Raw genomic sequence first — 56,814 nt, 5'->3', positions numbered from 1 at the left:
TCGCACTGGTACGCGGCGCGGCGCTTCTCCGGCGGCAGGTCGTTGAGGATCTTGCCGACGGTGAGGCCGAGGAAGCGGTGGACGCGGCCCATCCAGTCGCCGTCGCGGGCGACCAGGTAGTCGTTGGTGGTGACGACGTGCACGCCGTCGCCGGCGAGCGCGTTGAGGTACACCGGCAGCGTGGAGACCAGGGTCTTGCCCTCACCGGTCTTCATCTCGGCGATGTTGCCGAGGTGCAGCGCGGCACCGCCCATGAGCTGGACCTTGTAGTGGAACTGTCCCAGCGTCCGCCGGGCCGCCTCGCGGACGAGCGCGAACGCCTCCGGCAGCAGGTCGTCGAGCGTCTCGTCGTCGGCGAGGCGCTCCCGGAAGGTGTCGGTGAGCGCGCGGAGTTCGGCATCGGTGAGGTCGACGTAATCGTCCTCGAGGGTCTCGATGTGATCGGCGATCGCCGACAACCGACGGACCTGTTTGCCTTCACCGGCGCGCAAGAGCTTGGCTAGAACCACGACGGCCATGGTACGGGGCGGGTGGCGCCCCTCACTCCATGGTCAGCTCCGATAACCGATTCCGGCGCCGCGAGCCGTCTGGGAGCCTTCGATCATGGGTGTCTTCGCGGATGTGGAACTGGACGAGCTGGTGTTGACGACGCCACGGCTGACGCTGCGACCCTGGCGTCGCGACGACGCCGAGGCGGTCGCCGAGATCATGCGGGGCGCCGACCTCGGCGAGTTCCTGGCGCTGCCGGACCCCTACACCCTCGACGACGCGATCGGGTTCGTCACCGCGATCGGGGGCGAGACGCGCAGCGCCGGCACCGGTCTGGAGTGCGCGGTCGTGGAGACGGTGAGCGGGCAGCTCGTGGCGTCGGCGGCGCTCCGGCTGCCCCGGCCGCGCCGGCTCGAGGCCGAGGTCGGCTACTGGGTCGGCCGGGCGTATCAGGGTCAGGGGTACGCCGCCGAGGTCACCCGGGCGCTGACCGACTGGGCCTTCGCCCATGGCGTGAGCCGGGTCGAGCTGTTCTGCGCCGTGCGCAACCTCGCCTCGGCGAAGACCGCCCTCAACGCCGGGTTCCGCTTCGAGGCGGTCCTGCACGGCCACCACCCGATGCGAGACGGCGATCCGGCCGATTCGGCGCTGTTCGCCCGGCTGCCGTCCGACAGCGGGGCCCCGACCCCACGGGCGGCCGTCGACCTGCCGGGCGGCGGGCTGTCCGACGGCATCGTGCTGCTGCGGGTGATGGCGCCGGGCGACGAAGCCGGCCTGGGCGAGCAGGAGGCCGACCCGGTCACCCGGAGCTGGGAGTTCACCGCCGAGCCGCGAACGGCGCTGGAACACCGGCGGCTGTGCGCGGGGGCCGCGCTGCAGTGGCTCACCGGCCAGGTGATGCGCTGCGCGATCGTCGACGTCGAGACCGGGCGCTACGCCGGCATGATCAGCATCCGGCCGGCCGGGCCGCCCCAGATCGGCGGCATCGGCTACGCGGTGCACCCGGCGTTCCGCGGTCGCGGCTACACCGCTCGGGCCCTGCGACTGCTCACCGCCTGGGCCTTCGGCGAGGCCGACTTCGCCCGACTCGAACTCGGGGCGAAGGTCGGCAACATCGCCTCGCAGAAAGCGGCGCTGGCCGCCGGGTTCGAGCGCGACGGCGTGCGGGCGACGCGGATGCGCAACCCCGACGGCACGTTCACCGACGAGGCGCGCTTTGCCGCGCTCAACCCGCGCCACGTGCAGCGCGACGCGGGTTGAGCGGGGAGGTCACGCCGACAGGCGGATGAGCCCGTAGTCGTAGGCGTGGCGACGGTAGACGACGCTGGCCCGTCCCGTCTCGATGTCCTTGAACAGGTAGAAGTCGTGCCCGACCAGTTCCATCTCGAACAGGGCCTGGTCGACCGACATGGGCTCGGCGTCGTGGTCCTTCTCGCGCACCACGCGACCGGGACCCTCGAGCGGTTCGTCCTCGCTCACGTCGGCGGCGAGATCGGTCGGCAGTTCCGCGGTGGCCTCGGCGACCGAGCGCGGCGTGCGCCGACCATGGTGGATGCGCCGTCGGTCGGCCGCCTGACGGAAGCGGCGTTCGAGCCGGTCGGCGGCGATGTCGAGAGCCTTGTAGAAGTCCTCGGCGCAGGCTTCACTGCGCACGACCGGCCCGCGGGTGCGGCACGTGATCTCCACGTGCTGACAGCTGCCGTTCTGTCGCGGGTTCTTCTCGTGTTGGAGTTCCACGTCGGTTCGGTGGATCTTGTGGTCGTAGCGCTCGAGTTTCCCGAGCTTCTCGGCTACGTGCTGCCGATAGTGATCTGGAACCACGACATTGCGGCCACGAACGACGATCTCCATGTTTCCCGCGACAGTTTCCATACGACCTCCACCATGCTCGCGGCGACTCGGCGGCACACGGTAGGTCGGGGGGTTCTCGTGTGCGGGGCCGAGATTCGCCTACTCCGGTTAGGTCATGCCCACGCTAGACCGGTCAGGTGTGCGCTGCCAATGGGCCCTCCGACCCGCCGCGGTGTCGCGGCCACGACAGCCGCGCCGACGACGGGCCAGCCGGCCGCCAGCAGGGCCCGTCGACCCTCCCGCAGAGTCGCGCCCGTCGTGACGATGTCGTCGACGAGCACGGCGGCCCGACCGGGCCGGGGCGGAGCGGCCCGCATCGCCCCGGCCAGGTTCTCGGCCCGGGCCGAGACCCCGAGGCCGGCCGAGTCGCGCACCGCCCGCTGCAGGGTGAGGGCCCCGCGGGCCCGGTGCAGGCCGGCCCGCGAGCCGGCCCGCGCCGACAACCGGGCCAGGTGGTCGCCGCCTCGCACCGCGGCGGCCACGCGCGACGAGGGCACCGGAACCAGCACGATGCGCCCGGGCCCGGGCCGGACCGCCGCCCCGACCGCCGCGGCCAGCAGCGCCCCGAGCGGCGCGGCGAGGTCGCGCCGGCCCCGCTCCTTGTAGTGGATCAACGCCTCGCGGGCCGGACCCTCGTAGGCGAGCGCGGCGAACACCGGCAGCCCGACCCCGGGCACCAGGAACGGTTCGGCGGCACCGAGGCAGGCCGGGCACCACGCCGTCGCCGCGAGGCCACACCCGGCGCAGCGCCGCGGCAGCACGAGGTCGAGCAACTCGTCGAGCAGGTCGTGAAGGAAGGCAACCACCGGCTCAGCCTGGCCGCCCGCGGCGTCCCCCGCACCGCGCGAAGCCGCCCCTGTGGACAACTGTCCGCTTCCGCCCCGCCTCTGTGGATCGCGGCCGGACGGGCTCCCGATGTGCTAGCTGCGCTACTCGAGGTAGATGGGCATGCCGCCGTTGCGCTGGCCGGTGCCGTCCGGGCTCTGCCACGAGCTGCCGCTCTGCTCCCACACGGCCCCGTCGGCCGAGACCCAGGCCGGCCGACCCGGCGCCGCCGTCACGCTGTCCGGGGCCAAGGGCAGCAGCCCGATGGGCCGCGCGTTGAACGCCGCGCCGTCGACGTCGGTCTCGAAGATGCGCGAGTCGAAGTTGGAGGCGTTGTAGCCGATCGCGAACAGCTTCATCGCCTGCGGCCACGCGACGTCGGAGATGATGACGCCGGGTGGGCTGAGCGGCGGCGTGGTGAGGGTGTCGACCCGCACCTGACCGGCGCTGCGCACGATCGCCCCCAGGTACAACTGCTGCGTCCCGGTGGCGGTCGCGATGACGAGGGCCAACCGGGTACCTTCCGGGCTGAACCGCAACGCGACGATCCTGGTCGCCCCGGCCACCGCGGGAAGCGCGACCGGGATCGGCGCGGCGGCGCGACCGTTGGCCTCGACGGGCACGCGCATCAACCCGCGGCCCTGGCCGACCCACACCTCGCCGAGTCCGGGCGCCCACGCCGGGCGCGAGAGCGTCCCGTGGACGGAGGTCCGCGCCAGCCCACCGAACTGTGAGCCGATGTAGAGCCGTCGCGACGAGCCGGTGCCGGTGAGGCCGGCGATGGCGAGCGCGGCCGACGGCGAGGGCTGGCGCATCGCGATCGCGGTGAGCAACGGACCGGAGGAGTTGACCGCGCCCGCGAGCGGCTCGTTGTTCTCGCCGTAGATCCGGCCGCCGCGCAGGAAGTAGACGTCGGGGGCCGGCGGCGTCGGGCCGAGGGCGTCGACGAACTGCGAGCCGGTGAACTGGGTGGCGTTGCTCGTGATGGGCACGGCGTCGCCGCCGTCGGTGATCTCCAGCGTCAGGCCGGCGGACACGCCCTCGAACGTCTGAGCCACCTGCGCGGCGAGACGGTAGCGCGCCTCGCTGTCGAGCTGGGACGAGCCGGGGATCTCCACCCTCGTCACCGCGCCCGAGGTCACCGTCAGGCGGGACGGCACCTGCTGGTTCGGCAGGGTGTCGCTGTTCACGGCGTTCTGCAGCTCCGGGCGCGGGCCGTTGGCGAGCTGGTTCAGCAGCCAGCGTTCCAGCGGCAGACCGGAGTCGGCGGTCCAGCGCTGGTCGGGGACGAGGTACTTGCCGGCGAGGTCGTAGAAGTACAGGCTGCGCTGCTTGAAGGCCTGCTGGAACTCGTCGGTCGTGAGCACGAGACCGCCGCTGAGGCCGTCGATGCGGTACTGACCGCGCACCTTGACCAGGTGGTAGGTGTAGGGACCGGCCGGGCTGCTGCCCTGCGGGTTCGGGGTGTAGACCCCCGCGTTGTTCAGCGTGCCGACCGCCCGCCCGCGCACCACGACCTCTGACCGGTCGGCCTGATAGGTGCTGACCGACTCGGTGCCGCCGTCGAGGATCGTCACCTTCGACATCGGGGTCCACTTGACCCGCGCGTCGCCGGCGAGGAACGCCCGGGGCTGGGCCGAGCCCGCAGCCGCGGACGCGCTGGCGGCGAGGAACGCGAGCACGAGGTCGCGCGGCTGCACGTCGTTCGGCGGTGGGGTGATCGACGGGGCGCCCCCGTTGCCCAGCTCGACCGGCTTGATCGTCTCGGGTGCGGACGAACCCGGGATGCTCGTGCACCCCGTCAGCGCGGTCGCGACCGCGACGGCCAGGACCAGCAGACGTGGACGGGCGGGCGTCACTCGTCGTCCTCCTCGGTCTCGTCCGGATCCAGCGGCAGCGGCGAATGCATCAGCGTGTGTCCGGCGTGCCGCGGCAGCGTCAACCGGAACTGCGCGCCGCGGCCGCGCTCGCCCCACGCCTGCAGCCAGCCGTCGTGCAGCCGGGCGTCCTCGAGCGAGATCGCCAGCCCGAGCCCGGTGCCGCCGGTCAGCCGGCTGCGCGACGGATCGCCGCGCCAGAAGCGGTTGAAGACGAGGCCGGCCTCGCCGGGTCGCAGCCCCACGCCGTGATCGCGCACGGTCACGGCGACGGCGTCGTCGTCGAACCCGATGGTGATCACGACCGGCTTCCCCTCTCCGTGGTCGAGGGCGTTACCGAGAAGGTTACGGAGGATGCGCTCGACGCGCCGCGCGTCGATGTCGACGGTGACCGGATGCTTCGGCTGCTCGACGACCACGTCGCTGCCCTGCCGCTCGGCGAGCATCCGGGTGCCGTCGACGGTCGTGCCGACCACGGCCCGGATGTCGACCGGCTCGGACTCCAGCCGGGCCACGCCCGCGTCGTAGCGCGAGATCTCGAGCAGGTCGCCGAGGAGCATCTCGAAGCGGTCGAGCTCGTCGTGCAGCAGCTCGGCCGAGCGGGACAGCTCGGGGGCGAAGTCGTCGCGGCTGGCGTAGAGGAACTCCGAGGCCATCCGGATGGTGGTGAGCGGCGTGCGCAGCTCGTGGGACACGTCGCTGGTGAAGCGCCGTTGCAGTCGGGACAGATCCTCGAGGCGGCGGATCTGGCGCTGCAGGCTGTCGGCCATCTCGTTGAACGCGCGCCCGAGCCGGCCGATGTCGTCGCTGCCGGCGATCTCGATCCGCTTGGACAGGTCGCCGGCCGCGAGCCGTCCCGCGGTCTCGGCGGCAACCCGCACCGGCCGCACCACCTGGCGGGTGACGAGCAGCGCGATGCCGAGCACGAGCACGACCAGGGCGAAGCCGGCCAGCAGCACGGTGCGCTTGATCAGCGAGATCGTCTGCGCCTCGGAGGTCAGCGGGAACGAGTAGTAGAGCTCGAACACCCCGTTCTGGGCCGGGACGGGCTCACCGACGATGAGGCCAGGCACGTACTTGCCGGTGCTCGGGTCGAGCACCGGCGCGTACTGCAACGCGACGTTGCCGTTCTGCACGGTGAGACGCAGGGCCGCGGGGATCGTCGTGGACGTCGGCGTCTGGGGCGCGCCCTCGAAGTTGATGCCCGACGGCGGTTGCAGGTCGATGGTGAACAGGCCGACGCTCGACCCGCCGGTGCCGAGGTTGGTCAGGATCTGCTGGGTGGCGTCGGAGACGTCGGACGAGACGCCCGCGTTGACGCCGAGCAGCACCGAGCGCGCCGTCGGCAGTCCGCTCGTGGCCTGGTTGATCGCGGCGTTGCGCTTCGCGCGCAGCAGGCCGCCGGACACCTCGTCGACCAGGAAGATGCCGATCAGGAGCACCATGACGCCGGTGACGACGACCGTGGTCGTCCCGACGCGCAGTGACAGCGACTGGCGCCATACCCGGTTCACCCGCACCGCCGCCGAGCGCACGACGCGGAGCGCGTTGCCCATGACTAGCCGCCCATGGCTACGGAGGCCCGGCCTTGTAGCCGACCCCGCGGACGGTCAGCACGACCTCGGGTCGCTCCGGATCACGCTCGACCTTGGCCCGCAGCCGCTGCACGTGCACATTGACCAGGCGGGTGTCGGCCGCGTGCCGGTAGCCCCACACCTGCTCGAGCAGCACCTCGCGGGTGAAGACCTGGCGCGGCTTGCGGGCGAGCGCGACGAGCAGGTCGAACTCGAGCGGGGTGAGCGCGAGCGGCGCCCCGCCCCGCTTCACCTGGTGGGCCTGGACGTCGATCTCGACCGGCGAGTCGGTCGGGCCGATCGACAGCGTCTCGCTGGAGAGGTCCTCGTGGTGCCGCAGCCGCGCGCGCATGCGGGCGACGAGTTCCTTCGGCTTGAAGGGCTTGAGCACGTAGTCGTCGGCGCCGGACTCGAGGCCGAGCACGACGTCGACGGTGTCGGTCTTCGCGGTGAGCATGATGATCGGCGTGCCGCTCTCGGCCCGGATCGCGCGGCACACGTCGATACCGGACATGCCCGGCAGCATCAGGTCGAGGAGCACGATGTCGGGCTTCGTCTCCCGGAAGGCCTTGACCGCCCGGGAGCCGTCGGCGACGAACGCCGGGTCGAAGCCGTCGGTGCGCAGGACGATGCCGAGCATCTCGGCGAGTGCCGAATCGTCGTCGACGACGAGTACGCGAGGTTTCACGCGCCCATGGTGTCATCCCGACGCGACGAGGGCATGGAAGTACGCGCGCCGGACAGGGCATCCGCTCAGCCGGGTGGGGAGGATGACACGATCAAGCGCCACCCGGCGGGAGGAGACGAGGCATGAGCGAAGTGTCCGTCGCCGCGCTGCGCCCGCTCGGGGCCGGGGAGATTCTCGACGGCGCGGTGCGCTGCGTGCGCCGCAACGTCCGCACTGCGTTCGTCGTGGCGCTGCCCTATGCGGTCCTGCGCACCGGCCTCGTCGCCCTGCTCGAACTGGCGACCTTCGACTCCAACGACGCGGCCGCCCTCTCCTTCTTCGGTTCCATGATCCTCAGCCTGCTGCTCGGCGTCGTGCTGACCGGCTTCCTCACCCCGGCCTTCGCCGACGAGTTCCTCGGCCGGCACCTCACGGCCGGCGAGTGCGTCGCCCGCGTCGGATTCGCCGTCTGGCCGCTCGTCGGCCTCGCCGTGGTCGTCGCGCTCGTCGAGGAGATCGGCCTCGTGGCGCTGCTCATCGGCGGCATCTGGCTGTGGGGCGTCTGGGCCGTGGCCGCGCCGGCGCTGGTCACCGAACGCACCGGGTTGCGCGGCGCGTTGGGCCGCAGCCTCACCCTGGTGAAGGGCGACTTCTGGCGGACGTTCTGGGTGCGCCTGCTCGGCCTGATCGTCACGTCGGTCATCAGCTTCCTGCTGGCCCTGCCGTTCGACGCGCTGGCCGCCGCGGTCACCGGCAACGACCCGTTCCATTTGACGGCCACCGGCCTGTCCGGCCCGCAGGTGTTCGTGCTGATCTCGGCGGCCGGCGGGTTGATCGCGGCCCTGGTCACCGGGCCGATCAGCGCCGCGGTCGACGTACTGCTCTACCTCGACCTGCGCATGCGGCGCGAGGGGATGGACCTCGTCCTCACCCTGCCGCCGCTGCCGGCCGACGCCCTGCCGGCCCCGGACACCCGGCCGGTCAGCGCGTGGTGACCGCGTCCGGACCCGGCGGCGGCAACCCGGTCGGGGGCGACGCCGCGCGGCGCGCGGCGCAGGCCGAGCTGCGTCGCGTCGAGTACCACCGCGAGCAGGGCTACGCGGCCCGCGTGGTGCACTGGCTCACCGACAAGATCGGGCGCTTCTTCAGCGGCACCAGTTCGGCCGACCACGCGATGCTGGTGTTCGCGGTGATCGTGCTCGTCGTGGCGATCGTGCTCGCGGTGCGCGCCGGGCGGCCGCGCCACGGCTCGGTCGGTCGCGGCGCTCCGGGGAACGACCCGCTCGCGCCGGTGCCCGCCCGGGACCACCGCCGCCTCGCCCAGCAGTACGCCGCCGAGGGACGCCGGGCCGAGGCGCTGCGCGAGTGGCTGCGCGCCGCGGTGCGCTCCATCGAGGACCGCGGGGTGCTGCCCCCGCGACCGGGACGCACGGGCGCGGCCACCGCCCGCGAGGCGGGTCCGGCGCTGCCCGCGGCCGCCGACGCGCTCGCCGCCGCGACGACCGCGTTCGACGAGATCTGGTTCGGTGGCCGCGCGGCCACGGACGCCGACGTCGCCCACGGCCAGGCGGCCGCCGACGGTGCGGCCTCGGCCCGCATCGTCGCGGGCGCCGCGGCGGCGGACGGGATCGCGGTGCCGTGGTGACGCCGACGAGCGTCCAGGCCGCGCCGCTGGTGCGTCCGGTCTGGCGCCGGCTGCGGCTCTGGGTCGGGCTGGCCGCGCTGCTGGTGCTCGCCGCCCTCGTCGTAGTTCCGTTCACGCACGCCCCGGGCCGTCCCCTCGACCCGGCCTCGACCGAACCGAACGGCAGCCGGGCGCTCGACCGCGTCCTCGCCGGGTACGGCATCTCGCTCACCGAGACGGCCTCGATCGGCACCGCGCTCCGCGCCGGGTCCGACGCGACCGTCGTCGTCACCGTTCCGGACGACTACTCCGACGCGCAGCTGCGCGACCTCGCCGCAGCGCCGGCCCGGCTGGTGCTCGTGAGCCCGGGCCGCCGCGCCACGGCCGCGGTGGCGCCGGCCCTCGAACCCGACCCGAACGCGCTGGTCGAGCCTGACCCGAACTGCGACGACCCGGGCGCGATCGCGACCGGCCTGATCGAGCCGCCCGACGACGGCGTCGCCTACCGCGAGCGTTCCGACACCTCGGCGGGCCGCCTCGTCCGCTGCTACGGCGGCGGGTACGTCGTGGGCGACCGGCTCACCGTGCTCGGCTCGACGAGCGTGCTCGAGAACAGCACGCTCGGCCGCACCGGGGTTGCCGCGCTCGCGATCAACGCCGTCACCGCCGACCGTCGCGTCACCCGCGTCGTGTGGCTCGTGCCCGGGGCGGACGCCGCCGGCCCGGGCGCCGCCTCGGTCTGGGACCTCTTCCCCGCGGGCGCGCAACGCGCGTTCTGGTGGCTCATCGGGCTGGGCGTGCTCGTCGTGCTGTGGCGCGCGCGCCGGCTCGGCGCGGTGATCGGCGAGGCGCTGCCGGTGATCGTCCGGTCGGCCGAGGTCGTCGAGGGGCACGGTCGGCTCTACCTGCGCGCCGGGGCCCGCGACCGGGCCGCCGCCGCGCTGCGCGCGGCCGCGAGCGAGCGGGTCGCCGCCCGGCTCGGCCTGCCCCGCACGTCCCCGCCCCCTCAGATCGCGCTCACGGCGGCGCCGCTCGTCGGGCGGGCGCCGGCCGAGCTCGCCGGGCTGCTCACCGGCCCGCCCCCCGTCGATGACGCCAGGCTCGTCCGGCTCGCCCGCGACCTCGACGCCTTCGAGGCCGCCGTCGCCGCCCTGGAGCCGCGCACCACCGACCGATCCACCTATCGAGGGGAAGCCACACCGTGACCGAGGCTCCAGCGGAACCCGCCAGCAACCCGCGGGACGGGCTCATCCGGCTCCGCGCCGAGGTCGGCAAGGCCGTCGTCGGGCAGGACGCTGCCGTCACGGGTCTGCTCATCGGGCTGCTGTGCCGCGGGCACGTCCTCATCGAGGGCGTGCCGGGGGTGGCGAAGACGCTGCTCGTCCGCTCGCTGGCCGAGGCGCTGGACCTCACGACGACGCGCATCCAGTTCACCGCCGACCTGATGCCCGGCGACGTGACCGGGTCGCTGATCTACGACACCGGCACGAGCAACTTCGTCTTCCGGGAGGGGCCGGTGTTCACCAACCTGCTGCTCGCCGACGAGATCAACCGGACGCCGCCGAAGACCCAGTCGGCCCTGCTGGAGGCGATGGAGGAGCGGCAGGTCTCGGTCGACGGGCAGCCTCGCCGCCTGCCCGACCCGTTCTGCGTCATCGCCACGCAGAACCCGGTCGAGTACGAGGGCACCTACCCGTTGCCCGAGGCCCAGCTCGACCGCTTCCTGCTCAAGGTGACGATGCCGCTGCCCGACCGCGACACCGAGATCCGGGTGCTCGCCGCGCACGCTGCCGGCTTCGACCCGCGCGACCTCGCCGCGGCCGGCATCTCGGCCGTCTCGAGCGCCGGCGATCTGACCGCCGCCTCGGCCGCGGTGCGCCGCGTACGCATCGACCCGGCGATCCTCGCCTACATCGTCGAACTGGCCCGGGCCACCCGGCAGGCGCCCGCCGCGGCGCTCGGCGTCTCGCCCCGTGGCGCGACCGCGCTGCTGGCCACGGCCCGCGCGTGGGCCTGGCTGTCGGGCCGCGACTTCGTCACCCCCGACGACGTGCAGTCGCTGGCCCGGCCGACGTTCCGGCACCGCATCCACCTCCGGCCGGAGGCCGAGCTCGAGGGCATCACGGTCGACGGCGTGCTCGAGACCGTGCTGGCGTCGGTGCCGGTCCCGCGCTGATGGTGCTCTCCGGCCGCCTCGTCGCGCTCGCGGCCGCCGGCGTGCTGCTCGCGGCGTGGTCGGCGGCCGCCCTGTTGGTCTATGCCGCGCTGCTGGCGCTGGCCGCCGGGATCGACCTCGCCCTGGCCGCGCGCATCGCCTCGCTCCGCCTGACCCGCGAGCCGGGCGCCCCGGTCCGGCTCACCGAGCGGGGCGAGACCGTTCTCACCGTCGCCAACGAGGGACGCCGCACGCTGCGCGCCGTCGTCCGCGACGCGTGGGCGCCGTCGGCCGGCGCAACGCCCCGCAGCCAGCCGCTGACCGTGCCGGCCGGAGAGCGGCGCCGGGTGGTCACCACCTTGGTGCCGACGCGCCGCGGCGAGCGGCCGAGCGGCCGCGTGACGATCCGCGCGTTCGGCCCGCTCGGGCTCACCGCCCGGCAGCGCCAGCTCGCCGCACCCGGCACGCTGCAGGTGCTGCCCGCGTTCTCCTCGCGCCGGTTCCTGCCCGAGAAGCTCTCCCGGCTGCGCCAGATCGACGGCGCGGTGCTCGTGCGCCAGCGCGGTCAGGGCACCGAGTTCGACTCGCTGCGCAGCTACGTCATCGGCGACGACGTGCGGGCCATCGACTGGCGGGCGACGGCCCGCTCGCGCGACCTCGTGGTGCGCACCTGGCGCCCCGAGCGCGACCGCCACATCGTGCTCGCGATCGACACGGGTCGCGCCTCGGCCGCCCGGGTCGGAAACGAGCCGCGCCTCGACGCCGCGCTCGACGCCTGCCTGCTGCTCGGCGCGCTCGCCGCCCGGGCCGGCGACCGCGTCGCGCTCGTCGCGGCCGACACCCGCGTGCGCGCCCGGCTCGGCCTGGCCGCCGGCCGCGACGTGCTCCCCCGCCTCGTCGGCGCGCTCGCCCCGCTCGAGCCGACGCTGGTCGAGACCGATCCGCAGCTGCTCGCCGCCGAGGTGCTGCGGCAGGTGTCCAAGCGGTCGCTGGTCGTGCTGTTCAGTGCGCTCGACACCGCGGCCGACACCGGACTGCTGCCGGCGGCACGGGTGCTCGCGGGGCGGCACGAGGTGATCGTCGCTTCGGCGGCCGACCCCTCGCTCGGCGTGCTCGCGGCCGGTCGGGCCGACAACGCCGAGGTCTACCTGGCCGCCGCCGCCGAGCTGGCCCGACACCGCCGTGCGTCGGTCGTCGAGCAGCTCGGCAAGCTCGGCGCGCACGTGGTCGACGCGCCGGCCGACGTCTTCGCCTCCCACGTCGCCGACGCGTACCTCGACCTCAAGGCCGCGGGGAAGCTGTAGACCTCACGCCACCGGGACGAGGTCGCCCCGCTCGTCGGCCTCGATGTCGCCGGTCGCGCCGGCCCGCACGCCGCGACGGCCCAGCACGATCACGTAGGTGAGGAACGCGAGCTCGGCGAGCGCACCGATCGAGATGCGGGCAACGGTCGAGAGGCCCGACGGCGTCACGAACGCCTCGATGACGCCGGAGACCAGCAGCACCCCGACGAGCCCCAGCGCCACGACCCCGGCGGCGCGGCCGGCCTCGGCCAGTGACTCCGAGCGCGGCCGAGCGCCCGGTGCTATCCAGGCCCAGCCGGTGCGCAGCCCGATGCCACCGGCCACGAAGACTCCCGACAGTTCGAGCATGCCGTGCGGCAGGATCAGCCCGAAGAACTCGCTCGCCTTGCCCGACGCGATCATGACGCCGCCGACGAGGCCGAGGTTGACCGCGTTGCTCCACAGCACGTAGAGCGTCCCGATCAGCGTGACGCCGAGGAACAGCGCGAGGGCCGACACGAGCGCGTTGTTCGTCCAGACGTGGGCGGCGAACGACTGCGCCGGGTGCTCGGAGTAGTAGCTGCGGAAGTCGTGGTCGACGAGTTGACGCACCTCGCTCGAGGGCAGCACCCGGCTGATCCGCTCGGGGTGCGCCCGCAGCCAGAGCCACATCGCGGTCGACGCCCCGATCGTCGCCAGCGCCACCGCCACCGACCACCGCCAGGTGCGGTAGACCGTCACCGGGAAGTCGACGAGGACGCCACGGGCGAGCGCCTGCCACCCGCGCACCCGGGGCGGGCCGACGGCGGCGGCGCGGCCCTGGGCGAGCAGGCGCGACAGGCGGGCGGCGAGCGCCGGCTCGGGCGCGCGCGTCTGCACGAGCGCGAGGTGCGTGGCCACCTGGCGGTACAGCGCGACGAGCTCGTCGGCCTCGGCACCGTCGAGGCGGCGGCGGCGGCCGGCCAGGTGCTCGAGGCGAAGCCATTCGGCGTCGTGCCGGGCGATGAAGGAGTCGACGTCCACAGTGCTGCGAAGTCTAGGTGTCGGCCTCGCGATCTAGAGTGCCCGCATGGAGCCGAATGCCGCCGCGCTCGTCTCGGGCGAGGGTGTCCGGCTCACGCTGCGCTCGGCCGGGGTCGGCTCGCGCATCATCGCGGCCCTGATCGACCTCGCCGTCCAGTTCGGCGCGTTCCTGGTGATCTCCACGCTCGACGTCGTCCTCGTCGGTCAGGCCGACCTCGCCGCGATCCAGGCCGTCGTCATCACCGAGGTCGTGCTGATCCTGGCCGGCTACCCGATCGTCATGGAGTGGCTGACGAAGGGCCGCACCGTCGGCAAGATCAGCATGGGGCTGCGCGTGGTGCGCGACGACGGCGGGCCGGTCGGCTTCCGCCATGCCCTCGTGCGTGGCCTCGCCGGGCTGCTGCTCGAGAAGCCCGGCGTCGCGTTCCCGCTGACGACCGTTGCCGGGCTGCTGACGATCAGCCTGAGTTCTCGCGAGAAACGCATCGGCGACATGATGGCCGGCACGGTGGTCCTGAACGAGCGCGCGGCCCCGCAGGCCCTGGGCACCCCGCCGGCCTGGGTGCCGGTGCCACTGCAGCCGTGGGTGCTGTCGCTCGAGATGCACCGGCTCGACGACCGGCTCGCGCTGAGCATGCGCCAGTTCATCAGCCGGGCCCACGCGATGACCCCGCCCGCACGCACTGCGCTGGCCGAGCAGCTGCGCCATCACGTGCTGGCAGTGACGTCACCGCCTCCGCCGCCCGGCGCACCCACGCCGGTGCTGCTGATGAGCGTGCTCGCCGAGCGCCGCCGCCGCAGCCTGGCCACCGCCGATCACGCTCCGCTGTTCAACACCCGGTCCACCCCGCCGCCGCACTTCACCGCGCCGCCGTACGCGCCCGCGCACTACCCGCCGGTCGGCTACGCACCCCCGCCCGCCGACGGGCAACCGGACAACCCCTTCGCCCGCCCGAGCTGAACGGAGCACCAACCATGAGCGAGCCGTCCGCGACCGTGGCCGACAACCCCGATCGCTCCCGCTACGACGTGCAGATCGACGGCGACACCGCCGGCTTCGCGGCCTACCGGCGCCTCGACGACCGCCTCGTCTTCACCCACACCGAGATCGACGACCGGTTCGGCGGCCGCGGGCTCGGCTCGGTGCTGGCCCACGCCGCCCTCGACGACGCGCGGCGCCAGGGCCTGCTGGTCACCCCGCAGTGCCCCTTCATCGCCCACTTCATCCGTACCCATCAGGAGTACGCCGACCTCGTCGACCCCGAACACGCCGACGACGTGCGTCCCGACGACAGTCGCAGCTGACGGCGTCCCGTGGCCTGGACGGTGCTCGGGTGCGTCTGACCACTGTCCGCTCGGTGCCTGTCCACTACCTGCGACCTCGACGGCCGCACTGCCTGCTGCGCGGGAGGGCCTCAGCTGGTACTCATGGGTGACCCAGCCCACTCCAGCGTCGGAGGTTTCCCGTGCCCATCCCACGAACCGCGTTGGTCGCCTCCGTTCTCGGTTGCGTGACGGCCTTCGTCGTCGGTGCCCAACCGGCGCTGGCGGCGTCGAGCGTCAACTACATCGCCCTCGGCGACTCCTACGCCTCCGGCGTGGGGTCGGGCAGCTACACCTCCGAGAGCGGCAGCTGCCTGCGCAGCACCCTGGCCACCTCGCAGCTCTGGGCCAACGGGCACGCGCCGGCCTCATACCGCTCGGTCGCCTGCTCGGGGGCCAAGACGACCGACGTCTCGGCCAACCAGGTGTCGGCCCTGTCGTCGTCGACCACGCTCGTCAGCATCACCATCGGCGGCAACGACATCGGCTTCTCGACGGTCATGGAGGACTGCGTCCTCTACAGCACGAGCACCTGCGTCAGCGAGGTGAACGCCGCCGAGCAGAAGGCGCAGACCCAGCTGCCCGGACTGCTCGACACCGTCTACAACAACGTCCGCAGCCACGCCCCGAACGCGAAGGTGGTGGTGGTCGACTACCCGCGCTTCTATCACGACCTCTGGTACTGCATCGGGCTCAGCTCGACCGATCGCAACAAGATCAACGAGGGGGCGGACGTCCTGGACACCGTCATCTCGTCGGCCGCGAGCCGGCACGGCTTCCGCTTCGCCGACGTGCGCCCGGCGTTCGCCAACGGTCACGAGATCTGCGACAGCGGGTCGTGGCTGCACTCGGTCGACTGGTCGAACATCGTGCAGAGCTATCACCCGACGGCCGCGGGCCAGTCCGGTGGCTACCTGCCGGCCTTCACGGCCCAGGCCGGCTAGCCACCCGCACGAGCGCCGCCGGCTTCCGGCGGGACCGGGGGAGACAGGGACGGATCAGGCGACCGAGCCGTCCCTGTCGCATCTGCGCCCTTGTCGCGCCCGCCCGCCGGTGCCAGGCTGGGTGCCCTCGCACCGAGGGGGCAGGCATGGCGGGCCAGCACGCCGTCGGGACGCAGCAGACCCGGTCGGGTCTTGCCGCGGTACTGCTGCTCGGCTGCGCTGTCGCCCTCGGCCTCGGCGTCTACGCGAAGCTGCACGATCCGGCGCTGCGGCCGCTCTGGCTCATCGGCTTCTCCGGGATGCTGCAGCTCAAGACCTGGCTCGCGACGGCCGCGCTCGCGCTCGTGCTGGTGCAACTGACGACCGCGCTGTGGATGTGGGGCCGCCTGCCCGGCGCCGGCGACGCCCCGGTCTGGGTCGCGCCGGTGCACCGCTGGAGTGGCAGCCTCGCGTTCGTCGCGCTGGTGCCGGTGGCGCTGCACTGCCTGTGGTCGCTCGGTTTCGTGACGACGACCGGTCGCACGCTGACCCACTCGCTGGCCGGCTGCGCCTTCTACGGCGCGTACTCGGCGAAGATGCTGGGCCTGCGACTGCGCGGCCTGCCGGGCTGGACGCTGCCGGTACTCGGCGGGCTGGTGTTCGCGCTCTTCGTGCTGCTGTGGCTGACGTCAGCGCTGTGGTTCTTCACCCGCTCCGGGCTGCCGCTCACATGAGCGGGGTGACGCGCCGCTCGGCGCTCAGCGCGGCCGCGGCCGCCGGGGCCGGGGTCGTCCTCGGCGTGGTCGTGGCCCGCAACAGCGCCGCGGCCGACGCCGGGCGCGGGCACACGGCGGCCAACGCCTACGGCAACACCGACACGACCGGCACGCTCCTGGCCGCGCTCGCCGACGTCCCGAAGGACGGCGGCGTCGTGCTGCACGGCCCGAAGGTCGTGCTCACCCGCGGCGCCGACGACGCCGTGCACGCGTTCTCCTCGATCTGCCCGCACCAGGGCTGCGAGGTCAACCGCATCGCCGGCGGCACGATCGAGTGCCCGTGCCACGCCAGCCGCTTCGACGCCACGACCGGCAAGGTCGTCGGCGGCCCGGCCCCGCACGGCCTCGACCCCGTCGCCGTCACCGTCCGCAACGGAGAGGTGTTCGAGTCATGACGCGCGCATTGCCCACCCTCCTCTGGCTCCTGGCCGCCGGCTTCGCCGTCGGAGTGCTCATAGCCCTCAAGTGACCTGACGGTCGCGCTGGTGCCGAAAGGCAACAACGCGACCGTCAGGCGAGGCCGGAACGCGACGACAACCGAGATGGCGCGGAGAGGCGGGGTCTGTCGGTACTGAGGAGCTCGCTCCTCAGTACCGGTAGTGCTCGGGCTTGTACGGGCCGGCGACGTCGACGCCGATGTACTCGGCCTGCTCCTTGGAGAGCGTCGTCAGCTTGGCGCCGACGGCGTCGAGGTGCAGCCGGGCCACCTTCTCGTCGAGGTGCTTCGGCAGCGTGGTGACCGTGGGCTTGCCGTCGACGATGTAGTTGTCGGGGTTCTTGTGGATCTCGATCTGGGCGATCGTCTGGTTCGAGAACGACGCGCTCATCACGAAGCTCGGGTGACCAGTCGCGTTGCCCAGGTTCAGCAGGCGACCCTCGGACAGCACGATGATCTTCTTGCCGTCGGAGAACGTCCACTCGTGGACCTGCGGCTTGACCTCGACGCGGGTGACACCCGGGTACTTGGCGAGGCCGGCCATGTCGATCTCGTTGTCGAAGTGGCCGATGTTGCCGACGATGGCCTGGTGCTTCATCTGGGCCATGTGGTCGGCCATGATGATGTCCTTGTTGCCGGTCGTGGTGATGAAGATGTCGGCCTTGTGCACGACGTCCTCGAGCGTGACGACCTCGAGGCCGTCCATCGCCGCCTGCAGCGCGCAGATTGGGTCGACCTCGGTGACGACGACGCGGGCGCCCTGGCCCCGCAGCGACTCGACCGAGCCCTTGCCGACGTCACCGTAGCCGCAGACGACGGCGAGCTTGCCGGCGATCATGACGTCGGTGCCGCGGTTGATGCCGTCGATGAGCGAGTGGCGGCAGCCGTACTTGTTGTCGAACTTGCTCTTGGTGACCGAGTCGTTGACGTTGATCGCCGGGAACAGCAGCGTGCCCGCGCGCTCGAACTCGTAGAGGCGGTGGACGCCGGTCGTGGTCTCCTCGGTGACGCCGATGATCGCGGCGCCCATGCGGGTGTAGCGGCCCGGGAACTCGACGATCGAGCGGCGCAGGAGGTTGAGGATGACCTGGTACTCCTCGGAGTCGGTGTCCTCGGCCTGCGGCACGACACCGCCCGTCTCGTACTCGGTGCCCATGTGGATCAGCAGCGTGGCGTCACCACCGTCGTCGACGATGGAGTCCGGGCCCGAACCGTCCGGCCAGGTCAGCATCTGCTCGGTGCACCACCAGTACTCCTCCAGCGTCTCGCCCTTCCAGGCGAAGACCGGGATGCCCTGGGGGTTCTCGGGGGTGCCGTCCTTGCCGACGACGATCGCGGCGGCGGCGTGGTCCTGGGTGGAGAAGATGTTGCAGCTGACCCAGCGAACGTCGGCGCCGAGGGCGGCGAGCGTCTCGATCAGCACGGCGGTCTGCACGGTCATGTGCAGGGAGCCGGCGACCTTCTTGCCCTTGAGGGGCTGGGTCGGGCCGAACTCACGCCGCAGCGCCATCAGGCCGGGCATCTCGTGCTCGGCGAGGTCGATCTCCTTGCGGCCGAAGGTGGCCAGGCTCAGGTCGGCGACCTTGAAGTCCGACACGCTTCCAGCGGAATCGGCGGTGAGGGTGACGCTCACGTGCTCTCCTTCTGACGTCTGGACGTCGCTCGTCGGGGGTGCCGAGAACGTGTCCGGGATGGTGGTCAGGCGGCGGTACAGGCCCGCCTCCGGTGGTGCGGCGGATCGGTGCAACGGCCCGAACCAGTCGTCGACGGCCCGGGCGAGCTGCGGATCGGTCCGCATGCGCAGCTCGAAGGCGATGTCGCTGATGCCGAGCCCGTGCGAGTCCAGCAGTTCCCGCAGCTTCTGCAGGCGCTCGATCTGGCGCGGGCCGTAGTGTCGGTGACCGCCCGGCGTGCGTAACGCGGCGACGAGCCCGGCCTGCTCCAGGTACCGGAGCATGCGCTGGGACCAGCCGGTCGCGTCGGCTGCCTGCTGGATGGTCATGGACTGCATCGCGGCAAAATCTACCACTGTCGTGTCAGGTTTCGCGCGACGAACGGATCGAGCGGCCCGCCTCGTCACCCCGGCGTAAGGATTCCCCACCCCGAGGAGTGCGATGCGACCCCGTTCCCGCTCGACCATCGCGGTGCTGCTGTGCGCCGGGCTCGTCACGGCCTGCGGGAGCGGCGGTACCCGGCGCAGCGAGGGCTCGACGGGGCCGCCCGACCCGGTCGTGCACGCCCGGCTGGCCGGCGCGGTCGAGTACCGCTCCCCCGGGCACCACGCCACGCCGGCCGCGCGCGACGCGGACCTGCTCGCCCGGAGCGAGCAGGAGTTCAGCCTCGCCCTGCTGCGCCGCCTCACCCGGGGCGGCGCCGGCAACGTCTCGGTCTCGCCGGCGAGCCTCGGTCTCACGCTGGCCATGCTGCAGAACGGGGCGGCGGGCACGACCCGGGCCGAGATCGTGGCCGCCCTGCGCGCGAGCGGGCTCACCGGCGACCGGCTCGACGCCGGGTGGCTCGCCCTGAACCGGGCGTGGTCGGCCGCCGCCCGGCCCGGGTCGCTCACGCTGTCGAGCGCGAACGCGCTCTGGCTGCAGCGCGGCTTCCCGCTACGGAAGACCTTCCTGGCCGCGCTGTCGGGCTACTTCGATGCGGGCGTGTGGCAGACCGACTTCTCGAAGGGCTCGACCGCGGCCGACGCGATGAACCGCTGGACCTCCGAGCAGACCCACGGGCGGATCACCCGGCTGTTCGACCGGCTCGATCCGTCCACCGTGCTGGTGCTGGCCGACGCGATCTACTTCACGGCGGCCTGGGCCACCGCCTTCGACGCCGGACGCACGCAGGCCGGCCCGTTCACCCGGGCCGACGGCTCGACCGTGTCGGCGCGCTTCCTCACCGACGACCAGACCACCCGGCCCGTCGCCGTCACCCCGGACTGCTCCGCGGTGCAGCTCCCCTACCGCGGGGGGAGCTTCGCGGCGCTGGCCGTCATGCCGACCCGGCAGTCGCTGCCCGCCTTCGTCGACGGCCTGACGTCGGCCCGGCTCGACGCGATCGTCACCGCGCTGCGCCCCACGGCCGTCGACCTCGCGCTGCCCAGGTTCACGACGACGTCCGCACTCGACCTCGAGCCGGTACTGCAGTCACTCGGCATGCGCCGGGCGTTCACCGACTCGGCCGACCTGTCCCAGCTCTCCGCCCAGCCGACCAGGGTCGACCAGGTGATGCAGCGCGTGTACCTCGCGGTGGCCGAGAAGGGCACCGAGGCGGCGGCCGCCACCGGCATCTCGGTCGTGCCGACGTCGGTCCGCCCGAGCGGCCCGACCCTGCGCCTCGACCACCCGTTCCTGTTCCTGATCCGCGACACCGTGACCGGCGCGATCCTGTTCGCGACCCAGGTCAACGATCCGACGGCGGGCTGACCGAGGCGACGAAAGCGGTGCCGAGGACCGACATCGGCACCGCCGCCCCGGCACCGACGAACGCCGCCCGGCCGGGCAGGACGATCTCGCCGGGGCCGACGGACACCGACCCGTCGATGCACAGGACGATCGCCGGTCCGGCGATCTCGCCGCGCCCGGTCGACCGGGTGAGCCGGAAGTCGGGCACCGGCACCGAGAACGTGCCGCCGACGTCGTGCCACCGCGGCTCGGCGAGCTCGCGGAAGTCGGTGATGCGCAGCAGCTCGTCGACATCGACGTGCTTCGGCGTGAGCCCGCAACGCAAGACGTTGTCGCTGCTCGCCATGATCTCGACGCCAGTGCCGCGCAGGTAGGCGTGCACGTTGCCGGCCCCGAGGTAGATCGCCTCGCCCGGCTCGAGCACCACGTGGTTGAGCAGCAGCGTGAGCACGGCGCCGATGTCGCCGGGAAAGTCGTGGGCCGCGACGAACACGGGCCGCAGCGGGCCCTCGGTGGTGGCCCGGGCGGCGACCGCGGCGACCAGGGCCGCCGGGTCGTCGTGGGTCAGCACGGCGGTGAACGCGGCCCGGAGCGGGTCGGGCCCGCGCAGTCGCTCGGCCAGGAAGTCGAGCTCGGGCAGCGCGAGCTCGTCGAGCAACGCCAGCGTCCGAGCCACCGGCCGGAACCCGCACAGCGCCTCGAAGGGGGTGAGCGCGCAGAGCAGTTCGGGCTTGTGGTTGGCGTCGCGGTAGTTGCGGTGCGGTGCGGTGCGGGCCACGCCCGCGGCGTCCTCGGCGGCGAAGCCGGCCTGCGCCTGGGCGAGGTCCGGGTGCACCTGCATCGAGAGGGCCTTGTCCGCGGCGAGCACCTTGAGCAGGAACGGCAGCCGGGGTCCGAAGCGCTCGACGACCCCGGCGCCGAGCGTGGCGTCGGCGTCCTCGGCGATCACGGCGTCGAGGGCGATGTCGCTGCCGTCGATGCCGGACGGGTCGTCCGGGTGGGCCCCGAACCAGAGCTCGGCGACCGGCGTGCCGTCCGGCTCGACCCCGAGCAGCCGCGGGATGGCCGTCGGCGATCCCCAGTCGTAGCGGCGCGGGACGCCGACCAGCGGTGCAATTCGTGGCTGCGGCATCCGGCGATCGTAGGCCGCGGGCCGCGGGCCGGCCCGACGACGGCCGTCACGACGGCGGCGACCATCACCCACGACATGACCATGATGTGCCGGCCGCGATGTTGCTCACGACCGGCTCGCGCCGGCGGATGGACAGCCCACCTGCCCCGGTCACCAGCCTCAAGCGCCGCGGGGCAGGTCCAGGTCGGGGACGCCGTGGGCGGTGTTGCCGCGTCTCAAGCCACCGCAAACCTGGGGATACCTACTCGAACGCCGGACCGTCGTGCGACATCGTGCTCGGCGGGGCGGCTCCGGCGGGGAGGGCACCGGCGCGACCGCGATCGAGATCGGGCTCGAGGTAGATCACGCGCGCGGTGGGAACCGCAGCCCGCACCCGGGCCTCGGCGGCGTCGATCGCGGCGGCGACGTCGGGCAGCTCGGCCGAGGCCGGCATGGCGATCTTCGCGCCGACCAGCAGCTCGTCCGGGCCGAGATGCATCGTGCGCAGGTGGATGACCCGCTCGACGCCGTCGCCGACCAGGGCCGACTCGATGGCCCGCACCTCGACCGGCGCGGCCGACTCGCCGAGCAGCAGGCTCTTGGTCTCGATGACGAGCACGATCGCCACGACGATCAGCAGCGCGCCGATCGCGCAGGTGCCGATGCCGTCCCAGATCGGGGCGTCGGCGAGCACTGCGATGCCGACGCCGCCGAGCGCGAACACGAGACCGGTCAGGGCGGCGACGTCCTCGAGCAGCACGACCGGCAGCTCCGGGTTCTTGGCGTGCCGGATGAAGCCGAACCAGGTGTCGTCGCCCTTGAGGTGGCGCGATTCGCCGATGGCGGTCCTGAGGGAGAAGCCCTCGAGCCCGATCGCGATCAGCAGCACGATCACGGCGACGACGGGCGACTCGAGCTCGTGCGGGTGGCGCACCTTCTCGACACCCTCGTACAGCGCGAACAGGCCACCGGCCGAGAAGAGCATGAGCGCGACGAGGAAGCCGTAGACGTAGCGGTCGCGTCCGTACCCGAAGGGATGGTCAGCCGTCGCCCGCCGTTTGGCCGATCGGCCGCCGCGCAGCAGCAGACCCTGGTTGCCCGAGTCGACGACCGAGTGCACCCCTTCGGCCAGCATCGACGACGAGCCGGTGATCGCGAACGCGATGAACTTGATGACGGCGATGCCGAGGTTGGCGCCGAGCGCGGCGACGATCGCCTTCGAGCCGCCGGCGGCACTCATCAGTGATCCAGTTCCGCCGGCCCGCGCGAGCCGGGATCGAGGCCCAGCCCGAATGCCAGGTAGGCCGCGGTGAACTCCCCGAACGCGGTGGCTGCGGCGAAGCGGGCGAGGGGGTCGCCCGCCGGCACCGCGACACTCGACGACCGCAGGCCGAGTCCGGCCGCCAGATCGTGCAGCGCCTTCGCCGCCCGCCGGGCCGCGACCTCGTCGAGCTGGATCTGGGCGTCGGAGCGGTCGCCGAGCAGCAGGTCGTCGGCCGAGCCGTCGTCGCCGACCACGAGCAGCCGGGGACGGGTGGAGGGTCGATCGTCGATCCGGTCGCGGAAGAAGTCGTCGACGGGGGCGCCCCCCGCCCCACGCAGCAGCGACCCGGCGCGCCCGACGCCGTCGGGCAGCGACACCGACACCGAGTTGACCCCGGCGAACTGCTGGAGCGCGTCGGAGATGGCGCGCGCGGCCACCCCGGCCAGCGCACCCGCTCCCGCGATCAGCGGCACGGCCTCGGCGAACTCGACGGCCAGCGCCTTCGCCGGGTTGGTGAACGCGTCGCCGTTCGGTCGGCACGCCTCGGCCTGCTCGTCGAGGGCGTCGGCGACCTCGATCAGCAGGCCGGACGGGATCGGGTTGACCCCGAGCACGTCGAGCGCCTGCAGCAGCGGGGTCAACACCGACCAGCGGGCCGCGCGGGGGTGGAGGTCACGCGGGATCTCGGCGAGGGGCGCCCGCCCGGACGCCGCCGCGACCTGGCTGCCGGCCGGGGCGACCACGGCCATGGCCAGCCCGCGCTGCGCCCCCTGCGCGGCGAGCTCGGCCAGCCGCGGGTGCCGCCCGTCGACCGACCCGATCAGCAGCGCGTCGGCCGGACCGGCCCAGCGGGGCAGCTCGACGCCGTGCCAGGCGAGCGCGGGCGTGCGGGTGCAGCTCAGCCGGGTGACGAGCCGCGAGGCCGCCGACGGGGCGGAGTCGGTCGCGACGAGCAGCGCCCGCGGCATCTGCCCGCCACGCAGCCGCTCGATGCCGAAGTCGCCGAGGGTGTCGACCGCCCGGCGCACCTGCGCGCCGGCCGTGGCCAGCGACCACAGCAGCCGCTGATCGTCGCGCTGCTCGAGCCGGGCCGGCTCGTCCAGCAGAGCCTCGTCGAAGGCCATGCGGATCAGCCCTCGCTGCTGTGCCGCGGCGGCGCGGGCGAGCCCGCGGCCACGCCGATGCCGTGCGGACCGGGCGTGGCGTCGTCGAGCAACAACACCGGGATGCCGTCCTGGATCGGGAAGCTGGACTCGCAGAAGGAGCACACGAGGACGTCGGCACCGTCGCGGGATTCCTCCCGCAGCGGTGCGTGGTCGTCGCTCGGGCAGGCGAGCATGTCCAGCAAGGTCTCGTCGAGGGCCACGCTGCATCTCCTTCGGTTCGCCGCGGGTCGCGGCCGGTCGGTCAGTTGCGGATGACCGCGAGCGCCTCGTCGCGCACCTGTTCCATCTGCTCGCGGGTCGGGCCCTCGACATTGAGCCGCAGCAGCGGCTCGGTGTTGGAGGCCCGCACGTTGAACCAGGTGCCGTCGGTGAGCTGGACGGTCAGGCCGTCGAGCTCGTCGGTGTCGCGGGCCCGGCCGGCGAAGGCGGCCCGGACGGCAGCGACGCGCGCCGGCTGATCGTCGACCGTCGAGTTGATCTCGCCGGACGCGACGTAGCGGGCGTACTCGGCGGTGATGTCGGCCAGCGAGCTCGGCTGCTCGCCGAGCGCGGCCAGCACGTGCATCGCCGCGAGCATGCCGGTGTCGGCGAACCAGAAGTCGCGGAAGTAGTAGTGCGCCGAGTGCTCCCCGCCGAACACGGCGTCGACCCGGGCCATCTCGGCCTTGATGAACGAGTGTCCGACGCGGGTGCGGATCGGCACGCCGCCGTGTTCGCGCACGACCTCGGGCACCGCGTGCGAGGTGATCAGGTTGTGGATCACCGCGCTGCCGGGCGCCTTGGCCAGTTCGCGGGCGGCGACGAGCGCGGTGATCGCGCTCGGCGACACGGCCTCCCCCGCGGCGTCGACGATGAAGCAGCGATCGGCGTCGCCGTCGAAGGCGATGCCGATGTCGGCGCCCTCGGCCACCACCGCGCGCTGCAGGTCGACCAGGTTGGCCGGCTCGAGCGGGTTGGCCTCGTGGTTGGGGAACGAGCCGTCGAGTTCGAAATAGAGCGGGACGACGGTGAGCGGCAGCCCCGGCAGCACGGCGTCGCCCAGCACCGCCGGAACGGTGAACCCGCCCATGCCGTTGCCGGCGTCGATGACGACCCGCAATGGGCGGATCGCGCTCAGGTCGACGAGGTTGCGGAGGTACTCGGCGTAGGCGCCGAGGAGGTCGACCTGTTCGACGTCGCCCGCGCCCTGCGCCGCCGGCAGGCCGTCGGCCAGGTAGCGCGACGCCCGCTCGCGGATCTCGTAGAGCCCGGTGTCCTGGCCGATCGCGACCGCGTTGGCGCGGCACATCTTGATGCCGTTGTACTGCGCGGGGTTGTGGCTGGCGGTGAACATGGCACCGGCCAGGCCGAGGTGACCGGAGGCGAAGTACAGCATGTCGGTCGAGGCCAGACCGGCCTCGACGACGGAGGCGCCGCGGTGCATCGCGCCCTCGGCGAAGGCGCGGGCCAGACCCGGGCCCGACTCGCGCATGTCGTGGGCGGTGACGATGCGGTCGGCGCCGGTGACGTCGACGAACGCGGCGCCGATGGCGCGGGCGATGGGTTCGTCGAACTGTTCGGGGACGATGCCGCGGACGTCGTACGCCTTGACCAGTGCCGAGAGATCCACGTGCCGGAGCCTACCGACGCGGGCGGCGTCAGTGCGTCGGCGGCACCACGCGCAGGTGGCCGCGGCGACCGGTGGTGGCCTCGGCGTCACCCGTCCGGGCCACCGGGTCGGTGCGGGCGGCCTCGCGGACGGCGTCGGCCAGGGCCTCGAGGTCGTCGGCGTGCGGGATGGGCGACGGGAAGTCGCCGACGTGACGCATGACCTCCCACCCGCGCGGCACGGTCAGGCGCACCGCGTGCTCCTCGCACAGGTCGTAGGAGTGCGGCTCGGCGTAGGTGGCGAGCGGCCCGACGACCGCGGTGAGATCGGCGTAGGCGTACGTCAGGGTGGCCACCGCGGAACGGGTGCACCCGGTGCGCGTGCAGCGTCGCACGTGCCTCACTGGACGGTCCTCACAGCCTCGGACCTTAGCCCCCGCGCCGTCCCCCGGACCGCTTTGCCCGCTCCAGCGGGCGTCGTGTCGCGGAATCGGGTCCGATCAGGGCACGTCGCACTGCAAGGCCACCGGGCGGCTGGTGCCGGCGGCCAGGGTCACCGAGGTCGGGATGCCGCAGTAGGACGACGACACCCGGTACCGGCCGGCGGGCACGGTGAACACGGCGGTGCCGCCCTCCCCCGTACTCCCGTGCCACACGCGCCCGCGCGCGTCGCGGAGCAGCACGGGCTGCCGCTTCGCCGCCTGGCCGTTCATGGCCATGCGACCGTCGGGTCGCATCGGGCCGCCGTAGATGGCGATCCGGACCGAGAGCACGCCGGTAGCGGCGGAATCCGGCCGACTCGTGGACCGGGCGGGCGCGGTGCCGCCGCTGCCGGCGCAGGCGGCCGTGATCAGGGTGGCGACCACCCCGGTGATCGCGCTGGTTCGTGGGCTCATGGCCGTCTCCGTTCGTCACCCTTCTGACGCGACGGGACGCGAGCGCGGTTCCCGGTGGCCCCGGTGAGTACGGTGGCCCCGTGCGCAGCGAGAGCCGCTCGTCGGCCCGGCCGGGCCGCCCACCGCGCCGGCGCGACCGCCGGGGACGCGGGGTTCGCGGCTACCTGGCCCCGGTGGACGTCCCGCTGCACCGCACCCGGGCCGAGGTGTTCGACGACCTCGTCATGGACGCCGTCGAGGAACTCGAGGAGCACTGGGCCGCCGAACTCGCCGGCCTGGAGTTCGCGGTCGAGGACGTCCCGCCCTCGCAGCTCGACCCCGATCTCGGCCACGACGTCGTGCTCGACCGCGGTGTCGCCCTCGGCCAGTTGTTCCGCAACGGCCTGCCCGAGATCGAGCAGCCGGTGATCGTCGTCTACCGGCGTCCGATCGAGGCCCGGGCTACAGAGCCCGAGGATCGTGCCGATCTGGTGTTCATGGTTGTCGTGGACCTGGCCGCCGAGTTCCTCGGCCGCGACGTGGACGAGATCGACCCGCATTGAGCGACGCCTGCGGATCGATGAGACGCAAGGTTGGAAACGTTGCGATCGCGGTGTTGGTCGTTGCCGCGTGCAGCTCGGCGGCGCCGTCGTCCGCCGTCACGCCGCCGCCGACGATCGCCGGCTGCGCGCTGTTCCCGTCGGACAACCCGTGGCGCCAGGACATCTCGCACACCGCTCTGAGCCCCTACTCGGCGGCGTGGGTACGCAGCGTCGGCACCGCCGGGCACCTGCACCCCGACTTCGGCTCCGACCCGTCCTACGGCATCCCGTACACTCTGGTGCCCGGCGCGCAGGCCAAGGTGCCGATCCGCTTCACGGCCTACGGCTCGCAGAGCGATCCCGGCCCGTACCCGGTGCCGCTCACCGCCCGGGTCGAGGCCGGCAGCGACCGGCACGTCCTGGTCGCCTCGGGCAACTGCCACCTCTACGAGCTCTACGGCGCCTACCGGTCCGGCTCGGGCTGGGCGGCGGCGTCGGGTGCGGTGTTCGACCTGCACACGGATCGGTTGCGCCCCGAGGGGTGGACCTCGGCCGACGCCGCCGGGCTGCCGATCCTGCCGGGCCTCGTCCGGCCGGACGAGATCCGGGCCGGGCACATCGATCACGCGCTGCGCTTCACGGTGTCGCGCACGCAGAAGGGGTTCATCCACCCGGCCACCCACCAGGCCGGGTCGACGACCTCGACCTTGGTGCCCCCGATGGGGGCGCGCTTCCGGCTGCGGGCGTCCTACAACCTCACCCGCTTCCACGGGGCAGCGCTGATCGTGCTGAAGTGCCTGAAGAAGTACGGGATGATCGTCGCCGACAACGGCTCGAACTGGTTCATCTCGGGGGCCACGTACCGCGGCTGGAACGACACCGACCTCGATCAGCTCAAGAGCGTGCCGGGATCAGCGTTCGAGGTGGTGAACACCGGACCCGTTCGTCACTGAAGGGTCCGGTACGGCGCTAGACGACGCGGCGCTTGAGCCGACGACGCTCGCGCTCGGAGAGCCCGCCCCAGATGCCGAACCGCTCGTCGTGCTCGAGGGCGTACTCGAGGCACTCGCTGCGCACCTCGCAGCCGGTGCAGATCTTCTTCGCCTCGCGGGTGGAGCCACCCTTTTCAGGGAAGAAGGCCTCCGGATCGGTCTGGGCGCAGAGCGAACGCTCTTGCCAGCTCGCCTCTTCGGGAAGCCCGAAGAGTTCGGCGAGTTCATCACCGTCGACGGTGTGAGTCAGCTCCGTCACGACGACCTCCGAAGGTTGGCGGTTAGCGGGGGAATAACCGAATGACACGTTGCAAATTACACGCGTGTCGTTCCCGTTAGTCAAGCCAGCGGGCTGCTATTCCGCTGCGACACGCCGGACGAGGGTGTGCTATGTCCGTTTGATCATGATTTGGAGACCCCTCGGGCGTTGTGCCCGAGATGATGCCGGCGTCAGGGCGTCAGCCGATCCACGGTCAGTCGAGGGCGAGCGGCAGCGACGGCCGCGCGGCCCGACCCCCCACGCCGACCAGCGCGGCACCGCTGCTGACGGCGTCGACGTAGCCGCCCGCGGCGTCGACGGCGTCCGCCAGGGGGACGCTGTAGTGCCCCGGCACCTGCGTGCACGCGCCGAAGTAGTCGAAGGTGATCCGATCGGCGTGCGCGCCGACGCTGTGCCGGGTCGTGCCGTCGGCCGTGGTCCACAGCACCACGGCGCGGTCGTGCGCGATGCCCAGCACGAGCGACGACCCGTCGAGGTCGGCGAACTCGAGCGCCGGCGAGCAGTCGGCCCGCAGTCCGGTCACGACGCCGACGAGTTCCACGACCTGGTCGGAGTCGACGAGCTCTCCCTCGACGATCTCCTGCTGCAGCGGATCGAAGTATCGAAAGCGCACGACGGACCTCCCGCGGGGTTGTGGGATCGGTTCGGACGTCGCGCGCGGGGGGCACGCGGTGAGCTGACCGTACCTGGTCAAATCGGACAAGGGCAGGGGTTGTTCCTCAAGGCTTGCTGTGCATGCCACCGGCGGCGGACCGGCCGGCGCACGCGCGCGCGACCGCGTCGAGCACCTCGGCCACGACGGGCCGGGCGGCGACGCTCGGCCGGGCGACGGCGAGCAGCCGCCGCGTCAGCGCCGGCGCGCGCAGCGGGCGGACCTCGACGTCGGCGGCGTCGTCGGCGACCGAGCGCCGCGGCAGCACGGCCACGCCGTGCCCGCGGGCGACCGCCCGGACCAGCAGCAGCATGTCGTCGGTCTCCCAGCGGACCCGGGGCTCGAACCCCGCGGTGCGGCAGGCGGCCCGGACGGCCCGACCGCACGCGGCGTCCTCGGGCGGCATCACCCAGTCGGCCTGGGCGAGGTCGGCCAGGGTCGGGTTGCGTCGACCGTCGGCTCCGACGGGCCGGACCACCACGAGCGGCTCGGTCGCCAGCTCGCGCACCAGCGCACTCTCGGGCAGCGCCAGCGGCACGTAGTCGTACTCGTCGACGACGGCGAGGTCGACGTCGTCGCGCAGCAGCATGCCGATGCCCCGCTCGGGTTCGGTGGCGACGACCGAGACGGTGATGTCGGGGTCGCTCGACCGCAGGGCGGTCACGGCATCGGACACGACCGACCCGGCGGCGCTGGCGACGGCGGCGATGCGTACGGGACCGGCGACCGACCCGGCGAGACGGTCGAGGTCGGCCCGCGCGGCGGCGAGCACGTCGAGCACCTGGCCGGCGCGGGCGGCGAGCGCGTGGCCGGCCCCGGTGAGCACGACGCCGCGGGATGAGCGGTCGAGCAGGGCGGTGTCGGTCTCGCGCTCGAGCAGGGCGAGTTGCTGGGAGACCGCGGACGGGGTCAGGCCGACCACGCGCGCGGCGGCGGCGATGGAGCCGCGCAGCCCGACCTCGCGCAGCAGGCGGAGCCGGGCGACGTCCAGCGGAGCCGCATTGGTCATAAGTACAACTTACGGCATAGGCTAGCCAGACATAAGCAATCACGAGGAGCTGAGATGTCCGTCCCCACCCACGACACCCTGGCCGCGGAGGCGTCGGCGATCCTGGCGCGACTCGGCGTCAGCGCGCTGTCCACCGACGGCGACCTGACCGTCCGCACGCCGATCACCGGCGGCTCGCTCGGCCGCCTCACCGCTCACTCCCCCGCCGAGGTCGCCGAGACCGTCGGCGCCGCGCAGGAGGCGTTCCGCACCTGGCGCACCGTTCCGGCACCGGTCCGCGGCGCGCTGGTGCGCGAGCTCGGCGAGCTGCTGCGCGAGCACAAGGACGACCTCGGCGCCCTCGTGTCGCTCGAGGCCGGCAAGATCCGCTCCGAGGGCCTCGGCGAGGTCCAGGAGATGATCGACATCTGCGATCTCGCCGTCGGGCTGTCGCGCCAGCTGCACGGGCTGACCATCGCCTCCGAGCGTCCGGGCCACCGGATGATGGAGCAGTGGCACCCGCTGGGTGTCGTCGGCGTCATCAGCGCCTTCAACTTCCCGGTCGCGGTGTGGTCGTGGAACGCCGCGCTCGCCTTCGTCTGCGGCGACGCCGTCGTGTGGAAGCCGTCGGAGAAGACGCTGCTCACCGCGCTCGCCTGCCAGTCGCTGTTCGACCAGGCCGCGGCCCGCGTCGGCGCCCCGGCCGGGCTGTCGGCCGTCGTCCTCGGTGACGCCGCCGTCGGCGAGGCGCTCGTCGACGACCACCGCGTCGCCCTGGTGTCGGCCACCGGCTCCACCCGCATGGGCCGCGCCGTGGCTCCGCGCGTGGCCGGTCGCTTCGGCCGCCTGCTGCTCGAACTCGGCGGCAACAACGCCGCCGTCGTCGCGCCGTCGGCCGATCTCGACCTCACCGTCCGCGGCATCGTGTTCTCCGCCGCCGGCACCGCCGGTCAGCGCTGCACGTCGCTGCGTCGGGTGATCGCGCACTCCTCGATCGTCGATGAGCTGACCACGCGCCTCGCCGCCGCGTACGGCACGCTGCCGATCGGTTCGCCCCTCGACGCCGGCACGCTCGTCGGTCCGCTCGTTGACGAGGCGTCCTACCAGGGTTACGTCGACGCGCTGGACAAGGCGCGGGCCAACGGCGGCGTCGTGCTCGCCGGTGGCGAGCGGGTGCTGGCCGACGAGGCGTCCGACGCCTACTACGTGCAGCCGGCCATCGTCCGCATGCCGACGCAGTCGGACATCGTGCAGGCCGAGACGTTCGCGCCGATCCTCTACGTCATGAGCTATGACGACCTCGACGAGGCGATCGCGATGCACAACGACGTCCCCCAGGGCCTGTCGTCGTCGATCTTCACCCTCGACCTGCGCGAGGCCGAGCGCTTCATGGCCCCGGACGGTTCGGACTGCGGCATTGCCAACGTCAACATCGGCCCCTCGGGCGCCGAGATCGGTGGCGCGTTCGGTGGCGAGAAGGAGACCGGGGGCGGTCGCGAGTCCGGCTCGGACGCCTGGAAGTCCTACATGCGCCGCACCACGAACACGGTGAACTACTCGACCGAGCTGCCGCTGGCCCAGGGCGTGCAGTTCGGCTGAGTCCTGTCGTCACACGCCCGGCGCGTCAGGGTTTCCTGGCGCGCCGGTCGTGTCTCTCGGTGACGGCATCGGGCGGCCGATGGTCAGGTCAACTCCCCACCTCACCGAGGCAAACGACCACTCGCTCCCGGCGCACGGAATCTCTCGCAATCCCCTGTGCGGCAGGGGTTCCAGGGCCGTCTTCTGTCAGACCCCCTCCCTAGAATTCGATCTATGGACGGGGCCGGGATGCACGAGCGGGACGCTCTGCTCGACCGGTTGCTGTCCTTCCAGAAGGTGCATGCTGCTCTGCACGCGGAGGAGCAGCGGATGCTGGCCCGGCTCGCCGCTCTGCCGTTGCCGCCGTGTCTGGACACCCATGACAAGCAGTACGTGGTCGACGAGGTCGCGGCGGTGCTGCGGCTGTCGGGCCTGACGGCGTCGGATCGGGTGGCGACGGCGCAGGACCTGGTCGGGCGTTACCCGGCCACGCTGGACGCGCTGTCGCGGGGTGAGCTGACCCTCGATCATGCCCGGGTGTTGTCCGACGAGGCCCTCGGTCTGGACGACGCGACCGCGGCGCTGGTCGAAGCTCGGGTGCTTCAGCGGGCGGGCGGGAAGACGCCGGTGCAGTTCCGCGCCTGTGCCCACCGGGCGGTGGCGTCGCTTGACCAGCGCCCGCCTGAGGTGAAGCCCGATCCGCGGGAGGAGCGGCGGGTGTGCCCGCGCTACCGCAAGGACGGCATGGGTGAGCTCTGGGCGCTGCTGCCGGCCGAGGACCTCGCCACCCTGATGAACACGATCACCCAGCTGGCCCGCGCCACCCAGGGCATGGACGAGCGCACCGCCGAGCAGCGCCGCGCCGACGCCCTGGCCGATCTCGGCCGCGGCGACCTGCACCCCACCGCCGGCCCTGCCGTCGAGGTCATCGTCTCGCTGTCCACGCTGCTCGGGATGGACGAGCAGGCCGGCGAACTCAAAGGTGTCGGCCCCGTCCCGGCCGAGGTCGCCCGCCGCCTGGCCGATGACCCGACCGGCACCTGGCGGCGGCTGTTGACCGACCCGGCCGGTCAGGTGCTCGAGACCAGCCCGACCTACGCACCACCCGCGGCGATGGCCCGCTTCGTCAAAGACCGCGACACCACCTGCCGCTTCCCGGGCTGCCGCGCCTCCCGCACCGAGATCGACCACATCGTCCCGTGGCTCGCCGGCGGCCCGACCCACCCCGACAACCTGCACCTGCTGTGTCCTCGACACCATCATCTCAAGCACGAAGCCGGCTGGTCGGTCCACCGCACCCTCGACGGCGTCACCCACTGGACCAGCCCCACCGGCCGACACTTCGACAAGCCGCCTGACGAACTCCCCGTCGACACGACGTGCGCCGACCTCGACGTGCCGGCCCCGTTCTGAACTGACCCGCAGCCGGCATCACGCGCCATCGCCGGCCGTTCGCCGTCCCGTCCGGACATGAGGTCACCGCACCTGTCAGCGGCATGTCTGCATCGTTTGCGGCGAGACGCGGGCCGCAAGATCGTTGATCCTGGCCGCTCCATAAGCGACCAACGCTCCACGGTCTGTTCGTCGACCGAATTGGCCATCGCCTAGCGCATCGTTCGCGTCGCCATCTGGATCGGCAGCCGGATTGCTTGTTGATCAACGCGCCCGCAACAGGTCTGTGGACCTGCTCCCGGCGAGATGATCAAGGTCGCACGGCATTCGCTCATCGGGGTACCCCGCTGTCAGCTCTGAAGCGCGGTATCCAGGTCGGCCATCGCCATGGACGGGCTTTCGGCATGGCGAGGACGGCTTCCAGCGATCGCCTCGATTTCGGCGATGCTCGAGCCGAGACTGATTGCGTGCAAGTCGCGGCAGTGAGGGGCCGTGACGGCGATCGTGTGATCGATTGCGTGTTGGACCCGCAGCGGCCACCGACCGCTTCGCAGCCCATCGACGTACTTCGTGCACCCGGTGCTTTCCAGCGTGACCTTGCGATGCCACACCGAGAATGGTGATCCTCCGAGCAGCGTGATGTTCTGACCTTCGAGGTAGGTGTCGCGCAGCGGTGTGTACCGCAAGCGCGCGTAGTCAATGGTCCAGAGACCGTTCGAGTCGGTCAGAGGGGACGCCGAGATTGACAAGGATGTCGGTGCCACGGACGTTGTCGCATGTTCGGTCGAGGTAGCCGACCTCGGAGTTGAAGCGCTGCATCCTGCAACCAAGAGGACCGCGATCATCGCGAAGATCTTCACGCGACGGAACACTGACCCAACCCGGAGCGCTTGTCCACACCGTCTCGCCACGCGAGGCGACAGTGCAGCAATCGCTCATCGGTAAGGTCGCACGCCTTGCGCGGGGCGGAAGCGCGGATCTACTCTGCGCGCAGGATGCCCATCCGCACGATGTCCTCGTAGCCGCCCCGGACCCAGGCGTGCTCGCGCTGGCGACCCTCGATCACGAAGCCGGCCTTCTCGTACGCGCGGATGGCGGCCACGTTCGACGCGATCGCCTGGAGGTGGATGCGGCGCAGGTTGTGCCGCACGAACCCGAACTCGACGAGCTGGACGATCGCGGCCGTCCCGATGCCCCGCCCGCGGGCAGGCCGCGCCACGTTGATCCCGGCCTCGGCGTGACGGGCCAGGAAGTCGAAGTCGAACAGCGTCACGGTGCCGACGGCGCGGCCGTCGACGTCGATCACCAGCGACACGGGGTCGCTGTCGGCGTCGTTCTCGGCGGCCCGGGCGAGCCGCGCGTCGAAGCGCTCCCGGGTCAACGGCCGCGGCGCCCGCGGACCCCGCTCCTCCCAGGTGTCCAGGTCGGCCGCGATCTCGAACAGGACATCCAGGTCGTCGTCGGTGCGCGCGCGCAGCGACACGGTGGGCGTTTCAGGCACAGTCAGGACCCTATGCGGGCCGGGCAACCGAGATCGAACCGAGGAGCCTCGACGATCCAGCAGACTCGAGGTCGTGATCCCGCTCGCCGTACCCCCACGCCTGGTCGATCCCACGACCGCCGTCCGCACGTCCTACCTCGTCGGCGAGCAGGCCGACTGCCTGCTGCGCGGTACGCCGACGGAATGGCTCGGTCCGGCCGCGGACGACTTCGAGGCGTTCGTCGCCGAGCGCATCGGCGTGCGGGAACGGTGGGGAGTGCCCTCGACCGTCTACTGGTACGTGTCGGGCGAGTACTACCTCGCCAGCCTCGTGATCCGGCACCGGCTGACGTCGGAGCTCGAGCGGGCCGGAGGGCACATCGGCTACCACGTGGTCGCGCCGTGGCGGCGGCACGGACACGCGACCCGCATGCTCGGCGAGGCGCTCACCATCTGCCGGGATCAGCTCGAACTGGACCGCGTTCTGATCACCTGCGCCGTCGACAACGAGGCGTCGCGCAAGGTCATCCTCGTCAACGGCGGCGTACCCGAGGGTACGGCCGACGGCGAGGATCGCTTCTGGGTCTCGCTCAGCTGAGCGAACCCCGTCGCCCGCGGGCACGGTCAGCGCAGCACGCCGATCAGCAGCATCACTGTGGCCGCGACCATGACCGGCGCGAGGGTCACGAGGAGGATGTCGACCACGCCTTCTTTCGCCGCCGACGCCTGGTGGCGCCCGGTCGCTCCCGGCGCGAACCGCCGGCCGGCACCCCAGAGGGCCCCGAGTTGAGTCGCGAGCCAGTTGGCGTACGTCCCGTAGACGAGCAGGGCGACCGTGGTGATCCCCCAGCCGTGCGGCAGGTGAACCCGAGGCCACAGAAGGCCGATGAGGACGAGGAACGGTCCGTTGGTCATTCCCTGCAGGTGGCTGGCCACCCCCATACGGGGGTTCTTCAGGGCGGGCACCGCGAGCCCGGTCAGCAGGCCGAGGAGGAACAGCACCAGGCCCAGCGCGATCAGAGCGTCCTGCATGCGGTCAGAGGCTAGCTCCTTTCGGTGGCACTCGCTCAACTCAGCGTGAGCGCGGTGTCGTCGAGGACGAAGGACGTCTGCAGCTGGCTGTCCTCGACCCCGCTGAAGGTGAGGGTCACCGTCTGCCCGGCGAACGCATCGACCGACAGGGTCTTCTGGACGTAGCCCGTGGAGTGGTTGAGGTTCGAGTACGTCGCCAGCGTCGTCGATCCCATCTTCACGGTCAGCTTGTCGTAGGCCGTGCTGGTCGTGGTCTCGGCGGTGTCGACGTGCAGCCAGAACATCAGCGACGCGTGGCACCCGCTCGGGATGGTGACCGACTGCGACACGGTGTCGGTCGTGGCCGAGCCGTAGCCGTCGAGCCAGGCGTCCCAGCTGCCGCCGTGCGCGGGTTCGTTCGTGCTGTTGCTGAGCACACCGGTGCTCATGGTCCACGGCGCCGCCGCGCCCGTCTCGAATCCGGGGTTGCCCAACTGCTGGCCCGAGCAGCCGCCGGTGGTGGCGCCCACTGCCCAGGAGAACGACGTCGATCCCGAGGCACCGGTGGTGTCCTTCGCCGTCACCGTGACCGACGACGTGCCGGCAGTCGTCGGCGTGCCCGAGATCAGGCCGGAGGAGGGGTTGATCGTCAGACCGGCCGGCAGGCCGGTCGCCGAGTAGGTCAGCGTCTGTCCCGAGGCGGAGTCCGAGGCGCTGATCGGCAGGCTCGCGGCGGTGCCGACCGTACTGCTCTGGTTGCCCGGGTTGGTCACCGTGACACTGTTCGCCGGCGCCGTACCGAAGGCGACGTCGAGCACCGAGTGCAGCTCGATCGCGTTCGGGGCGACGCCGGTCTGACCGTGGTTGAAGTCGAAGAACCCGACGCCGGTGACGGTCACGGCGGTGTTCGCGGTCTTGAACGTGCCGCTCGGCGTGTACTTGGCGTCGAACTCGCCGCGGGCCTTCTGGATCGAGCTCAACAGCGGGCTCGACGCACCGACGCAGAGCGGGTCGGGGATCTCCGCGATCATCGTGCGGCCCGCGCTGTCGGTGAGCACGAGGTGGTAGTCGGAGTCGGCCTCGAGCTTGTACTCGGTGAGCGTGCCGCTGACCCGGTAGACAGTGGTCTCGGTCGGCGCGACGCGGTTGTTCGCCGGCAACGTGGCCGGAGCCGGGATGGCGTCGAGCGCGGCGATCGTGGTCGACGTCGTGGACTGCAGCGTGATCTTGCCGGCATCGGCGTCGGTGCCGGTCTTCACCGACCAGCGCTCGACCCCGCACGACCCGGTGGACGAGTTCGGCACGGCCCGGACGTCCTCGTGCTCCTCGGCGTCAGGTTTCGAGCTGCGGCGGTGGGTCACGACGCCGGCGGTGGCGACCGCCGCCGCGGTCAGCGCCACGATGGCCAGCACCAGGCTGAGCAGGATGTTCCGTCGTCGTCCAGCACGCATCGATGCCTCCGCGGTCACCCAGGAGAAATCCGGGCATTAGCCATGAATCGGATGAACGCCAGGAAGCATCCCGCACCCCGGCGCCACGCGCCAGAGGTCTTCGATGAACAGTCAGAGAGCGGCGAGCTTGCGGAAGTCCCAGCTGGAGATCTTCTTCGGCGTGACGCGGAGCCAGCCGTGGCGGCCGTCGTGGAACATGTTGCCGCCCCCGCTCGAATCCATGTACTTGTTGCCGAAGGCGAACTCGACCGCGGTGAGGGCGTCGTCGGGCTCGCCGGTGCGCGGGATGTCGCCGACGACCTCGACCGTGCCGGTGATCTCGACGCCGCGCAGCTCGAGGTAGTCGACCCCGGTGTCGACGGTGATGCCGATGCGCGGGTCGCGCGCCAGGTCGGCCCAGCGCTGGCTCTTGACGATCGAGTACAGCCACAGGTGCGTGCCGTCCCAGAGGTACCAGAGCGGGGTGGCGTGCGGGCCGTCGGGCGAGAGTGTCGCCACCCGGCAGGTGCGCTCCTCGGTCAGGAACGCGTCGCGCTCCTCGGTCGTCATCGCGATCTTGCGGCCACGCTTCTGCGGGCGGAGTTCGTCGTCGGACATGCGCCGGACGTTACTTGAGCTGCAATCGCGAGATGCGCCAGTGGCCGCCGTGCCGGACCAGCGTCATCTGCAGCCGGTTGCGGTCGGTGCGCGGCGTGCTCGACTGCGCCGTCGTCACGTTCTGGTCGAGCATCACGAACACCTCGGCCCTCGTCTCGGTCACCGTCCCGACGGCCAGGCCCTGGACGATCGCCGTCGACCGGCCCTGGTACTGCACGATCGCCGGACGCAGGCGGGTGCTGTCGGCGAGGTAGGTGTTCCGGAAGTCGGCGGTCAGGTGATTCGCGACCCGGGCGAAGTCGGCGTCGAGGTGGCGGTAGTCGTAGGAGCCGAAGTCAACGGCATAGGTGCGGGCGGCGGCCAGCGCGCTCGCCCGCGCGGCGTTGACGTGCTTCTGGTGCAGCCAGGTCGGGACGAGGATCGCGACGAGCGTGCCGAGCGTGAGGACCAGGACGGCCAGCACCGACACCGCGACCAGCAGGCCCTTGCTGCCCCGCCCGGTCTCGGCCTCGCGGTCGGCGGCCCGCTCGGCGCGACGCTGCTCGAGCTCCCGCAGCCGGGCGGCCTTGGCCTCGAGCTTCTCGGCCCGGGTGCGCGGCTTCGCCGCTGCCCCGACCGTCCCCGCCGCCTCGACCGTCTCGGTGTCCTCGAGCTCGTCGGTCCGGTTGCTCATCGTCGCGTCCTCACATCAGGGTCCAACGACATCGGACCGGTAGGGGTGCTCATCCGCCGGTCACGGCGAGCAGGAGGGACTGCCAGGAGTTGGCACCGAACAGGCGTTGCTGGCCGCCGTTGGTGCCGAGCCGGACGAGCGTTCCGTCGCTCGTCTGGGTCAGACCGGTCTGCGGGTCGTACGTACCGACCTGCCCGCCGGGCACCGGGGTGGCCGCGGCGCCGATCGGCTGCGTCCCGGCCGAGTCGGCCCCGACCCCGCCGCCCGGGCGCGGGGCGTTGGCCGCGCCGCGCACGATGCCCGGGCCGCAGCCGACCGCGTAGAGCCTGCCGGGCGTCGACGACAGCGGGTTCGGCAGCGGCAACCCGGTGCCGCACATCGGCTGGCTCTGGTTGAGGTCGGCGATGGCGAGCAGCGTGCCGTCGTGGACGACGCTCGGGGCCAGCCGCCCGAACTGCGGCACGGCGACCAGCAGCGAGCGCAGGCCGGGCACCCGGGCGGACTGGATGTCGCTCAGCGTGGCGAGGTTGCCGAGCAGGACGGTCAGCGCGGATCCGTTCTCGGCGATCACCGAGTTGATCAGCCGGGTGGTGGGCGCGGCCTGGCGCAGCAGCAGCCCGAGCCGGGGCGTGGACGCGGCGAGCGCGCCCGTCAGCGAGCGCAGCGAGGTCGCGAAGCGGTCGAACGCGCCGGCGTGGGCCGCGGCGCCGTGCAGCAGCAGCGCCGAGTTGCGCAGCAGGTGCAGCATCGCGTCCTCGCTCGAGGACAGCTGGTCGACGATCGTCGTCGTGTCGGTCAGGATCGACTTCAGCTGCGGCCCGGTGCCCTGGAACGCGATCGCGCCCTCGCGCCCGATCACCTGCAGGTCACTCGGGTTGATGCTGTCGACGAAGCGCTCGAGGTCGTAGAGCACCGTCGCGGTGGCGAGCGGCGTCGTGGTCCGCTCGCTCGGGATGACGCTGCCGCCGCGCAGCACCGACGTGCTCGGGCCGGTGGGAGTCAGGTCGAGGTACTGCTCCCCCACCGCCGACAGGTCGTAGACGTGGGCGATCGCGTTGTCGGGCACCCGCGTGCCGTGATCGATCGACAGCGTGGCGGTGACGCCGTCGGTGTGCAGGTCGACCGCCTCGACCGTGCCGACCTTCACGCCGCGGAACGCGACCTCGGCACCGGTGAAGATCCCGCCGGCATCGCGCAGCTGCACCGTCACGGTGAACGGCTGGTCGGTCACACGCACGCCGAGCAGCCCGAAGACCGTGTAGGACAGGATCAGCACCGAGATGACGCCGAACACGGCGAGCTGCGCGAGGACGGTGCGTCTCCTCACGGCAGGCTCCCGGACAGCAGCGTGCTCGTCGCGTCGCGCGGCGCGGCGGCACTGGTGTTGCCCCCCGCATCCGGACGCGCCGGCGGAGCGTTGAGCAGGAACTCCACTGTCGCCGACACCTTCACGTAGTCGCCCGGCGCGGCGTGCTGGACCGCGCGGCCGAGGGCCGACAGCGAACGCATCGCCGGGATCAACTCGTTCTGCCGGGCCCGCAGCGCGTCGAGCGTCGGACGCAGGTTGTCGAGGTCGGCGAGCAGCGCCCCCTGGCTGCGGGCGAGCAGGCCGTCGACGGTGCTCCCGAGCCGGGCCACCCGGGTCAGCAGCTCGCGCACCCGCCCGGTGTCGTCGGCCAGCGTCTGGAGCGTCGGCGGGAAGAGCGCGAGCGCCTGGGTGACGACCCCGTTGCCCTGGTTCAGAGCCTTCGCCATCGCGGCGAGGCCGTTCAGGGTGCGGTCGATGTCGCCCTTGTGCGCGTCGAGGTTGCCGATCACCCTCTGCAGCTGGACGAGCGCGTCCCGCGCGTTGCCGGTGCGGCCGTGCAACGCGCGGTCGAGCTCGGTCGCGATCGTCTGCAGCTTGGCGAGGCCGCCGCCGTTGAGCAGCGCCGAGACCGCGGCGAAGGTGTCCTCGATGCTCGGCGCGTTGCTGGTCTCGCTCAACGGCACCGACGCCCCGTCGGCGAGGGTGCCGCGCGCCGGGGTGCCCGGCGTGACCGCGATGAAGTCCTCGCCGAGCGGCGTGGTGAACCGGATCTGGAAGCGGGCGTCCCGGCCGAGCACGAAGGTCTTCTCGATGGTCAGCCCGACCTCGGCGACGTAGTCGTGCGTGTCGATGGAGGTGACCTCGCCGATCAGCGCACCGCCGTCCTTCACCTTCGCGCCGAGGGCCAGGTTCTGAACGTCGCCGAACGCGGCGGTGACCCGGTAGGTCGGCCCGCTCGTCCCGGCCGGCGCGGGCAGGTCCTCCAGGCCGACGCTGCAGCCGCTCAGGGTGATCGCGACGAGGACGAGTCCCAGCGCGGCTCTCATCGCCGCCCCACGTAGTGGGTGAGGTCGAGGTCGGGCGTCTGCGGCGAGCCGGGCGGGCCGGTGCGCTGGGCGAGCAGTCCGACCTGCGCGCCGCACGCCGTGTGCGTCGCGGTCGCTCTGCCGAGCTGGGCGTTCTGGGCCAGGATCGGCAGCAGCGAGTACATTACGCTGGCGCCGCAGTACCTCTGCACGAAGGCCCATGCGTCGGAGGTGAAGTCGAGCCGGGCGTAGAGCGCCGGGCAGCTGTTCGGTGCCCCGGTGGCCGACGGGCAGGGCGCGTTCGGGTCGATCGCCCGGTTGAAGTTCTGGAAGCCGAGCGGCGCGGTGTCGAAGGTCTGGATGAGCGCCTTCTGCTCGCCGATCACCGTGCGCAGGGTGGTGTCGAGGTTGTGCACCGACGCGCCGAGATGCGCCTTGTTGCGTGCGATGAACGTCGCGACCTCCGTCAGCCCCGTCTGCAGGTTGGCGATCGCGGCCGAGATCGTCGCCCGCTCGTCGGCCAGCTGTCCGGTCGCCCCGGCGAGGTCGTCGTAGAGACGGTTGATCGTCGCGTCGTGCGCGGCCAGCTCGGTGGTCAGCGAGTCGAGGCCGGTGACGAGCCGCTTGAGGTCGTCGGGGTGAGCGGTGAGGGCCGGCAGCGCGGCCGAGATCTTGACGATGGCCTCGTGGAGGCCGCTGCCGTTGCCGTTGGCGAGCTGGGCGAACGAGTGCAGTACCGAGGTGAGCGCCCCGCCGCTGTTCGCGCCGGCCGGGCCGAGGGTGCGCGACAGGTTGTCGAGACTGGCGTCGATCGAGTCGAGCTCCAGCGGCACGACGGTGTGCTTCGTGTCGAGCACGGCGCCGTCCTTCGCGGCCGGGCCGCCGGTGTACGGCGGGGTCAGCTCGACGAACCGGTCGCTCACCGGATTCGGTGCCATCAGCACGGCCGTCGGGTTCGCCGGCACCTTCACGCTCGTCGGCAGCTCCAGCACGACCTCGACCCAGCTGTCCTCCGGCGTCACCGAGACGACGTGGCCCTTCGGCACACCGAGGATGTCGACGCTGTTGTCGGCGTAGAGACCGGGCGTCGCCACGAAGCGGGCCGTCAGCCGGTACGTGGCCCCGCCGCCGGCGATACGGACGAGGGCGACGGCGCCGACGACGAGCAGCCCGACGGCGCCGGCGGCGACGAGAACGCGGCCGAGCCCGAGGCGGTCGAGGATCGCGGTCACGGGTTGCACGGCTCCGACGATCCGGACGGGTTCGTGCCGCAGCCCGCGATCTGGTTGTCGGGGACGACCGCGGTGGGGGTCAGCAGATCGAGCCAGGGCCCGGAGCCGGTGACGTTCGTGATGTTCACCGAGAACTGCCCGAGGTTGACGATCGCGGCCGCCAGCGCCGCCTTCTCCTTGACGAGCACGCCGGTCACCGAGTCGAGGTTGGCCAGCAACCGGCCGAGCTGGGCCGAGTTGCGCTCCATCAGGCGCGACAGCGCCGCGCCCAGACGGGCGGTGTCGCGCAGCAACTGCGTGATCACCGCGTGCCGCTGTTGCACGAGGCGCAGGAACTCATCGCCCTGGATGAGCAGCCCGACGAGGGCGCCGGAGTTCTTGTCGAGCGTGCGGACGATGGTGTCGGCGGCGGTGAGGATGCTGCTGATCTCGCGCTGCTTGCCGGCCAGCGTGCTCGACACGTCGGCCAGCCCGCGCAGGGCGGCCTTGACGTCCCGGGGGGCGATGCCGCTGATCGTCCGGGCCAGGGTGTTCAGCGAGGTGCGCAGCTGCGGCACGTTCGTCTTCTGCGAGAACTCCCCGAACGCGTCGAGGGCGCCGAGCAGCGAGTACGGCACCACGGTGCGCCCGACCGGGATGGTCGTGCCCTCGCTCATCGTGCCGCCGCCGGACGACTCGACCTGCATGAACAGGTTCCCGAGCACGGTGGCGACCTCGATGCTGGCCCGGCTCGCGCCGCCGAGCCGGATGCCGGCCTTCAGCGAGAACGCCACGTGCACGTGGTCGCCCGCGACGTCGACGGCGTCGACCGAGCCGACGCTGATGCCCTCGACCCGCACGTCGTCGCCGCTCTTCAACCCGTCGGCGTTGGCGAAGTCGGCGTAGTAGGTGGTGGTCGGGTCGACGCCCGGGATCTTGTCGAGGTTGACCGCCGCCAGGATCGCGACCACGGCGAGCAGGGTGCCGACGATCGCGACCGACACCTGGTTGCGTTCCCGCATGGGTTTGATCATCGACAGACCTGCGTGTGCGCGGTGGTGCCGCCGACGCGACCGTTGGGCAGGGCCAGCGGCAGCGGCGACGCGAGCCGGCCGAGGGCGACGCCGCCGAGGATGCCCGTGGCCACGCCGCCCAGGCCGGCCAGCGGTCCGCCGAGCAGGCCGGTCAGGCCGTTGACCGCCTGCGTCGCGGAGATCGAGACCGTGCCGTAGGTGCGGACGCCGATGTTGCAGGCGTAGACGTTGATCCAGTTCCCGTACTGCGAGGTACGGGAGAACGTCTGGAACGCGCTGGCGAAGCCGGTGAGCAGCGAGTCGACCGTGCCGGTGTTCTGCGCCAGCACGCCGGTGAGCGACGACGCGTCGGCGACGTCCTGCGGCAGGCTGTGCGCGTCGAGCCGGTCGAACAGGCCGCCGACCGAGCCGATCAGGCGGTCGACCGCGTCGAGGGAGTCGACGATGGCCGGGCCCTCCTCGTGCAGCTGCGCCGTCAGCGCGTGCAGGGTGGTCAGCACGCCGGCCAGCTGGTCGTCGTGCTTGCTCACCGTCGTCAGCAGCGTCGACAAGCTGTCGATGACCGTCGCGAACGTCGTGTCGCGGTCGGCCAGGTTGCTCGACAGGCTCGCGGTGCTGGCGATCAGGTCGTCGATGCGCGCGGTCTGCCCCTGCAGCACGTCGATGATGTCCTGCGAGAGCTCGTTGACCTGCTGCGGCGTCAGCGCGGAGAACAGCGGCCGGAACCCGTTGAACAGATCGGTGAGCGACAGCGCCGGCGCGGTGCGGCCGGCCGGGATCGTCGCCCCGGGCGCGAGCGTCGCGCCACCGCTGTCGACCGGCTGGGTCAGCGCGAGGTAGCGCTGGCCCAACAGGTTGGCGTAGCGCACGACGGCCCAGGTCTGCGAGGTGACCGCCTGGTGCCGGTTGGCCGTGAACGTCACGAGGGCGTGCTCGGCGTCGACCAGTTCGACGGCCGTCACCTTGCCGACCGGGACGCCCGACACCCGCACCGGGTTGCCCACCCGCAGTCCGGACACGCCGTCCGCGCCGCCGAAGATCGCGCGGTACGAGTCGGTCGTGCCCGTGTGCGGACCGGTCAGCGTGGTCAGCTCCATGGCGGCGAGGAAACCGGCCACCAGCAGGAACGCGATCAGCCGGATCAGCGGCTTGCGGATGCTCACGTCACCTCACCACCGTGACCGATCCGCGCAGCAGCGGGCCGAGCAGCAGGTCGGTGGTCGCGTCGTGCAGCTGCCCGGCCGGCAGGTGGGTGATGGACGCCGCGGCGGCCCGAATCGTCCGCACCTCCTGCGCACTGCCCACGGCGCCGCTGGTGCCGCCGTACCCGAGGCCGCTCGTGAGCAGCCGCTCGGCCGCCGCGTTCGTCCCGGCGCCGCTGCAGTTCGGCCCGATCGCGCCGGCGTAGCGCGGGCAGTCGGCCGGCGTGTAGAGCGGCGGGTCGACGATGGCCTGGAAGACGGTGCCCTTCTGCCCCGCCGCCACCGGCAGCAGCTGCGCGAAGTCGGCCCCGGTCAGCAGCACGTTGACCTTGAGCGACCCGCTGGTCAGCGTCTGGTCGAACGTGTCGGCGAACTGCTTGAAGCCGTGGATGGTGTCGGGCAGCGCCTGCGGGTTCGCGCCGAGGGCGGCCGTCACCGGCTGCTGCCCGACCAGCACGGTGACGATGTTGTCGACTGTCCGCGGCGACAGCAGGCGGCGCGCGTTGTCGGCCGCGGTCGGCCCCGCGGCGAGCAGCCCGGCGACGGCCTGCCGGTCGGCCAGGATGCCTTTCGCGACCACGAGGGTGTTGGCCAGCGCGCTCAGCAGCGACGGCGCGTTGCGGGCGATCTCGTCGGTGACCGTGGCCAGGCTCTCGATCACGTCGTCGAGCTGCGGCAGCGACGGCGCGAGCTTGCGCAGGTAGCGATCGGCCTCGTAGATCAAGGTGTTCAGCCGCCCGCCCTGACCGTCCAGTGCGGTGGCCAGCGCCGAGAGCGCGGCGTCGAGCTGGGCCGGGTGCACCGCGGTGAGCAGCGTGTACGCGTTGGCCAGTGCGGTCTGCAGGCTCTCCGCCGCCGGGCTGCGGTCGGCGGCGATGACGCTGCCCTCACGCAGCCGCGGGCCGCTCGGGTCACGCACGGGCAGCAGCTCGACCTTCGTCGTCCCGAACAGCGAGGCCGGCACCGCGACGGCGGTGACCGACGCGGGGATCTCGGCCGCCGCGTGCGGGTCGATGAGCAGCTGCGCGGTGGCGCCGCCGCCCGACGTGCCCGCGGCGTCGGTGACCTCGCCGATGATCACGCTGCGGTAGGTGACGATGTCGCCGACCTCGAGCGCGTCGCCCGCCTTCGCCAGCTCGGCCGAGACGGTGATCTTGTCGCTGAATCGCAGGCTGAACGAATCCCAGACCAGAACGACGCCGAGCACCAGGGCGCCGGCGAGCGCGAGGCCGAGCACGACCTCGAGGCCGCGGTGCCGCACGCGCTCCATCAGCCGCCCCCGAGCCGCACGCCGTGCAGTCCCCAGAACAGCATCGTCAGCAGCACGTCGCTGGAGGCGATGAGCACGGTCGTCGCCCGGATGGCGCGCGCCGTCGCCCGGCCCACCCCGGCCGGACCGCCGGAGGCGTTGTAGCCGTAGTAGGTATGGATGATCGAGATGATGACGAGGAAGACCATCACCTTGATCACCGAGTACACGATGTCGATGTTGCGCAGGAACTGGTCGAAGTAGTGCTCGTAGGTGCCGGCCGACTGGCCGAAGAAGATCGTGACCGTGTACTTCGTCGCGACGTAGGAGCCGAGCAGCCCGATCAGGTACAGCGGGACGATCGTGGTGAAGGCGCCGATGATGCGCGTCGTCACCAGGTAGGGGATCGACGGGATCGCCATCACCTCGAGCGCGTCGATCTCCTCGCTGATGCGCTGCGCGCCGAGCTGCGAGGTGAACTTGCAGCCGATCTGCGACGCGACCGCGACGGCCGCGATGAGGGGCGCGATCTCGCGGGTGTTGCCGTAGGCCGAGACGAAGCCGGTCAGCGGCGCGATGCCGATGATGTTGAGGCTCTGGTAGCCCTCGACGCCGACCTCGATGCCGATGAACAGCGACTCGGCCACGACGACGCCGATGGTGCCGGTGAAGGTGATGAAGAGCCCGGTGCCGAGGGTGACCTGGCCGATCTGGCGGGCGACCTCGGACCGGTAGCGGCGCAGCACCATCGGCACCGCGCGCAGCGCGTGGAAGGTGAAGATCACCATGTCGCCGAGGAAGCGCAGGCTGTTCTCCACCGCTCCGGCCCGCGCGCCGAGCGTCGACACGGCGTCGCGGGCGCGGCGCGGGACGAGGTCGGCGACGGTGGCCACGTCAGAACGTCCGTTGCGGGACGACGGCGAAGAAGATCTCGGTGATGATCAGGTTGAACGCGAACAGCACGATGCCGGTGATGACCACCGACTGGTTGACCGCCTCGCCCACGCCGGTCGGCCCGCGCTTGGCGTTCAGGCCCTGGAAGGCCGCGATCAGCACCGCGATGAGACCGAACACCCCGGCCTTGATCTCCGAGGTCACGAAGTCGGCGACGGTCGCGAACTGGATGAAGGCGCCGAAGAAGCTGCCCCGGGTGCCGTGCAGGGCGGCGAGGTCGAAGATGTAGGCGCTGCCGATGCTGACGAAGATGACGACGAAGTTCAGGAAGATGCTGATCAGCACGCCGGCGACCATCAGCGGGGCGACGAGGCGGCGCAGCGGGTTGAGGCCGAGCACGATCATCGCGTCGATCTCCTCGCGGATCGTGCGCGCCCCGAGCTCGGCGCAGACGGCCGAGCCGCCGACGCCGGCGAGCAGCAGGGCGGTGATGATCGGTGACGCCTCGCGCAGCACCCCGATCGCATCGGCCGCGCCGACGAAGCTGGTCGCGCCGATCTGGGCGGCGAGCGCCCCGACCTGCAGCGCGATGGCCACACCGAGCGGGATCGACACCAGGATGGCCGGCAGCAGGGCCACGCTGACCAGGAACCAGGAGCGCTCGACGAACTCCTCGAACTCGAACTTGCGGCGGACGAGGTCGGAGCCGAGCCCGTAGAGCGAGGCCGCGAACATGCTGTACATGCCACCGACCGCCTCGAGGCTGCGGCGGATCGGGCCGGGCAGGGCGCCGGAGACGCGATCACCCAGGGCGCGCCGCTCGGGCGCGACCCACCGGGTTGCGACCGCGGCGGCGCCCGGCTGCGGCCGCCCGACCTGGCTCGTCACCCGTGTGGCCCCCGCTCCGGCATTTCCTGGGACAGACAGACCCAGGAAAATTAGCCGCGGTTGGCCGAGTCGTCCATTCGGGGTGAGCCGGTCGCGAGATCACGGGCATCGCCCACAGAAAGCCGCGAGGGCCCCGGACCGTTCGTCCGGGACCCTCGCGTGAGCTTCGGCGTCAGTGCTTGAACGCGTCCTTCACGTTCTCGCCCGCGTTCTTCAGGTCCGACTTGGCCTGGTCCTTCTTGCCCTCGTTCTCGGTCGAGCGGTCGCCCGTGACCTTGCCGAGTGCTTCCTTGGCCTTGCCCTCGACGTCCTCGATGGCGTTCTTGATCTTGTCCGTGGCGCTCATAGTCGCGTCTCCCCTTGGTCGCTGTCGCGTACACCGACGAGGTACCCGACCCCTACGCGCCGGTAACGTGGCGCGATCACCGTCACCCGTCGCTGCCACACCTGCCCGAAAGCGTCGCGAGCTGCTCAGGCGAGCCGGGTCAGCTCGACCGTCACGGTGAGGCCGGTGGTGCGGTGGGGGCCGGCGACGATGCCCTTGATCGGCGGGATGTCGGAGTAGTCGCGCCCGCTGCCGATCATCACGTGCCGCTCGGAGACGACCGAGGAGTTGGTCGGGTCGTAGGCCGCCCACTCCCCCAGCCACCACTCGACCCAGGCGTGGCTCTCGCCCTGGGTCGTGTCGCCGATGACCGGCTCGGCCTTGGGGTGCAGGTAGCCCGAGACGTAGCGCGCCGGCATGCCGACGTGCCGCAGCGCGCCGACGACGAGGTGCGCGTAGTCCTGACAGACGCCGCTCTTCGCCGCCCACGCCTCGGCCGCCTTGGTATGCACCTCGGTGGCGCCGACGACGTAGGTGAGCGCGTCGTGCACGGCGTCGCTGATCAGCCGGGCCGCCGCCGCGGGTGGGTTGTCGGCCGCGATCGACTCGGCCAGGTCGGCCAGTTCGAGCGGGGGTTCGGTGGCCGGGGTCTGGGTCAGGTACTCGACGAACTCGTCGCGGACGGCGGGGTCGCGCACCTCGGCCCAGGAGAGGTCGGCCGGGGCCGGGCGGCGCGAGGCATCGATCTCGACCAGGCTCGTCGCCCGCACCTCGAGCGAGCGGTGCGCCCCGTTGGCCTCGAACACACGGACGTCGTTGCCCCAGTAGTCGGTGTAGCGGTAGTGCCACGTCATCGGGTCGATCTGCAGGTTGGACTCGAGCCGCGTCTGCCACGACGTCTGCAGCGGCGTCAGCCGAGCCTCGTTGAACGACGCCGCGACACTGCGGTCGTACTCGTAGCGCGACGTGTGCTGGATACGGTAGCGCGCGGTCACGACGCCATCCAGGACGTCACGACCGACCGCGGGAAGTACCGCTGCGCGATGGCGTCGCTCGCCACCGAGCACGCGCTCTGCACGCGCTCCATCACCTGGTAGACGTCCTCGAGCAGCTCGGCCGGCGGGGCGAACTCGAGCTCGGAGCGAATCATGCCGAGCACGCGGTGGGCCTGCCGGGTCGTTGTCCGGTCGTCGACGCCGTGCTGCAACGCCAGCTTGTCCAGGCTCTTCTCGGCGACGACGAGGGCGCTCATCAGCGACCGCGGGAAGAGCGGGTCGAGCAGCAGGAACTCGGCGGCGCGCCGCTCGTCGATCGCGCCGCGCGCGCTGCGCAGGAAGGCCTGGTAGGCGCCGCAGCTCTGCAGCAGCGTGACCCACGACGGGCCGGCCGTGCCGGCCAGCGCCCGGGCCGCCGCCAGCCGGGCGATCATGTCGGCCCGCTCGATGCTGCGGCCGAGCACCAGGAAGTGCCACGCCTCGTCGCGCGAGAGCGTGCCGTCGGCGACGCCGTTGAAGGCGGCCGTCCGCTCGCGCACCCAGGTCAGGAACGGGTGCGGGTAGGCGCGTCGACCGGGCCGGCTCGCCTCGTGCCAGGTGACGTTGATGCTCTCCCACAGCTCCGAGGACACGACCTCGCGGCTGCGCCGCCCGTTCTCGCGCGCGGCCCCGATCGACCCGACCACCGAGGCCGGCGTCGAGGCGTCCCACACGAGCGCCTGCAGCACCTCGTCGCGGCGCACCGTCTCGGCCGGCTCGTGCCCCATCGCCGACAGCAGCGACGCGCACACGACGTCCTCCGGCGCCCAGGGGTCGTCCAGCAGCAGCGTCAGGTGCACGTCGACAATGCGGCTCGTGTCCTCGGCCCGCTCGACATAGCGCCCGATCCAGTACAGCGACTCGGCTATCCGACTCAGCACGAGGGGCCTCCACTCTGCTGCTGCTGCATCTGTTGCTGCCTGATCTCCAGGTCGATGGCGGATTCCACCGCCGGCAGCGAGCCGTGGGCCGGGGCGGCGGCGGTGACGACGGTGCGCGGGGTGGGGGTCTGCCGCTCGCCCGCGAGCACCCAGGTGTCCTTCGATCCGCCGCCCTGGCTCGAGTTCACGACGAGCGAGCCCTCGGGCAGCGCGACCCGGGTCAGGCCGCCGGGCAGCACCCACACGTCGTCACCGTCGTTGACCGCGAACGGCCGCAGGTCGACGTGGCGCGGCGAGATGGAGTCGCCGATGAGCGTGGGCACGGTCGACAGCTGCACGACCGGCTGGGCGATCCAGCCGCGCGGGTCCTCGATGAGCCGCTTGCGCAGCTCGTCGAGCTCGGGGGCGGTGGCCTGCGGGCCGATGACCAGACCCTTGCCGCCGGCACCGTCAACCGGCTTGACCACCAGCTCGTCGAGCCGGTCGAGCACCTCTTCGAGCGCGCCGGCGTCCTCGAGCCGCCAGGTGTCGACGTTCGGCAGCACCGGCTCCTCGTTGAGGTAGTAGCGCACGAGGTCGGGCAGGTAGGTGTAGATCAGCTTGTCGTCGGCCACGCCGTTGCCGACCGCGTTGGCGATGGTGACGTTGCGGGCGCGAGCAGCGGTGAGCAGGCCGGGGCAGCCGAGCATCGAGTCGGAGCGGAACTGCACCGGGTCGATGAAGTCGTCGTCGACGCGGCGGTAGATGACGTCGACCCGCCGCTCGCCCGAGGTGTCGCGCATGCGCACGACGCCGCCGGAGCAGATGAGGTCCCGCCCCTCGACGAGCTCGACGCCCATGGCCCGGGCCAGCCAGGCGTGCTCGAAGTAGGCGCTGTTGTAGACGCCGGGCGTGAGCACGACGACGCACGGGTCGGCCACACCGGCCGGGGCGGCGGCGCGGAGGGCGGCGAGCAGCCGCTGGGGGTAGTGCGAGACCGGCCGCAGCCGCACCCGGCCGAGCACCTCGGCCCACTGCTGCCGCATCGCGGCCCGGTTGGCCAGCACGTAGCTGACGCCCGACGGCACCCGCACGTTGTCCTCGAGCACCCGGAAGGTGCCCTGCTCGTCGCGGATCAGGTCGATGCCGCCGACGTGCACGCGCACGCCGTTGGCCGGCTCGATGCCGTGCGCGGCGCGGTGGAAGTGCTTCGAGGACGTGATGACGCTGCGCGGCACCACGCCGTCCGAGACGACCTTGCAGTTGCCGTAGACGTCGGCCAGGAACGCCTCGAGGGTGTTGACCCGTTGCCGCACGCCCTTCTCGATCGTCGACCAGCTGTCGGCATCGATGACGCGGGGCACGATGTCGAGCGGGAAGGGTCGCTCCTCGCCGCCGACGTCGAACGTGACGCCCTGGTTCAGGTAGGCCCGGGCGAGCGCGTCGACCCCGGCCCGGAGCTCCTGGGCGCCGCTGCGCTGGATCGACTCGTAGAGCATCCGGTAGGGCTCACGCGCCGTGCCGTCGGAGGCGATCATCTCGTCCCACGCGGCGCCGCGTCGGTAGTCGGTGAACAAGTCGGCCACCCCTGCGATCGTATGGCGGGTCTGTGTCGGCAGTATTGCAGCCGACGTACTACCCGTCGTCAGTGGACGATCAACCGCAGGCGCCGATCCGCTTCGCGGCGAGCTCGATGCGGTCGTCCGGCTGCACCGCCGCCACCCGGAAGAAGCCGGCGCCGGCCGGGCCGTAGAACTCGCCGGGCGAGACGACGATGCCGACCCGGGTCGCCAGGTCGCGGGCCGCGGCCCAGGCGTCGTCGGTGGCGATCCAGAGGTAGAACGCGCCGGGCGGGACGGTTGTCGGGTAGCCCGCCGCGCCCAGGATCTCGGCAAGGCGTTCGAGGCGGGCGCGATACCGCGCGCGCTGGGCGTCGACGTGCTCGTCGTCGTCGAGGGCGACGACCGCCGCGGCCTGCACCGGGCCGGGCGGCATGAGCCCGGCGTGCTTGCGCACCTCGCGCAGGTAGTGCACGAGCTCGCGATCGCCGGCGTAGAAGCCGATGCGGGCACCGGCGAAGTTGTCCCGCTTGGACAGCGAATGCACGGCGAGCACGCCCGCGGTGCCCTCACGCAGGATCGTCGTCGGCGGGGCGTCCCAGCTGAACTCGGCGTAGCACTCGTCCGACGCGACCGGGACGCCGCGGGCGCGGCCCCAGGCGGCGGCCGCGGCGAGGTCGAGCAGTTCGCCGCTCGGGTTGGCCGGCGAGTTGACCCAGACGACCAGCGCGCGGGCCGCGTCCGCGTCGTCGATCTCGTCGAGGCTCCGGTAGGGCACGGCCCGGCAGCCGGCGAGGGTGGCGCCCATCTCGTAGGTCGGGTAGCTGATGGCCGGGTAGAGCACGGTGTCGCGCGAGGGGTCGCGCAGCTTGAGGTACTGCGGCAGCGAGGCGACGAACTCCTTGGTGCCGACGCAGGCGGCGAGCTCGGAGTCGGGGTCGACCGTGGCGCCGAGGCGCCGCTCGATCCAGCGGGCCGCCGCGGCGCGGAACGCCTTGGTGCCGATCGCCGGCGGGTAACCCCGGGCGGCGTCGCCGGCCGAGAGCGCGGCCAGGACGGCCGGTGGCGGCGGGTCGCACGGCGTGCCGATGGACAGGTCGACCGCACCGCCCTCGTGCTGCGCGGCGAGCGCGCTGATCTCGTCCAGCCGGTCGTAGGGGTACGGCGGGGGGACGAACGGCTCGGTCATCTCTCGCTCCCGGGGGCGTCGAGGTGCTGGTCGAGGAGCTGGGCGAGGTGCTGGCCCTGAACGTGCGCGAGTTGCTCGAGCTGGGTGCGGCAGGAGAAGCCGTCGGCGAGCACGACCGCGTCGTGCGGCGCGTTGCGGACGGCCGGCAGCAGGGCCGTCTCGGCCACCGCCTCGGAGACCTCGTAGTGCCCCTTCTCGACGCCGAAGTTACCGGCCAGCCCGCAGCAGCCGCCGACGGCGGTGACCTCGGCGCCGGCGCCCTTCAGCAGGGCGGCGTCGGCCGTCCAGCCCATGACGGCGTGCTGGTGGCAGTGCGGTTGGGCGACGGCCTGCACGCCGGCGAGCGACGGCGGCGTCCAGTCGGCGTTCTCGCCGAGCAGCTCGGCCAGCGTGCGGGTGGCGCCCGCGACTCTCGCCGCGCGCGGGTCGTCGGGCAGCAGTTCGACGAGGTCGTGCCTCAGGACGGCGGTGCAGGACGGTTCGAGCCCGACGATCGGCGTGCCGGCCGCGGCTTCGAGGGCGTCGAGGCTGCGGCGCAGCTGCTTGCGGGCGCCGTCGAGCTGCCCGGTCGAGATCCAGGTGAGGCCGCAGCACACCGGCCTGTCGGTGATCTGCACCCGGTAGCCCGCGGCCTCGAGCACGCGCACCGCGGCCCGCCCGACCTCGGGGGTGAAGTGGTCGGTGAACGTGTCGACCCAGAGCAGCAGCGGCGTGCCGGAACCGGCGGCCCGCCCGGCGAACCACTCGCGGAACGTCTCGGTGGCGAACGTCGGCAGCGGCCGGCGCGCGTCGATGCCGCCGAGCCGCTTCATGGTCGAGGCGAGCGCGGTGTTGCGCAGCGTCGCGTTCGCGAAGCGCGGCATCTTCGACGCGAGCCTGGCCCACCGCGGCAGCCAGCCCAGCGCGTAGTGCGACGGCGGCCGCAGCCGGCGCCGGTAGCGCTGGTGCAGCACCTCGGACTTGTAGGTCGCCATGTCGACGCCGGCCGGGCAGTCGGCCGAGCAGCCCTTGCAGGACAGGCAGAGGTCGAGCGCCTCGTGCACCTCGGCCGAGCGGTAGCCCTTGACCAGCGAGCCGTTGGCGAGCTCCTGCAGCACCCGGGAGCGGCCGCGGGTGGAGTCCTTCTCGTCCTTGGTCGCGAGGTAGGACGGGCACATGACCCCTCCCGTCGCGGTCGTGTCGGCGCGGCACTTGCCGACCCCGACGCAGCGGTGCACCGCGGTCGAGAGGTCGCCGCCGTCCTTCGAGTAGGCGAACGCGAGGTGCTTGCGCAGCGGCTGCGCGGCCGGCACCCGGAGGTCGGCGTCCAGCGGCGCGGGGTCGACGATCACGCCGGGGTTGAGCAGGTTGCGCGGGTCGAACAGCTGCTTGACCCGGGCGAACGCGGCGATGGCGCCGGCCGAGTACATGTGCGGCAGCAGCTCGCCGCGGGCCCGGCCGTCACCGTGCTCGCCCGACATCGAGCCGCCGTGCGAGCCGACGAGCTTCGCCGCGTCGACGACGAACTCGCGGAAGCGATGCGGCTCGCTGGTGAGCGGGAAGTCGATGCGGGCGTGGACGCAGCCGTCGCCGAAGTGGCCGTAGACGAGGCCGTCGACGCGGTGCTGGGCAAGCAGCGCCTCGAACTCGCGCAGGTACGCGCCGAGGTGCTCGGGCGGGACGGCGGCGTCCTCCCACCCGGGCCACGCCGGGGCGCCGGCGGGCGTGCGGCCGCCCAGGCCGGCGCCGTCCTCGCGGATGCGCCAGAGCGCCGCGGCGACCGGGCCGGTGACGATCGTCGAGTCGAGGCAGCCGGCGTCGGCGATGACCTTCTCGGCCTCGGCCACGGCCTCGGCCGGGGTCGCCCCGGACGTCTCGATGAACAGCCACCCGGCGCCGCGGGGCAGGTCGGGAACGGCCGAGGGGCCGCGCCGGGTGCGCACGACCTCGACCAGCCGGGCGTCCATGCCCTCGAGGGCGACGATGTCGTGGGCGAGCAGGCCGGGCACGGCGTCGGCGGCCGATGGCATGTCGGGGTAGCCGAGCACCGCGAGCGCGGTGGCCTGCGGCGCGTCGACCAGGCGCACGGTGGAGTCGAGCAGCACGCCGAGCGTGCCCTCGGTGCCGACCAGGAACCGGGCGACGTCGCCGCCGTTCTCGGGCAGCAGGTGCTCGAGCGAGTAGCCGCTGACCTGGCGGGTGAAGCGGCCGAACTCGGTGCGGATCAGCCCGAGGTTGTCGCGCACCAGGGCGTCGAGGCCGGCGTAGACCGTCCCGGCCGTGCCCTCGGTCGGCAGCGGGGCGCGCCCGACGCGCTGCGCGGTGAAGCGGCCGCCATCGATCGTCAGCACGTCGAGGGCGACGACGTTGTCGGCGGTGCGGCCGTACTTGAGCGCCCGGGACCCGCACGAGTTGTTGCCGATCGAGCCGCCGATGGTCGCGCGCGCGTGGGTGGACGGGTCGGGCCCGAAGCGCAGTCCGTGGGGCGCGGCCGCGGCGCTGATCGCGTCGAGGATCGCCCCCGGTTGAGCGATCGCGGTGCGCGCCTCGGGGTCGACCGAGACCACCCGGTTCAGGTGCCGGGAGGAGTCGAGCACGATGCCGGGGCCGACCGAGTTGCCCGCGGTCGAGGTGCCGCCGCCGCGCGAGGTGAGCGGCACACCGTGCCGCGCCGCGACGTCGACCGCAGCCGCGACCTCGTCGTAGGAGCGCGGGAACGCGACGACCGACGGCACGACCCGGTAGTTCGAGGCGTCGGTCGAGTACTCGGCCCGGCGCCGCGGGCCGGAGTCGGCCTCGGCCACGCCGGCGCGGCGCAGCGCGGCGGCCAGTTCCTGCGGCGCGAGGGTCACCCGGTCATTGTTTCCTACCGGGTCCGACGGGCGCTCGCAGGCCGGTCGAGGATCACGCCGCGAAGTAGGGCGGCGGCGCGGTGCCGTCGACGGCGCGGGCGACGGCGGCCCGCGCGGCGACGGGGCCGACGAGGTTGCCGGTGCCGTTGTAGCCGCCGATCGCGACGACGCCGGCGGCAACCTCGGTGCACAGCGGGCGGCCGTCGGCGGTGAAGCCGACCGACGCGCCCCAGCGGTGCGTCACCGTCACCGGGCCGCCGGCCATGCGGGCGGCGACGTCCTCGATGTGGCGCTGCACCGGCTCGGTCGGCGCGGTCGAGGCCGTCCACTCGGCCTGCTCGAAGCGGTCGCGGCCGCCGCCGACGTGGAGCCGGCCGTCCGCGCCCTGCTGCGCGTAGTCGTAGCCGTGCCGCCCGTAGACCGGGCAGGGCAGGCGCGATGCGGAAACCGGTGCGGTGGTCAGCATCTGCAGCCGGGCGGTGCGCACCCGGCGGGCCAGCGACGGGATCAGCGCGTCGAGGCGGCCGTCGACCGCCACGACCACGACGCCGGCCGACACCGTGCCGTGCGAGGTCACCACCCGGCCCGCGGCGATCCGGCGCACCGAGGTGTTCTCGTGCAGCGCGGCCCGGTGCTCCAGCCGGGCGGCGATCGCCGTCGCCCGCACCGCCGGGTTCGTCGCCGCGTCGTCGGGCAGGAAGATGCCCCGCCCGAGCGGGCCGTCGTAGTCCTCGACCGCGATGCCGTGCTCGCGCAGGGCGGCGGCGTGGGCGGCACAGTCGGCGACCTCGGCCGCCCGGTCGGCGGCGTCGCCCTCGTCGGTCGGCGGGCCGGGCAGCCCGGCGAGCCGGATAGAACCGACCGGCCGCACGACGCCAGGACTGAGCGTCTCCTTCAGATGGCGTAGCTCCGCGAGCGTCTCGCGGTACAGGTCGACCGCGCTCGGCCCCCACGCCGCGATCGCGTCGTGCAGGAACAGTGCCGGGCCGCCGAGCAGGAAGCCGCCGTTACGCCCGGCCGCGCCGGCGGCGACCCGGCCGGCGTCCAGCCCGATGACCGACAGGCCGCGGCCGACGAGGTCCTCCACCGCGGCGAGCCCGGACGCGCCGAGCCCGATGACGCAGGCGTCGGCCGTGCGGTCACCGGCCAGGGGCGAGAACCCGGGCCAGCCGGTGACGGCGTCGTCCCACCCGACGGACGATCCAGCCACTCAGAGCACTTTCGACAGGAAGGCCTGGGTTCGCTCGTGCTGCGGGTTGGCCAGCACCTCACGCGGGACGCCCGACTCGACGACGACCCCACCGTCCATGAACACGAGCTGGTCGGCGACCTCGCGGGCGAAGCCCATCTCGTGGGTCACGACCAGCATGGTCATGCCGCCGCGCGCGAGCTCCTTCATCACGTCGAGCACCTCGCCGACGAGCTCGGGGTCGAGCGCCGAGGTGGGCTCGTCGAAGAGCATCAGCTTCGGCTCCATCGCCAGCGCTCGCGCGATCGCCACCCTTTGCTGCTGCCCCCCCGAGAGCTGCGCCGGATATGCGTCGAGCTTCTCGGCCAGGCCCACGCGGTCGAGCAGATCGACGCCCATCGCCCGCGCCTGCTCGCGGGCGATCCCCTTCACCCGGATCGGCGCGCACGTGACGTTCTCGATCGCCGTCATGTGCGGGAACAGGTTGAAGTGCTGGAAGACCATCCCGATCTCGGCGCGCTTGCGCGCCACCTCGGACTCGCGCAGCTCGTGCAGCCGCGCGCCGACCTGGCGGTAGCCGACGAGCTCGCCGTCGACCGACAGGCGCCCCGAGTTGATCTTCTCGAGGTGGTTGATGCAGCGCAGGAACGTCGACTTGCCCGAGCCCGACGGGCCGAGCAGGCACATCACCTCGCCGCGCGCCACCTCGAGCGTGATGCCCTTGAGCACCTGGTGGCGCCCGAAGCGCTTGTGAACGCTCTCGGCGCGGACCATCGGAGCGCTCACGACCACTCCCTCCTCGTCGACAGGACGCTGCCCTTCCACCGCTGCAACACCGTCGGCGATAGCTCGCGCGAGGCGCCCCGGCCGTAGTAGCGCTCGAGGTAGTACTGCCCGACGTACAGGACGCTCGTGCAGACGATGTACCAGATGCTCGCCACGATCAGCAGAGGGATCACTTTGAAGTTGCGCGAGTAGATGTTTTCCACCGAGCGCAGCAGCTCGCTCACCGTGATGACGCTCGCGAGCGAGGTCGTCTTGAGCATCGAGATCGTCTCGTTGCCGGTCGGCGGGATGATCACCCGCATCGCCTGGGGCAGGACGATCCGGCGCAGCGTCTGCACTCTCGTCATGCCCAGCGACTGG

At 72.4% G+C, this 56,814-nt stretch carries 57 protein-coding genes and 2 pseudogenes (1 of these 59 only partly in view); 17 read left to right on the top strand and 42 right to left on the bottom strand.

All coding sequences use genetic code 11. The features are described 5' to 3' along the window. Nucleotides 1-509, bottom strand: part of the annotated coding region (secA, locus tag VGN18_RS20815) for a preprotein translocase subunit SecA (RefSeq protein ID WP_327541646.1) (this coding region is incomplete at its 3' end). 1,889 nt of the annotated region lie to the left of the window's left edge; 509 of its 2,398 annotated nt are in view. 94 nt (nt 510-603) lie between these two features. On the opposite strand from secA, the gene VGN18_RS20810 reads away from it, so the two are divergent. After that, nucleotides 604-1,749 (top strand): GNAT family N-acetyltransferase, encoded by a 1,146-nt coding sequence (locus VGN18_RS20810; RefSeq protein WP_327541645.1) that lies wholly within the window; start codon nt 604-606, stop codon nt 1,747-1,749. Between the two features lie 9 nt (nt 1,750-1,758). Here the strand turns inward: VGN18_RS20810 and hpf are convergent, their stop codons facing one another. The 5 genes from hpf to mtrA all read right to left on the bottom strand — a co-directional run bounded on the left by hpf (nt 1,759) and on the right by mtrA (nt 7,304). Continuing rightward, nucleotides 1,759-2,340: a ribosome hibernation-promoting factor, HPF/YfiA family gene (hpf, locus tag VGN18_RS20805; RefSeq protein ID WP_327541650.1), complete on the bottom strand. Its 582-nt coding sequence runs from the start codon at nt 2,338-2,340 to the stop codon at nt 1,759-1,761. Between the two features lie 113 nt (nt 2,341-2,453). After that, nucleotides 2,454-3,146 carry a ComF family protein gene (locus VGN18_RS20800; RefSeq protein ID WP_327541644.1) on the bottom strand — a complete coding sequence of 231 codons (693 nt, stop codon included), beginning with the start codon at nt 3,144-3,146 and terminating at the stop codon, nt 2,454-2,456. Nucleotides 3,147-3,269: 123 nt separating this feature from the next. Further along, nucleotides 3,270-5,024, bottom strand: coding sequence for an LpqB family beta-propeller domain-containing protein (locus VGN18_RS20795; RefSeq protein ID WP_327541643.1), 1,755 nt, complete (start codon nt 5,022-5,024; stop codon nt 3,270-3,272). After that, nucleotides 5,021-6,598 carry an MtrAB system histidine kinase MtrB gene (gene mtrB / locus VGN18_RS20790; RefSeq protein ID WP_327541642.1) on the bottom strand — a complete coding sequence of 526 codons (1,578 nt, stop codon included), beginning with the start codon at nt 6,596-6,598 and terminating at the stop codon, nt 5,021-5,023. Before mtrB ends, VGN18_RS20795 begins: the two co-directional genes overlap by 4 nt. 16 nt (nt 6,599-6,614) lie before the next feature. Next, nucleotides 6,615-7,304: an MtrAB system response regulator MtrA gene (gene mtrA / locus VGN18_RS20785; RefSeq protein ID WP_327541641.1), complete on the bottom strand. Its 690-nt coding sequence runs from the start codon at nt 7,302-7,304 to the stop codon at nt 6,615-6,617. Nucleotides 7,305-7,426: 122 nt separating this feature from the next. Here mtrA and VGN18_RS20780 point away from each other — a divergent pair, with 122 nt between their 5' ends. From VGN18_RS20780 to VGN18_RS20760, 5 genes are read left to right on the top strand one after another with little or no spacing between them, the layout of a single operon-like run. Then, complete coding sequence (locus VGN18_RS20780; RefSeq protein WP_327541640.1) at nt 7,427-8,278, top strand: hypothetical protein; 852 nt, start codon at nt 7,427-7,429, stop codon at nt 8,276-8,278. Then, nucleotides 8,272-8,928, top strand: a complete 657-nt coding sequence (locus tag VGN18_RS20775; protein ID WP_327541639.1) for a DUF4129 domain-containing protein — start codon at nt 8,272-8,274, stop codon at nt 8,926-8,928. The genes VGN18_RS20780 and VGN18_RS20775 overlap by 7 nt, the downstream gene beginning before the upstream one ends. Continuing rightward, entirely contained in the window at nt 8,925-10,112 is a 1,188-nt protein-coding gene (locus VGN18_RS20770) for a DUF4350 domain-containing protein (RefSeq protein WP_327541638.1), read from the top strand. The genes VGN18_RS20775 and VGN18_RS20770 overlap by 4 nt, the downstream gene beginning before the upstream one ends. After that, nucleotides 10,109-11,083 (top strand): MoxR family ATPase, encoded by a 975-nt coding sequence (locus VGN18_RS20765; RefSeq protein ID WP_327541637.1) that lies wholly within the window; start codon nt 10,109-10,111, stop codon nt 11,081-11,083. The genes VGN18_RS20770 and VGN18_RS20765 overlap by 4 nt, the downstream gene beginning before the upstream one ends. Continuing rightward, on the top strand, nt 11,083-12,366 hold the full coding sequence (locus VGN18_RS20760) for a DUF58 domain-containing protein (RefSeq protein WP_327541636.1): 1,284 nt from the start codon (nt 11,083-11,085) through the stop codon (nt 12,364-12,366). The genes VGN18_RS20765 and VGN18_RS20760 overlap by 1 nt, the downstream gene beginning before the upstream one ends. A gap of 3 nt (nt 12,367-12,369) precedes the next feature. On the opposite strand, the gene VGN18_RS20755 is transcribed toward VGN18_RS20760, so the two are convergent. Then, the gene (locus VGN18_RS20755; RefSeq protein WP_327541635.1) at nt 12,370-13,368 is read right to left on the bottom strand and encodes a stage II sporulation protein M; all 999 of its coding nucleotides are present in this window, start codon (nt 13,366-13,368) and stop codon (nt 12,370-12,372) included. Between the two features lie 46 nt (nt 13,369-13,414). On the opposite strand from VGN18_RS20755, the gene VGN18_RS20750 reads away from it, so the two are divergent. The 5 genes from VGN18_RS20750 (at nt 13,415) to VGN18_RS20730 (ending at nt 16,785) form a co-directional block, all read left to right on the top strand. After that, entirely contained in the window at nt 13,415-14,329 is a 915-nt protein-coding gene (locus VGN18_RS20750) for an RDD family protein (protein WP_327541634.1), read from the top strand. A 14-nt stretch (nt 14,330-14,343) separates the two neighbouring features. Further along, entirely contained in the window at nt 14,344-14,673 is a 330-nt protein-coding gene (locus tag VGN18_RS20745; protein ID WP_327541633.1) for a GNAT family N-acetyltransferase, read from the top strand. A 161-nt stretch (nt 14,674-14,834) separates the two neighbouring features. Beyond that, the gene (locus tag VGN18_RS20740; RefSeq protein WP_327541632.1) at nt 14,835-15,635 is read left to right on the top strand and encodes an SGNH/GDSL hydrolase family protein; all 801 of its coding nucleotides are present in this window, start codon (nt 14,835-14,837) and stop codon (nt 15,633-15,635) included. Between the two features lie 146 nt (nt 15,636-15,781). Beyond that, nucleotides 15,782-16,348 carry a DUF6529 family protein gene (locus VGN18_RS20735; protein ID WP_327541631.1) on the top strand — a complete coding sequence of 189 codons (567 nt, stop codon included), beginning with the start codon at nt 15,782-15,784 and terminating at the stop codon, nt 16,346-16,348. Beyond that, nucleotides 16,345-16,785 (top strand): Rieske (2Fe-2S) protein, encoded by a 441-nt coding sequence (locus tag VGN18_RS20730; RefSeq protein WP_327541630.1) that lies wholly within the window; start codon nt 16,345-16,347, stop codon nt 16,783-16,785. Before VGN18_RS20735 ends, VGN18_RS20730 begins: the two co-directional genes overlap by 4 nt. 192 nt (nt 16,786-16,977) lie before the next feature. Here VGN18_RS20730 and ahcY read toward each other — a convergent pair whose 3' ends face one another. Then, a complete protein-coding gene (ahcY, locus tag VGN18_RS20725; protein ID WP_414655085.1) occupies nt 16,978-18,423 on the bottom strand; it encodes an adenosylhomocysteinase in 1,446 nt (481 codons plus the stop codon). 225 nt (nt 18,424-18,648) lie between these two features. Beyond that, a pseudogene (locus VGN18_RS20720) lies at nt 18,649-18,828 on the bottom strand (MerR family transcriptional regulator); the annotation flags it as partial. Between the two features lie 112 nt (nt 18,829-18,940). Here VGN18_RS20720 and VGN18_RS20715 point away from each other — a divergent pair. After that, a complete protein-coding gene (locus VGN18_RS20715) occupies nt 18,941-20,251 on the top strand; it encodes a serpin family protein (protein WP_327541629.1) in 1,311 nt (436 codons plus the stop codon). On the opposite strand, the gene manA is transcribed toward VGN18_RS20715, so the two are convergent. From manA to VGN18_RS20680, 7 genes are all read right to left on the bottom strand, one after another. Continuing rightward, nucleotides 20,229-21,362 carry a mannose-6-phosphate isomerase, class I gene (manA, locus tag VGN18_RS20710; protein ID WP_327541628.1) on the bottom strand — a complete coding sequence of 378 codons (1,134 nt, stop codon included), beginning with the start codon at nt 21,360-21,362 and terminating at the stop codon, nt 20,229-20,231. The genes VGN18_RS20715 and manA overlap by 23 nt on opposite strands. Nucleotides 21,363-21,603: 241 nt before the next feature. Next, entirely contained in the window at nt 21,604-22,581 is a 978-nt protein-coding gene (locus VGN18_RS20705) for a cation diffusion facilitator family transporter (protein ID WP_327541627.1), read from the bottom strand. After that, nucleotides 22,581-23,729, bottom strand: coding sequence for a hypothetical protein (locus tag VGN18_RS20700; RefSeq protein ID WP_327541626.1), 1,149 nt, complete (start codon nt 23,727-23,729; stop codon nt 22,581-22,583). The genes VGN18_RS20705 and VGN18_RS20700 overlap by 1 nt, the downstream gene beginning before the upstream one ends. Before the next feature lie 5 nt (nt 23,730-23,734). Further along, the gene (locus VGN18_RS20695; RefSeq protein ID WP_327541625.1) at nt 23,735-23,971 is read right to left on the bottom strand and encodes a Trm112 family protein; all 237 of its coding nucleotides are present in this window, start codon (nt 23,969-23,971) and stop codon (nt 23,735-23,737) included. 41 nt (nt 23,972-24,012) lie between these two features. Then, the gene (locus VGN18_RS20690) at nt 24,013-25,380 is read right to left on the bottom strand and encodes a phosphomannomutase/phosphoglucomutase (protein WP_327541624.1); all 1,368 of its coding nucleotides are present in this window, start codon (nt 25,378-25,380) and stop codon (nt 24,013-24,015) included. A gap of 28 nt (nt 25,381-25,408) precedes the next feature. Then, a complete protein-coding gene (locus tag VGN18_RS20685; protein WP_349259984.1) occupies nt 25,409-25,762 on the bottom strand; it encodes a DUF3499 domain-containing protein in 354 nt (117 codons plus the stop codon). Between the two features lie 96 nt (nt 25,763-25,858). After that, entirely contained in the window at nt 25,859-26,254 is a 396-nt protein-coding gene (locus tag VGN18_RS20680; protein ID WP_327541623.1) for a hypothetical protein, read from the bottom strand. 80 nt (nt 26,255-26,334) lie between these two features. Between VGN18_RS20680 and VGN18_RS20675 the strand changes: the two genes are divergently transcribed. Continuing rightward, a complete protein-coding gene (locus tag VGN18_RS20675) occupies nt 26,335-26,796 on the top strand; it encodes a metallopeptidase family protein (RefSeq protein ID WP_327541622.1) in 462 nt (153 codons plus the stop codon). Between the two features lie 50 nt (nt 26,797-26,846). Next, nucleotides 26,847-27,728, top strand: a complete 882-nt coding sequence (locus tag VGN18_RS20670) for a hypothetical protein (RefSeq protein WP_327541621.1) — start codon at nt 26,847-26,849, stop codon at nt 27,726-27,728. 16 nt (nt 27,729-27,744) lie between these two features. On the opposite strand, the gene VGN18_RS20665 is transcribed toward VGN18_RS20670, so the two are convergent. The 3 genes from VGN18_RS20665 to VGN18_RS20655 all read right to left on the bottom strand — a co-directional run bounded on the left by VGN18_RS20665 (nt 27,745) and on the right by VGN18_RS20655 (nt 29,708). After that, the gene (locus tag VGN18_RS20665) at nt 27,745-28,017 is read right to left on the bottom strand and encodes a WhiB family transcriptional regulator (RefSeq protein ID WP_414655084.1); all 273 of its coding nucleotides are present in this window, start codon (nt 28,015-28,017) and stop codon (nt 27,745-27,747) included. A 223-nt stretch (nt 28,018-28,240) separates the two neighbouring features. Continuing rightward, nucleotides 28,241-28,660 (bottom strand): Imm1 family immunity protein, encoded by a 420-nt coding sequence (locus VGN18_RS20660; protein ID WP_327541619.1) that lies wholly within the window; start codon nt 28,658-28,660, stop codon nt 28,241-28,243. A gap of 106 nt (nt 28,661-28,766) precedes the next feature. Continuing rightward, on the bottom strand, nt 28,767-29,708 hold the full coding sequence (locus tag VGN18_RS20655; RefSeq protein WP_327541618.1) for a LysR family transcriptional regulator: 942 nt from the start codon (nt 29,706-29,708) through the stop codon (nt 28,767-28,769). A gap of 54 nt (nt 29,709-29,762) precedes the next feature. On the opposite strand from VGN18_RS20655, the gene VGN18_RS20650 reads away from it, so the two are divergent. Then, the gene (locus tag VGN18_RS20650) at nt 29,763-31,286 is read left to right on the top strand and encodes an aldehyde dehydrogenase family protein (protein ID WP_327541617.1); all 1,524 of its coding nucleotides are present in this window, start codon (nt 29,763-29,765) and stop codon (nt 31,284-31,286) included. Nucleotides 31,287-31,499: 213 nt separating this feature from the next. Further along, a complete protein-coding gene (locus VGN18_RS20645) occupies nt 31,500-32,678 on the top strand; it encodes an HNH endonuclease signature motif containing protein (protein WP_327541616.1) in 1,179 nt (392 codons plus the stop codon). 329 nt (nt 32,679-33,007) lie between these two features. Here the strand turns inward: VGN18_RS20645 and VGN18_RS20640 are convergent, their stop codons facing one another. Both VGN18_RS20640 and VGN18_RS20635 read right to left on the bottom strand, forming a co-directional pair. Continuing rightward, on the bottom strand, nt 33,008-33,517 hold the full coding sequence (locus VGN18_RS20640; protein ID WP_327541615.1) for a hypothetical protein: 510 nt from the start codon (nt 33,515-33,517) through the stop codon (nt 33,008-33,010). 119 nt (nt 33,518-33,636) lie between these two features. Continuing rightward, nucleotides 33,637-34,158: a GNAT family protein gene (locus tag VGN18_RS20635; RefSeq protein ID WP_327541614.1), complete on the bottom strand. Its 522-nt coding sequence runs from the start codon at nt 34,156-34,158 to the stop codon at nt 33,637-33,639. 73 nt (nt 34,159-34,231) lie between these two features. On the opposite strand from VGN18_RS20635, the gene VGN18_RS20630 reads away from it, so the two are divergent. Next, the gene (locus VGN18_RS20630; protein ID WP_327541613.1) at nt 34,232-34,735 is read left to right on the top strand and encodes a GNAT family N-acetyltransferase; all 504 of its coding nucleotides are present in this window, start codon (nt 34,232-34,234) and stop codon (nt 34,733-34,735) included. 26 nt (nt 34,736-34,761) lie between these two features. On the opposite strand, the gene VGN18_RS20625 is transcribed toward VGN18_RS20630, so the two are convergent. From VGN18_RS20625 to VGN18_RS20525, 21 genes and pseudogenes are all read right to left on the bottom strand, one after another. Continuing rightward, the gene (locus VGN18_RS20625; RefSeq protein WP_327541612.1) at nt 34,762-35,169 is read right to left on the bottom strand and encodes a hypothetical protein; all 408 of its coding nucleotides are present in this window, start codon (nt 35,167-35,169) and stop codon (nt 34,762-34,764) included. Nucleotides 35,170-35,204: 35 nt separating this feature from the next. Continuing rightward, nucleotides 35,205-36,143, bottom strand: a pseudogene (locus tag VGN18_RS21155) (Ig domain-containing protein); the annotation flags it as partial. Between the two features lie 567 nt (nt 36,144-36,710). Continuing rightward, on the bottom strand, nt 36,711-37,196 hold the full coding sequence (locus VGN18_RS20615; RefSeq protein ID WP_327541610.1) for a pyridoxamine 5'-phosphate oxidase family protein: 486 nt from the start codon (nt 37,194-37,196) through the stop codon (nt 36,711-36,713). Between the two features lie 10 nt (nt 37,197-37,206). Further along, complete coding sequence (locus VGN18_RS20610) at nt 37,207-37,869, bottom strand: hypothetical protein (RefSeq protein ID WP_327541609.1); 663 nt, start codon at nt 37,867-37,869, stop codon at nt 37,207-37,209. 49 nt (nt 37,870-37,918) lie between these two features. Next, nucleotides 37,919-39,196, bottom strand: a complete 1,278-nt coding sequence (locus tag VGN18_RS20605) for an MCE family protein (protein WP_327541608.1) — start codon at nt 39,194-39,196, stop codon at nt 37,919-37,921. Further along, on the bottom strand, nt 39,193-40,224 hold the full coding sequence (locus VGN18_RS20600; RefSeq protein WP_327541607.1) for an MCE family protein: 1,032 nt from the start codon (nt 40,222-40,224) through the stop codon (nt 39,193-39,195). Before VGN18_RS20600 ends, VGN18_RS20605 begins: the two co-directional genes overlap by 4 nt. Continuing rightward, a complete protein-coding gene (locus VGN18_RS20595) occupies nt 40,221-41,444 on the bottom strand; it encodes an MCE family protein (protein ID WP_327541606.1) in 1,224 nt (407 codons plus the stop codon). Before VGN18_RS20595 ends, VGN18_RS20600 begins: the two co-directional genes overlap by 4 nt. Further along, the gene (locus VGN18_RS20590) at nt 41,432-42,436 is read right to left on the bottom strand and encodes an MCE family protein (RefSeq protein WP_327541605.1); all 1,005 of its coding nucleotides are present in this window, start codon (nt 42,434-42,436) and stop codon (nt 41,432-41,434) included. The genes VGN18_RS20595 and VGN18_RS20590 overlap by 13 nt, the downstream gene beginning before the upstream one ends. 8 nt (nt 42,437-42,444) lie before the next feature. Next, nucleotides 42,445-43,611 (bottom strand): MCE family protein, encoded by a 1,167-nt coding sequence (locus VGN18_RS20585; protein WP_327541604.1) that lies wholly within the window; start codon nt 43,609-43,611, stop codon nt 42,445-42,447. A 1-nt stretch (nt 43,612) separates the two neighbouring features. Next, nucleotides 43,613-44,920: an MCE family protein gene (locus tag VGN18_RS20580; protein ID WP_327541603.1), complete on the bottom strand. Its 1,308-nt coding sequence runs from the start codon at nt 44,918-44,920 to the stop codon at nt 43,613-43,615. Further along, complete coding sequence (locus VGN18_RS20575) at nt 44,920-45,792, bottom strand: ABC transporter permease (RefSeq protein WP_327541602.1); 873 nt, start codon at nt 45,790-45,792, stop codon at nt 44,920-44,922. The genes VGN18_RS20580 and VGN18_RS20575 overlap by 1 nt, the downstream gene beginning before the upstream one ends. Nucleotide 45,793: 1 nt before the next feature. Further along, on the bottom strand, nt 45,794-46,681 hold the full coding sequence (locus tag VGN18_RS20570) for an ABC transporter permease (RefSeq protein WP_327541601.1): 888 nt from the start codon (nt 46,679-46,681) through the stop codon (nt 45,794-45,796). 172 nt (nt 46,682-46,853) lie between these two features. Then, nucleotides 46,854-47,027, bottom strand: a complete 174-nt coding sequence (locus VGN18_RS20565; protein WP_327541600.1) for a CsbD family protein — start codon at nt 47,025-47,027, stop codon at nt 46,854-46,856. Nucleotides 47,028-47,152: 125 nt separating this feature from the next. Continuing rightward, complete coding sequence (locus VGN18_RS20560) at nt 47,153-48,001, bottom strand: transglutaminase family protein (protein ID WP_327541599.1); 849 nt, start codon at nt 47,999-48,001, stop codon at nt 47,153-47,155. Then, a complete protein-coding gene (locus VGN18_RS20555; RefSeq protein ID WP_327541598.1) occupies nt 47,998-48,921 on the bottom strand; it encodes an alpha-E domain-containing protein in 924 nt (307 codons plus the stop codon). The genes VGN18_RS20560 and VGN18_RS20555 overlap by 4 nt, the downstream gene beginning before the upstream one ends. After that, a complete protein-coding gene (locus tag VGN18_RS20550) occupies nt 48,915-50,486 on the bottom strand; it encodes a circularly permuted type 2 ATP-grasp protein (RefSeq protein ID WP_327541597.1) in 1,572 nt (523 codons plus the stop codon). Before VGN18_RS20550 ends, VGN18_RS20555 begins: the two co-directional genes overlap by 7 nt. Nucleotides 50,487-50,556: 70 nt before the next feature. Then, complete coding sequence (dapC, locus tag VGN18_RS20545) at nt 50,557-51,648, bottom strand: succinyldiaminopimelate transaminase (protein WP_327541596.1); 1,092 nt, start codon at nt 51,646-51,648, stop codon at nt 50,557-50,559. After that, the gene (locus VGN18_RS20540; protein ID WP_327541595.1) at nt 51,645-54,479 is read right to left on the bottom strand and encodes an FAD-binding and (Fe-S)-binding domain-containing protein; all 2,835 of its coding nucleotides are present in this window, start codon (nt 54,477-54,479) and stop codon (nt 51,645-51,647) included. The genes dapC and VGN18_RS20540 overlap by 4 nt, the downstream gene beginning before the upstream one ends. A 52-nt stretch (nt 54,480-54,531) precedes the next feature. Continuing rightward, nucleotides 54,532-55,689, bottom strand: coding sequence for an NAD(P)/FAD-dependent oxidoreductase (locus VGN18_RS20535; protein WP_327541594.1), 1,158 nt, complete (start codon nt 55,687-55,689; stop codon nt 54,532-54,534). Then, nucleotides 55,690-56,442, bottom strand: coding sequence for an amino acid ABC transporter ATP-binding protein (locus VGN18_RS20530; RefSeq protein WP_327541647.1), 753 nt, complete (start codon nt 56,440-56,442; stop codon nt 55,690-55,692). A gap of 8 nt (nt 56,443-56,450) precedes the next feature. Further along, nucleotides 56,451-56,814, bottom strand: a 364-nt coding sequence (locus VGN18_RS20525; RefSeq protein ID WP_327541593.1) for an ABC transporter permease subunit, incomplete at its 5' end; no start/stop codon positions are given.

The organism is Jatrophihabitans sp. (assembly GCF_036000465.1).
GTDB lineage: Bacteria > Actinomycetota > Actinomycetes > Mycobacteriales > Jatrophihabitantaceae > Jatrophihabitans.
The sequence above is the reverse complement of the archived record's forward strand: the minus strand, read 5'-3'. Positions and strand labels throughout refer to the sequence as shown.

Coding starts and splice junctions, on each gene's coding strand:
- VGN18_RS20810 (WP_327541645.1), top strand. CDS start 604: ATGGGTGTCTTCGCGGATGTGGAACTGGACGAGCTGGTGTTGACGACG.
- hpf (WP_327541650.1), bottom strand. CDS start 2,340: ATGGAGATCGTCGTTCGTGGCCGCAATGTCGTGGTTCCAGATCACTAT.
- mtrB (WP_327541642.1), bottom strand. CDS start 6,598: ATGGGCAACGCGCTCCGCGTCGTGCGCTCGGCGGCGGTGCGGGTGAAC.
- VGN18_RS20780 (WP_327541640.1), top strand. CDS start 7,427: ATGAGCGAAGTGTCCGTCGCCGCGCTGCGCCCGCTCGGGGCCGGGGAG.
- VGN18_RS20760 (WP_327541636.1), top strand. CDS start 11,083: ATGGTGCTCTCCGGCCGCCTCGTCGCGCTCGCGGCCGCCGGCGTGCTG.
- VGN18_RS20750 (WP_327541634.1), top strand. CDS start 13,415: ATGGAGCCGAATGCCGCCGCGCTCGTCTCGGGCGAGGGTGTCCGGCTC.
- VGN18_RS20745 (WP_327541633.1), top strand. CDS start 14,344: ATGAGCGAGCCGTCCGCGACCGTGGCCGACAACCCCGATCGCTCCCGC.
- VGN18_RS20735 (WP_327541631.1), top strand. CDS start 15,782: ATGGCGGGCCAGCACGCCGTCGGGACGCAGCAGACCCGGTCGGGTCTT.
- VGN18_RS20730 (WP_327541630.1), top strand. CDS start 16,345: ATGAGCGGGGTGACGCGCCGCTCGGCGCTCAGCGCGGCCGCGGCCGCC.
- VGN18_RS20715 (WP_327541629.1), top strand. CDS start 18,941: ATGCGACCCCGTTCCCGCTCGACCATCGCGGTGCTGCTGTGCGCCGGG.
- manA (WP_327541628.1), bottom strand. CDS start 21,362: ATGCCGCAGCCACGAATTGCACCGCTGGTCGGCGTCCCGCGCCGCTAC.
- VGN18_RS20705 (WP_327541627.1), bottom strand. CDS start 22,581: ATGAGTGCCGCCGGCGGCTCGAAGGCGATCGTCGCCGCGCTCGGCGCC.
- VGN18_RS20700 (WP_327541626.1), bottom strand. CDS start 23,729: ATGGCCTTCGACGAGGCTCTGCTGGACGAGCCGGCCCGGCTCGAGCAG.
- VGN18_RS20680 (WP_327541623.1), bottom strand. CDS start 26,254: ATGAGCCCACGAACCAGCGCGATCACCGGGGTGGTCGCCACCCTGATC.
- VGN18_RS20655 (WP_327541618.1), bottom strand. CDS start 29,708: ATGACCAATGCGGCTCCGCTGGACGTCGCCCGGCTCCGCCTGCTGCGC.
- VGN18_RS20650 (WP_327541617.1), top strand. CDS start 29,763: ATGTCCGTCCCCACCCACGACACCCTGGCCGCGGAGGCGTCGGCGATC.
- VGN18_RS20645 (WP_327541616.1), top strand. CDS start 31,500: ATGGACGGGGCCGGGATGCACGAGCGGGACGCTCTGCTCGACCGGTTG.
- VGN18_RS20625 (WP_327541612.1), bottom strand. CDS start 35,169: ATGCAGGACGCTCTGATCGCGCTGGGCCTGGTGCTGTTCCTCCTCGGC.
- VGN18_RS20615 (WP_327541610.1), bottom strand. CDS start 37,196: ATGTCCGACGACGAACTCCGCCCGCAGAAGCGTGGCCGCAAGATCGCG.
- VGN18_RS20610 (WP_327541609.1), bottom strand. CDS start 37,869: ATGAGCAACCGGACCGACGAGCTCGAGGACACCGAGACGGTCGAGGCG.
- VGN18_RS20600 (WP_327541607.1), bottom strand. CDS start 40,224: ATGAGAGCCGCGCTGGGACTCGTCCTCGTCGCGATCACCCTGAGCGGC.
- VGN18_RS20590 (WP_327541605.1), bottom strand. CDS start 42,436: ATGCGGGAACGCAACCAGGTGTCGGTCGCGATCGTCGGCACCCTGCTC.
- VGN18_RS20580 (WP_327541603.1), bottom strand. CDS start 44,920: ATGGAGCGCGTGCGGCACCGCGGCCTCGAGGTCGTGCTCGGCCTCGCG.
- VGN18_RS20565 (WP_327541600.1), bottom strand. CDS start 47,027: ATGAGCGCCACGGACAAGATCAAGAACGCCATCGAGGACGTCGAGGGC.
- dapC (WP_327541596.1), bottom strand. CDS start 51,648: ATGACCGAGCCGTTCGTCCCCCCGCCGTACCCCTACGACCGGCTGGAC.
- VGN18_RS20530 (WP_327541647.1), bottom strand. CDS start 56,442: ATGGTCCGCGCCGAGAGCGTTCACAAGCGCTTCGGGCGCCACCAGGTG.